Source organism: Streptomyces sp. NPDC058198 (genome assembly GCF_042882605.1).
Lineage (GTDB): Bacteria > Actinomycetota > Actinomycetes > Streptomycetales > Streptomycetaceae > Streptomyces.
The window spans coordinates 114416-171321 of the sequence record NZ_JBHVVP010000002.1 but is presented as its reverse complement, the minus strand read 5'-3'; the positions used below and the strand labels follow the sequence as shown (position 1 = coordinate 171321).

The following is a 56906-nucleotide window of genomic DNA, read 5'->3' as shown; positions in this document are numbered from 1 at the left end:
CTCAGCTCCTCGACGGTCCTGACGAGAGGGGCGAGCTCGGGATTCTTCGCCGCTTCGTCGAGGGCTTCGCGCAGCGCCGTGTCATTGGTGGGGCGGGCCTCGGCAAGCAGGGCCAGGCCGGCGTCCGTGACGTCGGTATAGATGCCGCGGCGATCGGTGTCGCACAGATAGCGGGTGAGCAGGCCACGGTCTTCGAGGCGGGTGACCAGCCGCGTGGTGGCGCTCTGGCTGAGGACGACGGCGTCGGCGACCTGCTTCATCTGCAGATGGCCGCCCGGCCCGGTGTGCTGGCGGCTGAGGACGTCGAGCAGGGAGTACTCGCGGACGCTCAGATGGTGCCCGGACTGGAGTGCGCGCTCGATATGCGCCTCGATCTTCCCGTGCAGAAGGGAGAGAGCCACCCAGCCCTGAGCGAGAGCGGTGAGTGCGGGGTCCGTCGCTGTCATGCGTCTGTCCTCCATCGTCCGGAGCGGCCTTGACTCCAGGATAGGGGACGATCGCAATATACCGCGCTTGCAATTATTTTATCCGGGGTGCGGTGCTCAGCCCTCTGGGCGGAGGCGATCAGCCTGTCGCCAGGCTCAGCGGCGCGAACCGGCGGGTCCAGTCGCCCGGCAGGTCCGGGGTGCCGTAGGCCATGACCGTCGTGAGGATGTCCTGCTCCAGGCCATGCTCCTTCAGCCAGGTCAGCAGCTCCTCGTGGCGTACGTCGATGTTCAGGCGCACCGGCCGGTCCGAATCCTTGGCCAGTGAGGAGATCAGCGCCTTCGCCGTCTCGGTGTCCCGGGCGATCAGCGGGCCGATGACATCCGTTGTCCGCGTGGGCCAAGCCGCCGCGTATCCGACGATCCTGGAGCCGGCCTCAGCGACCCTCAGCCGGTCCGCGAAGGCAGGGAGCCGGGCGAGGATATGCGTGCGGTCCACCCCGAAGACCTCGGTGTCCAGGCGTACGAGGGCGGCCAGGTCATCGGCGGCCGCAGCACGGGTCATCACCCGCGGCGCGCTCTCCGGGGGCCGGAAGTGCCCGCGGACCGTCTCCGCCGCGCCCGCGTCGGTGAAGCCGAGCTGCTGGTAGAGCGGACGGCCGTTCCGCGTGGCGTAGAGCGCGAGCGGCATGTCTCCGGCCTCGTGCAGCACATGGGCCATCAGCCGCCGTCCGAGACCCTGCCGGGCATGCCGCCCGGCGACGAGCATCATGCCGACGGCGGCGAGATCCGGACCGTAGGAGGTAAGGACGCATACCGCTGCCAGTCCCTTGCCCGCCGGATCATCGATGCCATATCCGGTCCCCGCCGTCAGCAGCAAGCCCCACTTGTGCTCCTCGCGCGCCCAGTCGCGGTCCTCGGCGAGGTCCGCGCAGGACATGAGGTCACCCCTGGTCAGAGGCCGGATCGGGAGAGCGGAGAAAGGTGTTGGCATGGAGATCAGGCTGTCGGAGTCGGTGATCGTTCGTCCACCCTTTTGCGGGAAGTCGCCGAGACCTGGAGGCGCCGGCCGCGCCGGGTGAGGCCCCAGGGCTTGACCACCGAGATCGCCGTCATGAAGAGATAGGCGGAGCCGGCCACCGAAGGCGCCGCGATCAGGCTGCTGTCGGGTATTCCGGCGCCCACAGCGTCGTTGATGCCCGGACGCAGCGCGAAGACCGTCGCGGCGAGAGTGACCAGGGTGAGCCAGAACTTGGTCCATACCCAGCGATGCCGCGCCAGGCCCCACGGGGTGGCGAGTGAGAGCGGCAGTCCGCTGGCGAGGGCGAGCAGGGCGACCGGGATGATCAGCCAGTCGGCGAAGATCTTCATGGCGCGGTAAGCGGCCTGCGTGGTGGAGGGGTCGTGTGTGATGAAGGCGGTGACGCCGAGTGTCAGCAGACCGAGGGTGAGTCCGAGCCAGCTCACGGAGGAGGCGACATGGACGACGAGCAGGGCCCGGCGAGCGGGCCGCTTGAGTTGTTTCACGTGAAACACGGTGCCTTCCGGCCCGCGCAAGGGCGTCTGCCCACGGGAGTAGTCGCACGTACTAATCTCGGCGTACATGGCGAGCCCACGCAGACTGCATCTCTTCGACCTCGATGGAACGCTCATCCGCGGTTCGGCCGCCGCTGTGGAGATCTCCCGGCAGCTGGGGCTGAGCACCGAAATCGCCGAGCTGGAGCGCGACTTCCTGGCCCGGGGGCTGGCGCCGGACGAGTTCGCGGTGCGGGCCCGGGAGTTGTGGGCAGACCTCACCACGGCTCAGGTGTCTGCGGCCTTCGAGGGTGCGCCCTGGCTGGCCGGCATCCGCGAGGTCTGGGCGGACATTCGGAGTCAAGGGGATTACTGTGCCGTTATCTCCCTCTCGCCCGACTTCTTTGTGGCGCGGCTGCTGGACTGGGGAGCGCACGCCGCCCATGGCCTCACGCTGGCCGGTGCTGCCTTTCACCGAGCCGGTCGACCGGACAGGCATTCTCAACCCGGCCGCGAAGGTGAAGATCGCGGACCGGCTGTGTGCAGAGTTCGGGTTGAGGCTGGACGACTGCGTTGCCTACGGTGATTCGATGTCGGACTCGGAGATCTTCGCGGCGGTGCCCAGGGCGGTGGCGGTGAATGCCGATCACCATCTGTCGGGGCTTGCCACGCACGCGTACACGGGAGGCGATCTGCGCGAGGCCTATGAACTCGTACGCCTCAGAAACTAACTGGAGAGCCCCCGGCAGTAATACGCTGACCCTTGAGGTGTCGCGGAAAACGCGGCCGGAAGCCGCCGAATGGGCACGGGAGCAATGAAGCCTAACGGTAAATCCGGTGCGGATGACCGGACTTCGCGCTCTTTGTCCCGCGCGATGGTACGGCCTGTCATGCTGCGACAACGGGACCTGCGGACAATGTCACATTCCTCCGCCTCCTGCCCGAATTGGGGGCATGGCGGAGGTTAGTGTGTGCTGTCAACAGTCCTAGTCAGAGCGGGGAATTGCTAGCGTATTCCGGGCCAGCGGAAGTGCGCAGACCGACCGAAAGATGTTCGAGGCGAGGCACACCATGGACGCTCCGACCACCACGTCGGCCGACAAGGGCACTTCCGGAGACGGCGGAGGCGGCGGCTGGTTCGCCGCTCGCAGGGCCCCGAGCGGCGAAGGCCGACCGGACTCCGGGACGACGGGCGGTGCGGCAGACGAGGCGGGCCGGGACCGAATACCCGTCCCGAGCCGCTCCCTTGCCTCCATCCGCCCGAGGGGTTCCGGGGCGACCCGTCCCGCGCCGCCCCGGCGCGAGGACCCCGCAGCGCAGGACCCGCAGGAGACCGCCCCCCGGCAGCCGGCAGCGGCGGACGACGTCCCCGACGCCTTCCGCCCGCGCAACCAGGGACTCCGTGGCGGCGACACACCGGCCGCCCATCCAGTGGTCGATGACGGCCCGGCCACCACGGCCGACAGCGGCGTCGACAGCGCCGGCGGACCGCTCTCCGAAGCGGCCGCGGAAGCCGCCGTACGCTCTGCCGGCGCGCGACCGGAATTCGCACATCACGACCCCGTACAACCGCCCGCCACACAGCCCTCCGCGGTGCCTGGCGCCGAGCCGCGTGGCGCGGCGCTGCCGCCGGAAGTCCCGGTCTCGGCCGCGCTGCCCCCCGAAGCTGCGGCTCCCTCGCTGGCCGTGACCCTCGCCGCCTCCGCCGCCGATCCCCAGGCATCCCCCGACGCGGCCCTCGTCCGCCGCACCCTGGCCGAGATCGCTCCCGTCGCCGACCAGGTCACCTCGTACTTCTATTCGCTGCTCTTCGTCCGCCACCCCGATCTGCGCAACCTGTTCCCCGTGGCGATGGACGCCCAGCGTGACCGGCTCCTCAAGGCGCTGCTCACCGCGGCCGAGCACATGGACTCCCCGGCCGTCCTCACCGGCTATCTCCGGCAACTCGGCCGTGGACACCGCAAGTACGGCACCCAGGCCTCGCACTACCCCGCCGTCGGCGAGGCCCTCATGGGCGCGCTGTCCCGCTACGCCGTCACCACCTGGGACGACGCGACGGAGGACGCCTGGGTCAGGACGTACACCACCATCTCGCAGATCATGATCGACGCGGCGGCGGAGAACGAGTTGCACGCTCCTGCCTGGTGGCAGGCGGAAGTGGTCTCCCACGAATTGCGGACCTCGGACATCGCCATTGTCACGGTCCGCCCCGACCAGCCGTATCCGTTCCGCGCCGGGCAGTACACCAGCCTGGAGACCCCCTGGTGGCCTCGGGTCTGGCGGCACTACTCCTTCGCCTCGGCGCCGCGGCCGGACGGTCTGCTGGCCTTCCACGTCAAGGCCGTCCCGGCCGGCTGGGTCTCCAACGCCCTGGTCCACCACGCCCGTCCCGGCGATGTCCTCCGCCTCGGGCCCCCGGCCGGTTCGATGACCGTCGACCACAGCACGGACAACGGCCTGCTCTGCCTGGGCGGCGGCACCGGCATCGCGCCCATCAAGGCACTCGTCGAGGATGTCGCCGAGCACGGGCACCGGCGCCCGGTCGAGGTCTTCTACGGCGCGCGCAATGATCAGGACCTGTACGACATCGACACGATGCTGCGGCTCGAGAACGAGCATCCCTGGCTCGCCGTGCGCGCGGTGGTCGCCGAGGGCCCCAGCTTCGGTCTCACGGGACAGCTTCCGGAGGCCGTACGCGATTACGGCCCCTGGAATGAGTACGACGCGTATCTGTCCGGCCCGCCCGGGATGATCCGCAGCAGTCTCGACGCGCTCAAGGGCGCCGGGATTCCCTCGGAGCGGATCCGCCACGACTCCATCGAAGAGCTGGTGGCGGCAGCCAACTAGGTCCGATCCGCCGGACAGGACCTAGGTCCTCCTGGGCCGGGACGGAGACCGGTCAGCCGAGGTCGGGGGCGTGCATCGCGCGCACGCCTTCGATATTGCCGTCCAGATAGTGCCGCAGTGACAGCGGTACGAGATGGACGGCGGCGATGCCGACCCGGCTGAACGGCACCCGGACGATCTCGTACTCCCCGCAGGGCTCATCGATCTCGGGGCCGTGCCGCAGCGAGAGGTCCATCGACTCCAGCCGGCAGACGAAGAAATGCTGCACCTTCACGCCGGTCACCCCGCCATCGGCGATGTGCTCGACCGTGTCGACGAAGCAGGGCACCACATCGATGACCTTGGCGCCGAGCTCCTCGTCCACTTCGCGATGGAGCGCGTCGACCACGGTGGCGTCCTCCGGCTCGACGCCGCCGCCCGGGGTGAGCCAGTAGGGATCCACCCCGGGTTTGGTGCGTTTGATCAGGATCAGGTCGCTGCCGTCGAGCAGGATGGCGCGTGCGGTGCGCTTGACCACGGGCCTTTCGGTCATGGGAAGAGGTTCGCCCGCGATACCGGTTCTGAAACTCCCTCTGGCCCTGCTGTCACCAGTCCACCGCGGCGCGCAGTAACCACTCGTGCGCCCGTGCGACCGGGGGCAGGGCGAGTGTGCCGGTGCGTACGACCAGAAAATAGGTGCGCAGCGGGGGCACCGGCGGATCGAGCAGCGCGACCACTTCTCCGCGTTCCAGCGCCCCTTCACAGAGGTAGCGCGGCAGTACGGCCAGTCCGGCGCCCGCCGCCGCGCACTCCAGGACGGCCCGTAGATCGGGTGCGATCACGGTTCCGGCGGCAGCGGGCCGGGAGTCGAAGACGGCCGCCCAGTAGCGGGAGACGAGCGGCAGTGACTCGTGCACCTCCACCACCGGCAGCTGCTCCAGCACCACCCGCCCCTCGCGCAGGACGTCATGGCCGAGCCGTGCCGCCCAGCGCGGCGCCGCGATCAGCACATGCTCCTCGTCCCACAGCGGAGTCGCGGTGAGCAGCCCGCCGCGTGGCCGGGCGGTGGCGATGGCCAGATCATGATGTCCGGCGGCCAGGCCCTCCAAGGTCTCCTCGGCATTGCCGAAGAACGACGTGCGCAGCGCGAGGCCCTGAGCGATGAGCGGCGTGAGCGCGGGAAGCGCGCGCAGGGAGGTGAACTCCGGTGGCCCGGCCAGGTGGAGCGTCCGTACCCCGGACTCCTCGTCCAGCCCGGTCTCGGCGATTTCGATCAGCGCGTCGAGATGGGGGGCCGCCCGGTGCGCGAGTTCGTCGCCGATCGTCGTGGCGGTCACACCACGGGCCTGGCGCAGGAAGAGCGGCCGGCCCAACTGCCGCTCCAGGGTCCTGATCTGGCCGGTCACCGCGGGCTGGGACAGGCCCAGCAGCGCCGCGGCGCGGGTGAAGGAGCCGGCCCGGTGCACGGTGACGAAGGTGCGCAGCAGAGCCAGGTCCATGTCCCGCTCTCCAGTCCCGAGCCCGAGCCACCGCAGCATCTCAGGACCGACAACTATAAATAAGTCGATAGGTACCTGCCGCTACTGTGATTGGACACTGACGCAGAGTCAACTAGCCTTGAGCAAGTGGTTCGCCGGCGCGGGGAACCTGGGACGGTCCGAGCCATGAGGGGGGAGGCTCGGACCGTCCGTTCGAAACGGTGGCGCGTCCGGGCTCAGCGGGCGGCTTCGTCCAGGGCGCGCAGGACATCCTCGATCAGGTCCTCGGGGTCCTCGGCGCCGACGGAGAAACGGATGAAGCCTTCTGGTACGGCGTCGCCGCCCCACCGTCCGCGGCGCTCGGCGGTGGACCGTACGCCGCCGAAGCTCGTCGCGTCGTCCACCAGCCGCAGTCCGTCCAGGAAGCGCTCGGCCCAGTCCAGGTCGGGCAGCACGAACGACACCACGGATCCGAAGCGCCGCATCTGCTGTGAGGCGATGGGGTACGAAGGGTCGCCGGGCAGCCCGGGATAGCGCAGCCCGTGCACCTCGTCGCGCTTCTCCAGCGCCTGGGCCAGCACGAGAGCGCTGGCGCACTGCCGCTCGACGCGCAGCTGGAGCGTGGCCAGCGAACGGTGCGCGAGCCAGGCCTCCATCGGCCCGGGAATCGCCCCGACGACCTTGCGCCAGCGCCGTACGCCCGCTGCCAGTTCCGGATCGGCGGTGGTCACATGGCCGAGCAGGATGTCGCCGTGGCCCGTCATGCCCTTGGTGTCGCTGGCCACCGAGAAGTCCGCTCCCAGTTCCAGCGGCCGCTGGCCGAGCGGCGTGGCGAGGGTGTTGTCGACGGCGACCAGGGCGCCCGCGGTATGTGCCTCCCGCACCAGCCGCCGTACGTCGCAGACGTCGAGCCCGGGATTGGACGGCGTCTCGATCCAGAGCAGCCGGGCCCCGTCCAGGACGCGCAGCTGGGCGTCGCCCCCGGTCGGCGCGGTCCGCACCTCCACGCCGTACGCCTCAAGACGCTCCCGCAGCAGCGGCAGGGCCTGATAGCCGTCGTCCGGCAGGACGATCGCGTCGCCGGCCCGCAGCTGGGAGAAGGCCACCGCCGAGATCGCGGCCATCCCGGAGGCGAAGACGACGGTCTCGACGGACTCCCCCGGCGCTTCCAGCTCGCCGATGGCCCGTTCCAGATGGGTCCAGGTCGGGTTCTCGTCCCGGCCGTAGGTGTACGGGCCGGTCGGCTCGCCCGGCAGATGGAAGTGGGCGGCGAAGACCGGCCCGGGCAGGGTCGGTTCGTACTTCACCGGGTCGGGAAGCCCGGCCCGTACCGCTCGCGTGCCGTCCCCGATGTTCAAGCCGTCTCCTCGATCGTGTGTCGTACGGTGGCGAGCAGCCCCGCGCTGGCGCGCTCCACCATCTCCAGGCATTCCTCGAAGCCTGCCGGGTCGCCGTAGTACGGATCCGGGACGTCGAGATCGCCGGGCCGACCATCTGATGACCTTATGCCGGGGTCGTACGCGCGCAGCAGCCGCACCTTCGCGGCGGCCGCGGGCGTCGGCGCCAGCTGCCGCAGCTCCCGCAGATGCCCCTCGTCCAGCGCGATCACCAGATCGAGGCCGGCGAACCAGGAGGCGTGGAACTGCCGCGCGGTGTGATCGCTCTTATAGCCGTGCGCGTCCAGTACGGAGACGGCGCGTGGATCGGCGCCGTCTCCTTCGTGCCAGCCACCGGTGCCGGCACTGTCCACCTCCACCAGGCCGTCAAGACCGGCTTCTGCCAGCCTGGCGCGGAAGACGGACTCGGCGATGGGCGAGCGGCAGATGTTGCCGGTGCAGACGAAGCAGACGCGATAAGCGGAACTCATGGAGCGGTCAGTCCCTGTCGTCGGGGAGCGCGACGTTCAGTGCCCACGACACGACCGAGATGACCAGTCCGCCGAGCACGGCCGTCCAGAAGCCCTCGACATGGAAGCTCAGGTCCAGCTTGTCCGCGAGCCACGAGGTCAGGAGCAGCATCAGGGCGTTGACCACCAGGGTGATCAGCCCGAGCGTGAGTATGAACAACGGCAGCGTCAGCAGCTTCACCACCGGCTTGACGAGGAAGTTGACCAGGCCGAAGAGCAGGGCGACGAGCACCAGTGTCAGGGCCTGCTTGCCGGTGCTGTCACCGGTCAGGATGATGTCGGGGATCAGCCAGATGGCCACCGCGAGCGCTGCCGCGTTGGCGATCGTCTTGACTACAAAATTCTTCATGGTCTGATCGTGGCATGAAGGCATTCCGACTGGATGAGCTGGAGGCGGAGCGTGCCGCCAACGACGGTGCGTATCTGCAGTTCGTGCGCGAACGCAACATGTCCGTGGGGCTGTACGCGCTGGACGCCGGTGAGATCGATCCGCAACAGCCCCACCGGCAGGACGAGGTGTACTTCGTCGTGAGCGGCCGGGCCTCGATCACCGTCGGGATGGAGACAACACAGGTCGGCCGGGGCAGCGTCGTGTACGTACCGGCCGGAGTCGCGCACAAGTTCCACCACATCACGGAGGATCTGCGGGTGATGGTCGTGTTCTCGCCGCCCGAGGGCTGACCGCGACCCTCAGGTCCGCCTCAGGGTCGGATCAGGGGAGATCGGGGGCTCCGGTCCATCCGGGAGCGCCCCCTCGGCTTTAGCATCGAAGCGGTAAGGCAGGTACCCGTGGCACTCGGTGAAGCGAGGTAAGGACGATGGCGGTTCGGGAGATTTTCACGGGGCTGCCCTGGTGGGTGAAGTGGATCGCGGTGCCCGTGATCGCCATTGTCGTCTTCGGCGGGCTGATCGTCAGCGTGGTCGCGGTGGTGATCGGGCTGCTCTTCAAGCTGCTGCTCTTTGTGGCTCTGGTCGGCGGACTGATCTATGTCGTACGGAAGTTCCTGTCCTCGTCGTCCTCACGAGGCGACTGGTAGGGGTGACCGGCAGGGCTGGCAGCCAGTGCGGTCGTTAGCCCGCGCGAGGGAAAGGTGAACGGGAAACCATCCCTGGCCCCGGCGTGCCCCTAGAGTGACAATCCTCTGCCGCACCCCCTGGCCTCAGGGTTCCTTCGGTCCCTCGGTCCCCCAGGGGTGCGGCGGGCGCGCGGGGGCGGCCCCCGCGCGCGGGCCCTCGCCCGTCAGCACGCCTGGGGGTGACCTTTGGCCACAGCTACAAGAACCGCGGCCCCTACCCTGATCGGATCGGTGCAGCGAGCGCTGCGACTGCTGGAGTCCGCGGGCTCCCATCCGGACGGAGCCCCCGCGAAACAGCTCGCACGCGAGGCCGGGCTGCCGCTCCCCACCGCCTATCACCTGCTGCGGACACTGACGCATGAGGGCTATCTGCGCCGTGAGAACGGCGTCTTCGTGCTCGGTGACGCGGTGCAGCGGCTGGCACGCGCTGAAGCCGTGCAGAATCGTCGCAGCAAGATCGCCGACTCACTCGGCCATGGTTCACGCCCACGCGACAGGCCGGTGCCAGCTGAGCCGGCTTGACGAGAAGCCGAGCCGCGATCACTCGATCGCCATCCCACTGCGGCCGTATTGGCCATTTCTGTACCACTCGATCAGCAGAGGTGGCTACCCTCGGCAGTCGAACGGTTACCCAGCGGGATCGAATCGCTGTTGGGCTCGCTAACCTTCTCTATCAGTATCTGAAAAATTACTCCTTGTGATCTGCTACCGCTTACAGGACGATTGCGTCAAGAGGGTCCGCAGGGATCATTCCCAGCCACTGCTTCATCTACTCCGGAGTACACGATGCGCGAGTCGGTCCAGGCCGAGGTCCTGATGAGCTTCCTCGTCTCCGAGGAGCTCTCGTTCCGGATCCCGGTGGAACTCCACTATGAGATGGGAGATCCCTACGCGGTCCGGATGACGTTCCATCTGCCCGGCGACGCCCCTGTCACCTGGACCTTCGGCCGCGAACTGCTGCTCGACGGCATCAATACGCCCAGCGGGGACGGCGATGTGCATATCGCGCCGACCCTGCCCGAGGACCTCTCCGATGTCCATATCCGGCTCCAGGTCGGTGATGACCACGCGCTCTTCCGGGTGAGCGCCGCGCCGCTCGTCGCTTTCCTCGACCGTACGGACCGACTGGTTCCGCTCGGTCAGGAGCGCACGCTCGGTGACTTCGAAGGCAATCTTGAGGAGGCGCTCGGTCGCATCCTGGCCGAGGAGAACGCCGGCTGAACGGGGGGCTGCCCGGGCGGTACGGATCCTCCGAGCGATACGGATCCTCCGGGCGGCCGGTCCCTGCCGTACGTCCTACTTCTTACGCCGCCGTCCCCCACCGCCTTGGCCGAGCACCCGTGCGCTCTGACCAGGAACGGAGGGAGCTGTCTGCGGTCCTACGGATCCCGGGCCCGGAGGCGTCGCCGGCCCCGAGGCTCCCGGCCGGTCGGCGGAGACCACCAGCGCCGCCAGCGCCGTTGTCACCGGCACCGACGCGACCAGACCGATGGAGCCCACCAGGGTCCGTACGATCTCCTCCGCCACCAGCTCACTGTTGGCGACCGTTCCCATGCTCGACTGCGCGATCGAGAACAGCAGCAGAAGAGGCAACGCCGCGCCCGCGTAGGCGAGGACGAGCGTATTGACCACCGAGGCGATGTGGTCCCGGCCGATCCGTATGGCCGCCCGGTAGAGGGCGCGCGGCCCCATCGACGGATCCGCCTGACGGAGCTCCCAGACCGCCGAGGTCTGCGTCACCGTCACATCGTCGAGGACACCGAGTGAACCGATGATGACGCCCGCCAGCAGCAGACCGCTCATATCGATCTCGGGATAGAGACCGTGAATCAGACCGGTGTTGTCGTCCGTGTTGCCGGTCAGGCTCGCCCAGCCGATGAAGAGCGACCCCAGCAGCCCGATCAGCAGCAGAGATATCAACGTGCCGAGGACCGCCACGGAGGTACGGGCCGTCAGACCATGGCACATATAGAGCGCCACCAGCATGATCGCGCTCGCCCCCACCACCGCCACAACCAGCGGATTCGACCCCTGCAAAATCGCGGGCAGGATGAACAGCGTCAGGACGGCGAACGAGACGGCGAGCGCGATCAGCGCCATGACCCCGCGCATCCGACCCACCACGACCACCGCGAGCGCGAAGATCCCAGCCAGCAGAGCCATCGGGAACGTACGGTTCACATCGGTCACGGAGTACTGGAGATCACGGGGCGCGTCGGGTGCGTAGGCCACCACCACGCCCTGTTTCACGTGAAACTGTCGCGGTGCGTCCGGCTGGACGACCTCGATGAAGGTCCGCCCCTTCTCCTTGCCGGAGGTGACCTCGATCGTCGCCTTCTTGCACTCCCCGGTCTCCGCCTGCTGTGCTTCGCGACCCTGAGGCGTCGAGGTGTCACCGGTCGACGGGAGCTGAGAGCCGTTCACGTCTTTGCAGTCCACCCGCTCGATCTGCACGACCTGGCCCTGCTCGGTCTGCCGGTCGAAGCCGACACCGGTGCGCTCGTGCGCCGGTGCACCGCCGGGCCAGAGCACGGCCAGCCCGACGACCACCGCGGTCGCGAACGGAATCAGGACCGCCGCGATGACCTTGCGAAGGTGCCGGGAGACCGGTGCGGCCGGCCCGTGACTGTGCGAGTGGCCATGCGATTCGTGAGTCTGCTGGGGTGAGGTCACCGCCAGATCATCGCAAGAAGTAAGAGGCCCTCTGTTCAGCACGCTCGACGGGACGCTAGCGTGGAGTCACCTTTGCACACGCGGGAGCTCGGAGCACCGGGCTGAGAGGGCGCTGACTGTGTAGTCCCGGGGATCTCCCTGGACACCTGCGCTGCGCCGACCGCTGAACCTGTTACCGGGTAATGCCGGCGTAGGGAGTAGGTCTCATGACCCATCAGGACGCACGCACGCCTGCCTCCGATTCGGAAAAGCCGAGCGAGGCCGGAAGGTCCATCGGCTGGCACAAGGGATATGTCCAGGGTTCGCGCCCGGATCTTCAGGTGCCGGTGCGCCAGGTGCACCTCACCAACGGCAAGGACGTCACGCTGTACGACACATCGGGGCCGTACACCGACCCCACCGTCGAGACCGATGTACGCCGCGGTCTCGCGCCCCTGCGGGAGAACTGGATCATCGGGCGCGGTGATACCGAGGCGTACGCGGGCCGGCCGGCCCGCCCCGAGGACGACGGGCTCAAGCACACCTCGCCACGCGGGGGACTGCTCCGGAGCGGAACCACTGATCTACGGGGCCTCGACGCGGTCTTCCCCGGCCGGCCGCGCCAGCCGCGGCGGAGCCGGGACGGACAGGCGGTGACGCAGCTCGCATACGCCCGCCGCGGGGAGATCACCTCGGAGATGGAGTACGTCGCCATCCGGGAGAACGTGTCCCCGGAGGTCGTCCGCGAGGAGATCGCCGCCGGTCGCGCCGTCCTCCCCGCCAATGTCAATCACCCCGAGATCGAGCCGATGATCATCGGCAAGCGATTCCTGGTGAAAGTCAACGCCAACATCGGCAACTCCGCGGTCACCTCCTCCATCGAGGAGGAGGTCGAGAAGATGACCTGGGCGACCCGCTGGGGCGCGGACACGGTCATGGACCTCTCCACCGGCCGCAATATCCACACCACCCGCGAATGGGTGCTGCGCAACTCCCCTGTCCCCATCGGCACGGTGCCGCTCTATCAGGCGCTCGAAAAGGTCGACGGCAAGGCCGAGGAGCTGACCTGGGACATCTACAAGGACACCGTCATCGAGCAGGCCGAGCAGGGCGTCGACTACATGACGGTCCACGCCGGTGTACTGCTGCGGTACGTGCCGCTCACGGCCCGCCGGAAGACCGGCATCGTCTCGCGCGGCGGCTCGATCATGGCCGCGTGGTGTCTCGCGCACCACAAGGAGTCGTTCCTGTACGAGAACTTCGAGGAGCTCTGCGAGATCCTCGCGTCCTACGACGTGACGTACTCCCTCGGTGACGGCCTGCGGCCCGGGTCCATCGCGGATGCCAACGACGAGGCGCAGTTCGCCGAGCTGCGCACGCTGGGCGAGCTCAATTCGATCGCCAAGGGGCTGGGCGTACAGACGATGATCGAAGGCCCGGGCCATGTCCCGATGCACAAGATCAAGGAGAACATCGACCTCCAGCAGGAGATCTGCGAGGAGGCCCCGTTCTACACGCTCGGCCCGCTGACGACCGACGTGGCTCCGGCGTACGACCACATCACCTCCGGCATCGGCGCGGCGATGATCGCCTGGTGGGGCACGGCGATGCTCTGCTACGTCACCCCGAAGGAACATCTCGGCCTGCCGGACCGCGACGACGTCAAGACAGGGGTCATCACCTACAAGATCGCGGCCCACGCGGCGGACCTCGCCAAGGGCCACCCGGGGGCGCAGGACTGGGACGACGCGCTCTCCGACGCCCGGTTCGAATTCCGCTGGGAGGACCAGTTCAATCTGGCCCTCGACCCTGACACGGCCCGGGAGTTCCATGACGAGACCCTCCCGGCCGAACCGGCGAAGACCGCGCACTTCTGCTCGATGTGCGGCCCCAAGTTCTGCTCGATGAAGATCTCGCAGGACATCAGGCGCCGGCACGGCGGAGATATGGAGAGCGCCGAGATCGAGGCCGGTATGGCGGAGAAGTCCAAGGAGTTCGCCGCGGCCGGCAACCGGGTCTACCTGCCGCTGGCGGACTGAGCGCCCTCCAGCGTGCCCTGGGCACCGGTCGGGAGATCAGTCCGGCCGGTGCTCGGGGCCACCGAAGTCGGGGCTGGTGAAGTCCGGGCTGGTATAGGTCGGGCGCTGGCCCGCGGTGGAGCCTTCGCCCGGACTGGAGAAGTCCGGCCGGCTGTAGCCGATCTTGGGCAGCTGGCTCACCGGGCGAGGCGGGCCGGGCGTGGCCGGGCCGGCGCTCGGATCGGCCAGGGCGGCCCGCAGGAAAGGCAGAATGCCGCGCTCCAGCAGGGCGTGGCGCCAGGCTTCTCTGGCCCGGGCCACCTCGTCCGGCAGCTCGTTACGCGACTCCTCGGCCGGCAGCTGGGTCGCGCCGTTGCGCACGGCCGTGACCAGCAGGCCTATCGCGGCGGCCAGTATGCCGAGTGCGGTGACGGCGCCGAAGAACCAGCCGACGGCGAGCAGGGTTTCGGCGAAGGCGGGTGGCGGGCTGAGCGCCTTGAGGAGGTAGCCGACGAGCAGGAAGATCGCGGCCGCGGTGCCCCCGAGGACCGGGACCAGCACGGTGATGATCGCGGTGAAACCCGCGCCGGCGTCCTCGGCTTCGTCCTCGGCCGGGGCCAGGACGGCATCGTGGACGGAGGCGGAAGGGGCCGGCGCCCGGAACTCCTCGCGGATCTTCGCGTAATGCTCGTACTCTGCGGCGGCCGCCGTGGTGATCAGCGCCGTGCGGTTCAGGGCCATGGTGCGCAGCTGCTCGGCGTTGAGCCGCCGGCCGACCGCGGCGAGATCCGGGCGGTCGGGCGCATTGCGCAGTGCGTCGTCGAGGATCCGCTCGAAATCCGCGCGATCCTCGCTCAGCAGGTGCGGAGCGCTTTTCATGTGCATCCCCCGATGCTCCGTAGGGCCGGGTCGCCCGCGTGGCACGGGCAGTTGGCAGAAACGGAGGAGAGCCTGCTACGGATAAGCCGATGGTAGAGCTGTTTCGGCGCGGTGTGACAGGGGGTTTACGTAAATCACCGGCGCGGCGTTGATTCAGTTATGCAGGGGAAGCTGGACCACCAGCAGTTTTCCTGCCATGGTCACGCCGCCGTCCATGGCGATGGCAAGTCCGTCGGCATATACGTGTGGCCCTTCCACCACCGGACTCCTGGCGCCTTGGTCGTCCGAGGCGTCTTCGGTGCCCACTTCGCCGAGCAGATAGGGAATCGGGCTGTGGCCGTGGACCACGCGCTGACCGCCGTACTGGGAGAGCAGTTCCTGAACGGCCTGCGGACCGCCTTCGTCACGGAACGCGAAGCGTTTGGTGAGCTTGCGGAACAAATCCCAGCATTCGTCGGCGTCATTGCGGGTCAGAATTTGGTGGACGGTCTCATTGACGTCCTCGATGGTGGATCCGTAGTCGAGATACGCGGTCGTGTCGGAGTGCATCAGCAGATGCGCGTCCTCCTCGACGACCGCGTCGAGCCGGGACATCCACTGCAGATGGACGTCCTGGAGGCGCTCCATGTCGGTCCGCTGGCCGCCGTTGAGCAGCCAGGCGGCCTGGAAGGTGGCGGTGCCGGCGCCGGAGTTGACGGGTGTGTCGCCGAACCGCTTGGCGCCGATGAGCAGCAGTTCGTGATTGCCCATCAGGGCCTTGCAGTAGCCGCCGGAGGCCGCCGCCTCGGCGGAGAGCCGCATGACGAGATCGATGACGCCGATGCCGTCGGGGCCGCGGTCGGTGAAGTCACCGAGGAACCAGAGGCGGGCCGTGCCCGCCGCCCAGTGGCCCTCGGCGTCGATGAGGCCCTGCTCGGCCAGGGCGGCGAGGAGTTCGTCGAGATAGCCGTGGACGTCGCCGACCACGAAGAGCGGGCCGCGGCCGTCGGGGGCGGGCGCCTCGGCAGGCGATACGTGCACCTGGACGGTGTCCCCCCGGTTGATCACCGGGAGGTCGCGCTCGGTGGGGGTGTAGCCCTCCGGCGGCTCGTCGGCCGGGACCGCGTTGCCGGGATGCCCGGACGAGCCGGCGGCCGCGGGGCCGGGCTGTCCGGACTGCACGGGAACCTGTGCGTACGGCGGGACGCGGAAGTCGCGCAACGTCGCCGTCCGCACCACGGATCCCTGGCCGGCCCCCTGTGTCATCGACCCCTCCACCACCGTCGCGCCGCCGTACACCTCTCAGGCCTGCCTGGCCGGATGGGGGTGAGCCCACCGGAGGTCGTGGAAGGTCCGAGGTGTCGTGCGCCCATCATAGGAACGCCGGTCCTCCTGTGTGACGCACCAGGGGCGATGAATCCGATTGCACCTCCGGTTCACCGCATGTTTTCACGCTGATCGCCCGAAATGCGAAAGGTCCGGGCCTTCGGGGGAGGACAGCCACTGCGCTGTCACTCCCCGAAGGGGCCCCGGTCAGTCGCGGGCGGGGGACCGGGGCGGACTGACCGTGGTGCGTGGCGGGCGCCGCTGGGAGGACGTCCGGACGATCAGTTCGGTCGGTATCACCTGCTCCACCGGCCGGCCGGTGTCGATCCCTTCGATGGCGTCGATGAGGAGCTGGATGACGGCGGTGCCGATACGGCGCGGTTTGAGCGAGAGCGTCGTGATGGGCGGTTCCGTGGAGGCGTACACGGTGGACTCGCTGCAGCACACCAGCAGCAGGTCGTCGGGTACGCGCAGCCCGTACCGCCTGGCGGCGGCGAGCAGATCGGTGCCGTTGGGGTCGAAGAGCCCGTAGACGGCGTCGGGGCGGTCGGGGCGGGCGAGCAGCCGGTCGGCGGCGACGGCCCCGGCGCACGGGTCGTGGGCGGGGTAGGACTCGTAGACCGGATCCTGTCCGACGCGCTCGCACCACTGCAGATACGCGGTGGTGGAGAGCCGGGTGTAGGTGTCCGTGGTGGTGCCGGTGAGCAGGCCGATCCGGCGTGCCCCGGCGGCGGCGAGATGGTCGAGCAGATTGAGAACGGCCGCCTCGTGGTCGTTGTCGACCCAGGCGGTGACGGGGAGGGTGCCCGCGGGCCGGCCGTCGGAGACGACGGGAAGGCCCTGGCGGACGAGTTCGGTGACGACCGGATCGTGGTCGGAGGGGTCGATGACGACGGTGCCGTCGAGGGCGACGTTCGACCAGACGTCATGGCGGGAGGTGGCGGGGAGGATGACGAGGGCGTAGCCGCGGGCGAGGGCGGCGGAGGTCGCGGCCCTCGCCATCTCGGCGAAATAGGCGAATTCGGTGAAGGTGAACGGTTCATCCCCGTACGTCGTCACGGTCAGGCCGATGAGGCCTGATTTGCCGGTACGGAGGGTTCGGGCGGCGGCGGACGGCCGGTAGCCGAGGCGCTCTGCGACTTCTCGGACATGGCGCCGGGTGGCGTCGGGTAAGCGTCCCTTGCCGTTGAGCGCGTCCGAGACAGTCGTGATGGAGACACCGGCGGCGGCGGCAACGTCCCGGATGCCCGCCCGACCCTGCCGGCTTCCCCGCCGGGTTGTGTCCGTCCGGCTCACCTGGTGTTTCCCTGCTGCTGTCATGGCGAGCCGATAGTAGGGCGCGGGCGGGCGGTTGGGCGGGTCGCATATGCACCCATTGACAGGCACGTTTCTGCATGATCAAGAACGGGCAACGGCCATGGAAGAAAAGGGAGTTAGTGGGTCTAGCTATGTTCTGCCATGCGTGGAGCGGCATGGACCTGTCGAAGGGTCCATGTTTCGAAGAGGTCTCATCTCACCTCTACGGGGGACGCGCGCCACGGAGTGAGCCACCGGCGCGTGCCTCGGAGGCGAGCGCGCCCCTTTCCGGGCGCCCGCCATTCGCAGGGGCCGCGAATCCTCATATGGTGAGCAGTATTGAAGTTGTACCGACCCGTGAACGGCCGAGGAGGACCCGCGGTGAGCGAGACGAGCCCCAAGCTGCGCGCCGAGCTGGACGGCATTCCCCTGTACAAGCCGGGCAAGCCGGCGGCGTCCGGCGGGCCCGTCGCGTACAAGCTGTCCTCCAACGAGAACCCCTACCCGCCGCTGCCCGGGGTGATGGCGCAGGCGATCTCGGCCGCCGGGGTCTTCAACCGATACCCCGACATGGCCTGCACCGGCTTGATGAACGAACTGGCCGAGCGCTTCGGAGTGCCGCTCTCGCATCTGGCGACCGGCACCGGCTCCGTGGGCGTCGCCCAGCAGTTGCTGCAGGCCACGGCGGGCCCCGGTGACGAGGTCATCTACGCCTGGCGCTCCTTCGAGGCGTACCCGATCATCACCCAGATCTCGGGAGCGACCTCCATAAAGGTGCCGCTGACCTCGGGGGAGGTGCACGATCTGGACGCGATGGCCGAGGCGATCACCGAGCGGACCCGGCTGATCTTCGTCTGCAACCCCAACAACCCGACCGGCACGGTGGTGCGCCGGGCCGAGCTGGAACGGTTCCTCGACCGGGTGCCGGGCGATGTGCTGGTGGTGCTGGACGAGGCGTACCGCGAGTTCATCCGCGATGCCGAGGTGCCGGACGGGGTCGCGATCTACCGGGACCGTCCGAATGTGGCCGTGCTGCGCACCTTCTCCAAGGCGTACGGACTGGCCGGTCTGCGGGTCGGCTTCGCCATCGCCCATGAGCCGGTGGCCGCCGCGCTGCGGAAGACCGCGGTCCCCTTCGGCGTGAGCCAGATCGCTCAGGAGGCGGCGATTGCCTCGCTGCGGGCGGAGGACGAGCTGCTGGGGCGGGTCGGCACGCTGGTCGCGGAGCGTGAACGGGTGTACAGGAGCCTGATCGGCCAGGGCTGGACCGTGGCTGAGACGCAGGCCAACTTCGTGTGGCTGCGGCTCGGGGAGCGCACGCTCGATTTCGCGGCGGCCTGTGAGACGGCCGGCGTGGTCGTACGGCCCTTCGCGGGTGAGGGCGTACGGGTGACGATCGGCGAGTACGAGGCCAACGAGATCTTTTTGCAGGCGGCCGAGGCGTTCCGCAAGGAGCTGTAGTCCGTCGAGAGACGCCCGGCGCGGTCCGGCGAGAGACGTCCGGCCGGGGTTGTGGCTGGGACGCGGCAGTCAAGGGCGGTCTCTTCGAGGCCGCCCTTTGGCGTCGTACGGCCGGTATGTCTGGAGGACCCCCCACGCGAAGATCCGGAAAGCTGTGCGACATAATGCTTGTGAATGTGAACGCTTTCACAAGCGCGCCCCAGTTCCTGTCGTTACGTCCAGGGCGAAAGGGGCAAGCTGCCGCTCGACCACGGCGATGTAAGGAGAGACGACGTGGACCTCGCTCTGGCGCCGGAGACCCTGGCGCGATGGCAGTTCGGCATCACCACCGTCTACCACTTCCTCTTCGTGCCCCTGACGATCTCGCTCGCCGCGCTGACCGCGGGGCTGCAGACCGCCTGGGTCCGTACGGAGAATCCCAAGTACCTCAAGGCCACGAAGTTCTGGGGCAAGCTCTTCCTGATCAATATCGCGATGGGTGTCGTCACCGGCATCGTGCAGGAGTTCCAGTTCGGGATGAACTGGTCCGACTATTCGCGGTTCGTCGGCGACATCTTCGGCGCCCCGCTCGCCTTCGAGGCACTGATCGCCTTCTTCTTCGAGTCCACCTTCATCGGACTGTGGATCTTCGGCTGGGACAAGCTGCCGAAGAAGATCCATCTGGCCTGTATATGGATGGTCTCGATCGGCACGATTCTCTCGGCGTACTTCATCCTGGCGGCCAACTCCTGGATGCAGCACCCGATCGGCTACCGGATCAACAAGGAAGCCGGCCGCGCCGAACTCACCGACTTCTGGGCGGTGCTCACCCAGGACACCGCGCTCACCCAGTTTTTCCACACCCTCACGGCCGCTTTCCTCGTCGGCGGTGCCTTCATGGTCGGTATCGCGGCCTTCCACCTGGCCCGCAAAAAGCACATTCCGGTGATGCGGACCTCGCTGCGACTCGGCCTGATCACCGTCGTGATCGCGGGACTGATGACCGCCGTCAGCGGTGACACCCTCGGCAAGGTCATGTTCAAGCAGCAGCCGATGAAGATGGCCGCGGCCGAGGCTCTCTGGGAGGGCGAGGCGCCCGCGCCGTTCTCCGTATTCGCCTACGGAGACGTCGACAAGGGGCACAACGACGTCGCCATCGAGATCCCCGGGATGCTCTCCTTCCTCGCCAACAACGACTTCAGCTCGTACGTCCCCGGCATCAACGACATCAACAAGGCCGAGCAGGAGAAGTACGGCCCCGGCGACTACCGGCCCAATATCCCCGTCGCCTACTGGAGCTTCCGCTGGATGATCGGCTTCGGCATGGCATCCTTCGCCCTCGGCCTGGCCGGGCTCTGGCTCACCCGCAAGAAGTTCATGCTGCCGGCGCGGCTGCGCACGGGCGAGGAAGAAGTGCCGAATCTGGTGCTCTTCAGGAACAAGCCACTCAGCCCGAAGCTCGCCGCCTGCTATTGGATCACCGCTCTCTGGACCCTGCTCTTCCCGCTGATCGCCAACGCCTGGGGCTGGATCTTCACCGAGACGGGACGCCAGCCCTGGGTCGTGTACGGAGTGCTGCGCACGGCCGACGCGGTCTCCCCCGGCGTCTCCCAGGGCGAGGTGCTCACCTCGATGATCGTCTTCACCTCGCTGTACGCGGTCCTCGCGGTGATCGAGGTCAAGCTGCTGGTCAAGTACGTCAAGGCCGGACCGCCGGAACTCACGGACGCCGACCTCAACCCGCCCACAAAGATCGGCGGCGACCCCACGGACGCCGACCGGCCGATGGCCTTCTCGTACTGAGGACTTGAGGAGCTATGGAACTCCACGACGTCTGGTTCGTCCTGATAGCCGTCCTCTGGACCGGCTACTTCTTCCTCGAAGGCTTTGACTTCGGCATCGGGATCCTGACCAAGCTGCTGGCCCGCGACCGCAAGGAACGACGGGTCCTCATCAACACCATCGGGCCGGTCTGGGACGGCAACGAGGTCTGGCTGCTGAGCGCCGGCGGAGCGACCTTCGCCGCCTTCCCCGAGTGGTACGCCACGCTGTTCTCCGGCTTCTATCTGCCGCTGCTGCTCATCCTGGTCTGTCTGATCGTGCGCGGGGTCGCCTTCGAATACCGGGCCAAGCGGCCTGAGGAGAACTGGCAGCGCAACTGGGAACACGCGATCTTCTGGACGTCACTGCTGCCCGCAGTGCTGTGGGGCGTCGCCTTCGGCAACATCGTGCGCGGCGTGAAGATCGACGCGCACAAGGAGTACGTCGGCAACCTCTGGGATCTGCTCAATCCGTACGCGCTCCTGGGCGGGCTGGTGACCCTGGCCCTCTTCACCTTCCACGGCACGGTGTTCGCCGCGCTCAAGACGGTGGGGGACATCCGGGTACGGGCCCGGAAGCTGGCGCTCGCCCTGGGACTGATCACCACCGTGCTGGCGCTCGGTTTCCTGATCTGGACGCAGGCGGACCACGGGGACGGCGCGAGTCTGGTCGCGATGATCGTCGCCGTAGCGGCGCTGGCAGCCGCGATCGGGGCCATCGCCGCAGGGCGCGAGGGCTGGTCGTTCGCGCTCAGCGGGGTGACGATCGTGGCCGCCGTCGCGATGCTCTTCCTGACGCTCTTCCCGAACGTCATGCCCTCCTCGCTGAACGAGGGGTGGAACCTGACGGTGACGAACGCCTCGTCCACTCCGTACACCTTGAAGATCATGACCTGGTGCGCGGGTATCGCCACACCGGTCGTGCTGCTCTACCAGGGCTGGACGTACTGGGTGTTCCGCAAGCGGATCGGCACACAGCACATCGCCGATGCGTAGCCGGAGCGGTACGCGCCCCACGGGGCGCAGCACAAGGAATGGGTGTTTCACGTGAAACCGATCGACCCGCGTCTGCTCCGGTACGCCCGCGCCACCCGCTTCTTCCTGATGGCCGTGGTGGTCCTCGGGCTGGCGGGCGCGGGGTTGGTCGTCGCCCAGGCGATGCTGATCGCCGACGTGGTGGTGGGTGCGTTCCAGCGCGGGTCCGACGGCTCCGAGCTGAGCACTCCCCTGCTTCTGCTGGGTGCGGTCGCCCTCGGACGCGCACTGGTCTCCTGGCTGACCGAGCTGGCCGCCCACCGGGCGAGCGCGGCGGTCAAGTCCGAACTGCGCGGACGGCTGCTGGCGCGGGCGGCCGAACTGGGTCCTGGATGGCTGAGCGGCCAGCGCACCGGTTCACTGGTCGCGCTCGCCACTCGCGGAGTCGATGCCCTGGACGACTACTTCGCGCGCTATCTGCCGCAGCTGGGGCTCGCGGTGGTGGTGCCGGTGGCGGTCCTGGCGCGGATCGTCACCGAGGACTGGGTCTCGGCCGCCGTCATCGTGGTGACCCTGCCGTTGATCCCGCTGTTCATGGTCCTCATCGGCTGGGCCACGCAGGCCAGGATGGACCGTCAGTGGCGGCTGCTGTCCCGCCTGTCGGGTCACTTCCTGGATGTGGTCGCCGGACTGCCGACGCTGAAGGTCTTCGGCCGGGCCAAGGCGCAGGCCGAGTCGATCCGCGAGATCACCTCGGAGTACCGCCAGGCCACGCTGCGCACGCTGCGGATCGCCTTCCTGTCGTCCTTCGCCCTGGAACTGCTCTCGACGCTCTCGGTGGCGCTGGTCGCGGTCGGTATCGGGATGCGGCTCGTCCATGGGGACCTCGATCTGTACACCGGCCTGGTGGTGCTGGTCCTCGCGCCCGAGGCATATCTGCCGATCCGGCAGGTGGGGGCGCAGTATCACGCGGCTGCCGAGGGGCTTTCTGCCGCGGAGGAGATCTTCGCGGTCCTGGAGACCGAGCCTGCGGCGGGCGGCAAGGGGAACGTGCCCGGCGCGCTGAGGCTGGAGCTGGACGGTGTGACGGTCCGCCATGAGGGCCGTAAGGAGCCGTCGCTGAACGCGGCCACGCTGACGGTCGAACCGGGGGAGACGGTCGCGCTCGTCGGCCCCAGCGGGGTCGGGAAATCCACCCTGCTCAATGTGCTGCTCGGATTTGCCGTGCCCGACGAGGGCCGGGTGCGGGTGGACGGCCGGGATCTGTCGACCCTCGACCTGAACCGCTGGCGGGAACGGATCGCGTGGGTTCCCCAGCAGCCGTATCTCTTCGCGGGGACGATCGCGGAGAACGTACGCCTGGCCCGCCCGGACGCGGACGACGCAGCGGTGGGGGAGGCGCTGCGGGACGCGGGGGCGTACGACTTCGTGGCGGCGCTCCCCCAGGGCGTCGACACCATGCTCGGCGAGGACGGGTCGGGACTCTCGGCCGGCCAGCGCCAACGGCTCGCGCTGGCCCGGGCTTTTCTCGCCGACCGGCCGCTGTTGCTGCTGGACGAGCCCACGGCGGCGCTCGACGGCGAGACGGAGGCCGGGATCGTCGACGCCGTGCGACGGCTGGCGACGGGCCGTACGGTGCTGCTGGTCGTCCACCGGCCGGCGCTGCTCGCGGTGGCGGACCGGGTGATCGCACTGCCGGAGCGGCGGGAGCAGCCGGAGCGCCCGGCGCGGCCAGGGTCCGCGGGGGAGCCTGGCCTCGGCGACGGCTTGGCAGTGCCTCGGCGCATCGAGTCCCAGCGCATCGGGCCTCAGAGCATCGAGTCCCAGCACACCGGGCCTCGGCGCACCGGCCCGGACGGGGTGGCACTCGACCGGCGAGGGTCGTCCCGCGAACCCCTCGCACGGATGAGGGCCGCCGCCGGGACGCTGCGAGGGCGGTTCGTCCTGGCGCTCGTGCTCGGGAGCTGTGCCCTCGGCTCCGCCGTCGGGCTCATGGCGGTGTCCGGATGGCTCATCTCACGCGCCTCCGAGCAGCCGCCCGTTCTCTACCTGATGGTCGCGGTGACGGCGACCCGCGCCTTCGGTATCGGCCGGGCCGTCTTCCGGTACGCCGAGCGGATCGTGTCGCACGACGCGGTGCTCAGGATGCTCGCCGACCTCAGGGTCGACGTATACCGGCGGCTGGAGCGCATCGCCCCCGCCGGGCTGCGCGAGACGAGGCGCGGAGACCTGCTGTCCCGGCTGGTCGCCGATGTGGACGAACTCCAGGACTACTGGCTCCGGTGGCTGCTGCCGGTCGGTACCGCCCTGCTGGTGGGCCTGGGCGCCGCCGGATTCACCGCGTGGCTGCTGCCGGAGGCGGGCGCCGTACTGGCCGCCGGGCTGCTGGTCGCCGGGGTGGGCGTACCGCTGGTGAGCGGTGCGTGCGCCCGCCGTACGGAGCGGCAGCTGGCCCCGGCACGCGGACTGCTGGCGACCCGGGTCGCCGATCTGCTCAGGGGTACCGCGGAACTGACCGTCGCGGGAGCGCTGAAGAGCCGGATGCGCCAGGTGCGCGAGGCCGACGGGACGCTGACGGCCATCGCCTCGCGCGGCGCGAGTGCCACCGCGCTCGGCGCCGGCCTCTCCGCCCTGGCCTGCGGTCTGACCGTGGCAGCCGCCGCGGTCGTCGGCGTACAGGCCCTGCGTGACGGACGGCTGGAGGGTGTCGAACTGGCCGTGGTCGTCCTCACCCCGCCCGCCGCGTTCGAAGCGGTCACCGGCCTGCCGCTCGCCGTGCGGTACCGGCAGCGGGCCAGGCGCGGCGCGGAGCGGGTATGTGAGGTGCTGGACGCCCCCGTCCCCGTACAGGAGCCGGAGCAGCCGGCCGCCGCGCCCCTCTCGCCGTTCCCGCTGGAGATACGGGGAGTGTCCGCGCGGTACGCGGGGCAGCGGCGGGACGCGCTCAGTGGCTTCGATCTGACGCTGACCGCCGGGAAGCGGGTCGCCGTCGTCGGACCCTCGGGATCGGGCAAGACCACGCTCGCCCAGGTGCTGCTGCGCTTCCTGGACGCGCGCGAGGGCAGCTGCCACCTCGGCGGGACCGACGCGGCCACCCTCGACGGGGACACCGTCCGGCGTTTCGTCGGGCTGTGTGCCCAGGACGCGCATCTCTTCGACAGCTCCGTACGGGAGAACCTCAGGCTCGCCCGTACGGACGCGACCGAGGACCAACTGTGCGACGCCCTGCGCCGGGCCCGGCTGCTCGACTGGGTCGAGGCACTGCCGGCCGGCCTGGACACCCTCGTCGGGGAACACGGCGCCCAGCTCTCCGGCGGCCAGCGGCAGCGCCTCGCGCTGGCCCGCGCGCTCCTCGCCGATTTCCCCGTGCTGGTCCTGGACGAGCCCGCCGAGCATCTGGACCTGGCGACGGCCGACGCGCTGACAGCCGACCTGCTGGAGGCGACCGAGGGAAGGACGACGCTGCTCATCACCCACCGCTTGCGGGGGCTCGACACGGTGGACGAGCTGATCGTGCTGGAAGAGGGCCGTTCCGTACAGCGCGGTCCCTATGACGAGCTGGCCGCTGTCGAGGGGCCACTGCGGCGGATGCTGGAGCGTGAGCGTGCCGGCGATCTGCTCGACACCGGAAGCCGACTTTCCCTGCTTAATAGGACTTACTAGTCTCAAGAACATGAAAGCGCCCGAACCTACGGATCCGCTCGAAGCCGCAGCCCGCGCGGCCCGCAGCCTTCAGGGCCTGTCCGCCGAAACCACGGCGCAGGTGCCACAACTGCTGGAGGCGATGAGTTCCGTCGGCGCGGGCCTGGAGCCGCACGCCACACTCAGGCGGATCTGCGAGACGGCGGCCCAACTCGCCGGCGCCCGCTACGCCGCGATCGGTGTCGTCAACGAGGCGGGCGAGGGCCTCTCCGACTTTGTGACGTACGGAGTCGGCGAGGACGTGGAACGGCGCATCGGGCACCGGCCCGACGGACGCAGCGGGCTGCTCGGCGCGCTGATCCGGCATCCGGGCACGCTCCGGCTCACCGATCTGACCACCGATCCGCGCGCCGCCGGATTTCCTCCGGGCCATCCGCCGATGCGGACGTTCCTCGGCCTCCCCATCCGTGTGAAGGGCGAGGTCTTCGGCAACCTCTATCTGTCCGAGAAGTCCGACGGGGACGCATTCAACGAATACGACCTGCACATGGTGCGGGTGCTCGCCACCGAGGCCGGGATCGTCATCGGCAACGCGCGGCTGTACGAGGCGGCCCGGCAGCGCGAGCGGTGGATCGACGGCTCGGTCGCCGTCACCACCGCCCTGCTCTCCGGCGCCGACGCGGGCGACGCCCTGTCGGTCGTCGCCGAACACGCCCGCAGACTGGCGGATTCGTCCGTCGGCGTGGTGCTGCTGAGGACGGGCGACGGCGGTCTGGAGGTCGTGGCCGTCTCCGCCGACCACCCGATCATCAAGCGGGGCGTGGTCGTCCCGGCCGAGAGCCCCGTCGCCGCGACCCTGCTGGCCGGCGAAACCGTCTTCGTGGAAGACTCCGCCACCGACCCGCGCCTGATCGCCAAGCTGGGCACCGGTTTCGGCCCGTGCATGCTGCTGCCGCTGCGCACGGACGGCCGGGTGCTCGGCGCACTCGCCACGCCCCGCGAGCAGGGCGCACCCTGCTTCGGCGAGATGGAACGCACGCTGGCCGCTCAGTTCGCCTCGCAGGCGGCGCTGGCGCTGATGATGGCCGAGGCGCAGCGCGACCGGGAGCGGCTGGCCGTCCTGGAGGACCGTGACCGGATCGCCCGCGACCTCCATGACCTGGTCATCCAGCGGCTGTTCACCACCGGGATGATGCTGGAGAGCGCCCAGCGCGGAACGGTCGCGCCCGACGTGCATCAGGGCATCGCCAAGGCGGTCGACGAACTGGATGTGACGATCCAGGAGATCCGCACAGCCATCTTCGCGCTGCAGCAGGGACCGGCCGAGGCGCCGGCCGGGGTGCGCACCCGTGTCCTGCGGGAGATCAACATGGCGGCCGTCCCCCTGGGCTTCAAGCCCTCCCACCGGTTCGTCGGCGCGGTCGACTCCGGCGTCGGGGAACTCACCGGGAAGAACCTGATCGCCGCCCTCCGCGAAGCCCTCTCCAACGTCTTCCGGCACGCGCACGCCACCCGCGTCGAAGTGGTCGTCGATGCCACCCTCCGGCTCTCCGACGGCAGGGGCGCGGTCCGGCTGTCGGTCGCCGACGACGGGGTGGGGATCCCGAGCGGCGGACGGCGCAGCGGGCTGCGCAACCTCCGGCGGCGCGCCGAGTCGTTGGGCGGATCGAGCACGTGCGAGCCGGGACTCGGGGAGGGCGAGGGTGGTACGACGGTGGTCTGGGAGGCCCCGCTGTGATCCGGGGGACCGTGGCCAGGGGAACCGTCGCAGGTCCTACAGCCGCGCCAGGATCTCTTCGATGACGACCGCGACGCCGTCCTCGTTGTTGGTGGCCGTACGTCCGGAGGCGGCGGCCAGCACGTCCGGGTGGGCGTTGCCCATCGCGTACGACGTCCCGGCCCAGGTCAGCATCTCCAGATCGTTCGGCATGTCACCGAAGGCGACGACCTCGTCGGACGAGATGCCGCGCTCGGCGCAGCAGAGCGCGAGCGTGCTCGCCTTGCTCACACCCAGGCCGCTGACCTCCAGGAGCGCGGTCGGGCTCGAGCGGGTGATGGTGGCGAGGTCGCCCACCGCCGTACGGGCCAGCGTGAGGAAGCCGTCGGGGGTCAGATCGGGGTGGTGGGCGAGCAGCTTCACCACGGGGGCGGCGGGGCCCTGGTCCGCCGTACCGAGCAGCTTCTCGGCGGTGGCGACGGTCGCGCCCGGATCCTCGTGGAAGGGCGGGTACGTCGGCTCGTAGTGGATACCGGTGGTCAGCTCGACCGCATAGGTCGTTCCTGGAGCGGCGTCGCGCAGTGCCTGCACGACAGTCAGAGCGGTCTCGCGGTCCAGCGCACGGACCTCCACCAGCTCTCCGCCCGCGTGCAGATCGACGACCGCGGCGCCGTTGGCACAGATCGCCAGTCCGTGGCCGTGCACATGCTCACTGACGACATCCATCCAGCGGGACGGGCGTCCGGTGACGAAGAAGACCTCGATACCGGCCTTCTCGGCGGCGGCGAGCGCGGCGATCGTACGGTCGGAGACGGACTTGTCGTCGTGCAGCAGAGTGCCGTCCAGGTCGGTGGCGATCAGCCGGGGCCGGGCGGGGAGCGGGGAATCGCTGGGCGAGGTCACGGCCCCATTCTCACGTACAAGGGTGCACGGGCGTGCGGAGGGGCGCACATCTGAGAAGGCGCGCGCCGCCGAGCTGCCATGGCAGGCGACGACGCCCCCGTCGCACCGACGATGTGCGGAGCGGCGTCAGGGCGACCGGTCGGGCGGGGATGCGTCCATGGCCGCTCCCGTAGGGTCGGGGTCATGCGTCTGAGTACCGTGATCCTTCCCGTCCGTCGCTGGCTCGACGGTGGCCGTGACGAGTGGCGGCGAGCCGAGCGGCTCGGTTTCCACACCGCCTACACCTACGACCACCTTTCGTGGCGTACCTTCCGCGACGGTCCGTGGTTCGGGGCGGTACCGACCCTCACAGCAGCCGCGGCGGCCACCGAGCGCCTGCGCCTGGGGACGCTCGTCACATCGCCGAACTTCCGGCATCCGGTGACTCTCGCCAAGGACCTGATCTCGCTGGACGATGTCTCGGGCGGCCGGATCACCCTGGGCATAGGCGCGGGCGGCACGGGCTTCGACGCCACGGCGCTCGGCCAGGAGCCGTGGACGCCGAGGGAGCGGGCGGACCGGTTCGCCGAGTTCGTGCCGCTGCTCGACCGGCTGCTGACCGAGGACTCCGTGACGTACGACGGGACCTTCTACTCCGCCGTCGAGGCCCGCGGCATCCCGGGATGTGTGCAGCGGCCCCGGCTGCCCTTCGCGGTCGCGGCCACCGGCCCGCGCGGACTGAAGCTCGCTGCCCGGCACGGCCAGGCATGGGTGACGACGGGCGATCCGAAGATCTTCGAGACGGGTACGCCGGAGCAGTCCCGCGACGCCATCCGCGGACAGATCGAACGGCTCGGCAAGGCCTGTGCCGAGATCGGCCGGGATGTGTCCGGTGTGGAGAAAATCCTGCTCACCGGCTTCACCCCGGACCGCAGCGGTCCGATGGAGTCCCTTGACGCGTTCGTGGACTTCGCGGGCAGGCACTTCGCGTTGGGTATCACCGAGATCGCGGTCCATGCCCCCATCCCGGACTCGGACTTCGCCGCGGATCAGCGGGTCTTCGAGCAGATCGCCACGGAAGCGCTCGCGCAGCTCCGTCCGTAGGACGGGCCTGCCGCGGTCAGCCGGGGGTACGGCCGCAGTCAGCCGGCGAACGGTCGCGGTCAGCCGGGGAAACGCAGGAACTCCGGCGGTACGGAGTCGGTGAGCCACACGCCATTGGCGCTGACATGGAAGACCAGCCCGCCGCGGTGCATCGCTCCCGCGTCCACCGACAGCACGACGGGCCGGCCGCGGCGGGCGCCGACCCGGGTCGCGGTCTCGCGGTCGGGCGAGAGATGCACATGGTGGCGGAGCATGGGGCGCAGCCCCTCGGCGCGGATCGCGTCCAGGTTCCCGGCGACGGTGCCGTGGTAGAGGTACGCGGGCGGTTCGGCGGGGGCCAGCCCCAGGTCGACCTCGACGGTGTGGCCCTGGTTGGCGCGGATCCGGTCGCCCTTGACCGTGAAGCGCCGCTTGTCGTTGACGGCGACGGCATGGTCGAGTTCGGCACGGCTGATCCGGAAGCCGTGCTCGGCGGCAGCACGGATCAGCTCGTCCACCGCCACCCAGCCGTTCGCGTCGAGAGCGATACCGATCCGTTCGGGCTGGTGGCGCAGATGCTTCGAGAGGTACTTCGACACCTTCACGGTGCGTCGTTCGTCGGGTGATCCGGTCATCCGAACAGGGTGCCCGGATGTCCTGGCGCGGCGCTACTCATTTCGAAGCAATGGTGATTCAGAGGTTTGATCCACAGCCAAGTCGTGTTATCCACAGGGGATTTGGCAATCCTGTGGACAACGAACGTACTATTTAAGCTATTTGGCCCATATGGTTGCCTTGTCTGTGTGTTGAGGCGCCAGTCCGTCCAAGGACCTTGCACGCAGCCCTCGTTCGACGGCCGCAGTGATGCGGAATACCCGCCGCGCTCACAGCGGTGGCTCCACCCGTGCGATCGCGCGCAGTGCCCTGGGTGCGATCCGGGACAGGAGCCGCGCACCGCAGGCCTCCGGAGTGACCGGCACGACCGCCTGATTGCGCACGACGGCGCGCAGCACGGCGGCGGCGACCTTCTCGGGCGGGTAGTTGCGCAGCCCGTACAGCCGAGCGGTCTTCTTCCTGCGCCGCTCCTCCTCTTCGGCGGAGACACCCGTGAAGCGCGCCGTGGACGTGATGTTGGTGTTGACGAAGCCGGGGCAGATCGCGGAAACCCCGATGCCCCGCCCGGCCAGTTCGGCCCGCAGGCATTCGCTGAGCATCAGCACCGCCGCCTTGGAGGTGCTGTACGCGGGCAGCGCCTTGGAGGGCTGATAGGCCGCGGCCGAGGCGATATTGACGATATGGCCACCCTGGCCACGCTCCGCCATCTGCTTGCCGAAGAGCCGGCAGCCGTGGATGACGCCCCACAGATTGACGTCCAGGACCTTCTTCCAGTCCTCCGTGGTGGTGTCGAGAAACGCTCCGGACACCCCGATCCCCGCGTTGTTGACCAGCACATCGACGATGCCGTACTCCGTGGCGACCCGCCCGGCGAGCTTCTCCATCGCCCGTTCATCGCCGACGTCGGCCGGCTCGCCCCACGCGTCCGGTGCGCCGATCAGCCGGGCCAGCTCCGCGGTCCTGGCCGCCCCTTCCTCGTCCCGGTCGACCGCCACGATCCGTGCGCCCGCCTCGGCGAACGCGAGGGCGGTGGCCCGGCCGATGCCACTGGCCGCGCCGGTGACCAGGACGAGCTGTCCGCCGAAGCGCTCCGCGTACGGGCCGCTCGGCGCCGAACTCGTGCCCGGATGTTTGCCGCCCTCCTGGGCGTCGACGAAGTCCCTGATCCAGGAGGCCAGCTGGTCGGGACGGGTACGTTGCACCCAGTGCTTGGCGGGCAGTGAGCGCCGTACCAACCGCGGAGCCCAGTGCTCCAGATCGTCGTAGAGCCGCTCCGACAGGAAGGCGTCGTCCGTCGGAGTGATCAGCTGCACGGGTACGTGCGCATAGGCGTCGGTGCGCGGCCTGCGCAGCCGGGCCCGGAGATTGTCCCGGTAGAGCCAGGTGCCGTGCGCCGCGTCCTGTGGCAGGGAGGACGTCGGGTACGCCCCGACGGGGAGCTTCTCGACCCGCCGGAGGATCTTGGGCCACCGCTTGCCGAGAGGGCCTCGCCAGGCCAGCTCCGGCAGCACGGGCGTGTGCAGCAGATAGATGTACCAGGACTTGGCGCCCTGCCCGAGAAGCTGTCCGACCCGGCGCGGGGTGGGCCGCCCCGCCCGCCGCTTGATCCAGTGCCCCAAGTGGTCCAGGGACGGTCCCGACATCGAGGTGAACGAGGCGATGCGGCCCTCGGTCCGCGCCACGGTCACGAACTCCCAGCACTGCACGGAACCCCAGTCGTGGCCGACCAGATGGACCGGCCGGTCCGGACTCACCGCGTCGGCGACCGCCAGGAAGTCGTCCGTCAGCTTCTCCAGCGTGAAGCCGCCGCGCAGCGGGACCGGCGCCGTCGACCTGCCGTGTCCCCGCACGTCGTACAGCACCACATGGAAGCGCTTGGCGAGCCGCCCCGCGACCTCCGACCAGACCTCCTTGCTGTCCGGATAGCCGTGCACGAGCAGCACGGTCGGCCGCGCCGTGTCGCCCAGCTCGGCGACGCACAGCTCGATTCCGCCCGTACGCACCCAGCGCTCCCGGGCGCCCTCCAGCCCGGTGCTCGTACCGCTGCTTTCGCTTCCACTCGTACTCATACGGCCTCCGCCCGGCGTCACATGTGCGGTACGTGTCAGTAACGTGACACCGATGAATGTGACAATGTCCGGTGGTCTGCGTCAAGGGCCGGTCCATACCTGTGGATAACCGGACGACGGGGCCTGTGTCGGGCGCCCGGGGGAGGCCGGCGGTCCCCCATGAGGGCGTCCAGCTGAGTCCGTGGCCCCCTACGGGTCCGTACATCTGGAGGGGGACACGGATACAGCCGCCTGGTCTGACGCCCACTGTGGCCCGCGCCACTACCGTCGTACCGTGACTGTGATCGCGACCGAAAGCCTGAGCAAGCGGTTCCCCCGGGTGACCGCGCTTGACCGGCTCTCCTTGGACATCGGACCCGGTGTGACCGGGCTGGTGGGCGCCAACGGAGCCGGCAAGTCCACCATGATCAAGATCCTGCTGGGTCTGTCCCCCGCCACGGAAGGCCGGGCCGCGGTGCTCGGGCTCGACGTCGCCACCAGTGGCGGCGCCATCCGTGAGCGCGTCGGGTACATGCCCGAGCACGACTGCCTGCCGCCGGACGTCTCGGCCACCGAGTTCGTCGTCCATATGGCGCGCATGTCCGGACTCCCGCCGACCGCGGCCCGCGAGCGTACCGCCGACACCCTGCGCCATGTCGGCCTCTACGAGGAGCGATACCGCCCCATCGGCGGCTACTCGACCGGCATGAAGCAGCGCGTCAAACTCGCGCAGGCATTGGTCCACGACCCTCAACTCGTCCTCCTTGACGAGCCGACCAACGGACTCGACCCGGTCGGCCGCGACGAGATGCTCGGGCTGATCCGCCGCGTCTACACGGACTTCGGCATCTCCGTCCTGGTCACCTCGCACCTCCTGGGTGAACTCGAACGCACCTGTGACCATGTCGTCGTCATCGACGGCGGGAAGCTGCTGCGTTCCAGCTCCACCAGCGACTTCACCCAGACCACCACGACCCTCGCGGTCGAGGTCACCGACTCCGACAAGCACCCCGACGGCACGCACGCCCTGCGCGAGGCCCTCACGGCGGCCGGCGTCACCCTCCACGCCGGCATGGAGGAAGGGCTCCCGGGCGCGGGCCACATCCTCCTGATCGAGGCCACCGGCGAGGAGACGTACGACGTCGTCCGCGACACCGTCGCCGGGCTCGGCCTGGGGCTCGTACGGATGGAACAGCGACGCCACCACATCGCGGAGGTCTTCCGCCCGACGGCGGCCGAAGAGGCCGGAGCGGCCGAAGGCGCCGCTCAAGCAGCGAGCGGGTCAGCGACCGGCGCCGACCGGGCCACGTACGCACTGCAGAAGGGAGGCGCGCGCGATGAGCACTGAGACCGGGACCGAGACCACTCGGATCCACAACATCGGGTACCGCAACTACGAAGGACCGCGGCTCGGCCGTGCCTACGCCCGCCGCTCCCTCTACTCGCAGTCCCTGCGCGGCGCGTACGGACTCGGCCGCTCGGCCAAGTCCAAGGTCCTGCCGATGATCCTCTTCGCGGTGATGTGCCTGCCCGCGGCCATCATCGTCGCAGTCGCCGTCGCGACCAATCTCAAGGACCTGCCGCTCGACTACACGCGCTACGCGATCGTCACCCAGGCCGTCATCGGTCTCTATCTCGCCGCGCAGGCCCCGCAGTCGGTCTCCCGCGATCTGCGCTTCAAGTCCGTGCCGCTCTACTTCTCCCGCCCGATCGAGCGCATCGACTACGTCCTCGCGAAGTACGGCGCGATGGCCTCGGCCCTCTTCGTACTGACCGCGGCGCCGCTCGTCATCCTCTACGTCGGCTCGCTGCTCGCCAAGATGGACTTCGCCGACCAGACCAAGGGATTCGGCCAGGGGCTGGTGTCGGTGGCGCTGCTCTCCATCCTCTTCGGCGGGATCGGCCTCGTCATGGCCGCGCTCACGCCGCGCCGCGGCTTCGGCGTCGCCGCCGTGATCGCCACACTGACCATCTCGTACGGTGCGGTCTCCACGGTCCAGGCCATCGCCTGGCAGACGGGATCGACCGGCGCCGTCAAGTGGCTCGGCCTCTTCTCGCCGGTCACGATCATCGACGGTGTGCAGACCGCCTTCCTGGGAGCCACCTCCGCCTTCCCCGGCGAGGCGGGCCCCTCGGCCGGCGTGGGCGTGGCCTATCTGCTGGTCCTCCTCGCGCTCGTCTTCGGTTCGTACGCCGTCCTCATGCGCCGTTACCGGAAGGTCGGGCTGTGACCACCATCGACATCGAGCACACCTCGCGCTGGTTCGGCAACGTCGTGGCCGTCAACGACGTCACCATGACGATCGGCCCGGGTGTCACCGGACTGCTCGGCCCCAATGGCGCGGGCAAGTCCACCCTCATCAACATGATGGCCGGCTTCCTGGCTCCCTCCACCGGCACCGTCACCCTCGACGGACAGCAGATCTGGCGCAACGAATCGGTGTACCGGCAGATCGGCATCGTGCCGGAGCGGGAGTCGATGTACGACTTCCTCACCGGTCTCGACTTCGTCGTCGCCAACGCCGAACTGCACGGCCTGGGCGCCAAGGCGGCCCGCGCGGCGCTCGCCACGGTCGAGATGGAGTACGCGCAGGACCGCAAGATCGCGACGTACAGCAAGGGCATGCGGCAGCGGGTGAAGATGGCGTCCGCGCTGGTCCACGACCCGTCGGTACTGCTTCTCGACGAGCCCTTCAACGGTATGGACCCGCGCCAGCGTATGCAGCTGATGGATCTCCTGCGGCGTATGGGCGCCACGGGCCGCACCGTTCTGTTCTCCTCCCATATCTTGGAGGAAGTCGAGCAACTCGCCTCCCACATCGAGGTGATCGTGGCCGGGCGGCATGCCGCCTCCGGGGACTTCCGCAAGATCCGCCGGCTCATGACCGACCGGCCGCACCGCTACCTCGTACGGTCCAGCGACGACCGCGCGCTCGCCGCCGCGCTGATCGCCGACCCGTCGACGGCGGGCATCGAGGTGGACCTCGCCGAGGGCGCACTGCGCATCCAGGCGGTCGACTTCGGCCGCTTCACCGAACTGCTGCCGCGGGTCGCCCGCGAGCACTCCATCCGGCTGCTCACGGTCTCGCCCTCGGACGAGTCCCTCGAGTCGGTCTTCTCCTATCTCGTAGCGGCCTGAGCGGCCTGAAAGGAGCTGTGACGTCATGTACAACCCCACAGTCGCCCGGCTCACCTACCGGGCCCTGCTCGGCAGGCGCCGGGCCGCGATCCTCTTCCTGCTGCCTGCTCTGCTGATCGTCATCGCGGCTGCCGTCCGTGCTTTCAACGGCGCGGACGACCAGGTCGCGTCGGACGTGCTGGGCGGCTTCGCCATCGCCACGATGGTGCCGCTGATCGGTGTGATCGCCGGGACCGGCGCGATCGGACCGGAGATCGACGACGGCTCGATCGTCTATCTGCTGTCCAAGCCGCTGAAGCGGCCGACGATCATCTTCACCAAACTGATCGTGGCCATCGCCGTGACCATGGCCTTCTCCGCGATCCCCACCTTCATCGCCGGTTACATCCTCAACGGCAACGGACAGCAGATAGCGGTTGCCTACACCGTCGCGGCGCTCGTCGCCTCGATCGCGTACAGCGCGCTCTTCCTGCTGCTCGGCACGGTCAGCCGGCACGCGGTGGTCATAGGACTCGTGTACGCACTGGTCTGGGAGGCGCTCTTCGGCAGCCTGGTGGCGGGCGCGCGGACGCTCAGCGTCCAGCAGTGGGCGCTGGCGCTCGCCCAGAAGATCGGCGGCGGGGGCACGATCACCTCGGACGTCGGACTGCCGCTGGCGGTGAGCCTGCTCGCGGGGGTCACGGTGCTCGCGACCTGGTACGCGGGCCAGAAATTGCGGACGCTGACGCTCGCGGGCGAGGAGTGACCGCGCGGACCGCGCGTACGGCAACCCCCGCCCCGTGGGCGGGGGTTGCCGCGTAACTGTACGGTTATCGGCTCGTTGTTCAGCGTGCGTGGAGGCAACTGGAGTTCGTAACGTCGAGCGTTCGTGAAACTGAGGATTGCCGGTGGCGGATCGAAAGCCGCACCGGTCATGGGATGAGTAGCCACCGTGAGCCGACCTCCACCCCTGAAGCCCGGGGAGAGGGCCGACCATCATCGGTTTCACGAAGTGGAAGGCATACCCATGCCACCAGAAGGTGCTCTGCTCGAATCGCGCTCGATGCGCGACAGCGTCATGGGGCGGATAGACGCGCTCGACAAGGTCAAGGCGCTACGGCTGCTGCCGGACGGCGTACACATCACGACGGAGGGCGTCGCACGCTACTTCGAAATCCACAGGGAGGCCGTGCACAGTGTCGTCAAGCGTCACCGCGACGAGTTGCACGCCAACGGAATGATCACCCTGAAGGGCTCTGACCTGCAGGATTTCGAAATGGCCAACTTGGCCACTTCAGCTGACGGCGCCCCCGTGAGTTATCCACAGGGGCGAGCACACCTGCGGCTGTTCACCCGCCGGGCCGTGCTCAACATCGCGATGCTGCTGCGCGACAGCGACATCGCCCGCTGCGTCCGTACGTATCTCCTCGACGCCGAGGACGATCTTCGTAAGGGCTACGCGAACCTCGACCGGCGGGTGACCGATGTCGAGACCTGCCTCGGCGGGGTCGGCGTCGCGCTCCAGGAGCTGGGGCCGGTTCTGCACCGGATGTCGTACCGGCTCGACAGCCTGGACCGGCGGCTCGACGCCACCAATCAGGTCGTCGCGGCCATCAGCAACCGGCTGTGCCAGATGTCCGAGGACATCAACCGCGTGGACGCCCGGGTGGACGATGTCGTCCACCAGCTGAGGGACCTGCGCCGGGGCCGTAAGCGCCGCTGATCCAGGGCCTGTGCTCGCCGGCTGGATCCGCCGGCGAGCACAGGTCACGTCAGGAATATTCGATGGCGCCGAAGCGGCGCCCCGGGCACAGTAGTTGTGTCAGGGCACACCACAGGACCGGGAGGGGAACACGGCGATGACCGGGAGTCCGAGTCCGTCGAGTTCCCCGTAGGGCAGCACCGCGCAGGCACCGGAGTAGCCATCACCACTCCGCGCAGCCGCCGGCGCACTGCCCGGGGGCGGCCGCTTCGAGCGCGCATCCGCGCGGGCCGCCCCTCCCGGAGGATTGGCCGAGCGGTACGGCAGAGCCCGCACGGTGTGTGCACACCGACCGGACACCCGCCGGACAGCCCTTAGCCCAGCAGCAGCTTCTCCAGCACCATCGCGATGCCGTCGTCCTCGTTCGAGGCCGTGACCTCGTCCGCCACGGCCTTCAGGTCTTCGTGCGCGTTCGCCATCGCCACGCCGTGCCGCGCCCAGCCGAACATCGGGATGTCGTTCGGCATATCGCCGAACGCGATCGTGTCCGCCGCTTTGACGCCGAGGCGACGCGCGGCCAGCGAGAGCCCGGTGGCCTTGCTCAGACCCAGCGGCAGGATCTCCACGACGCCCGCCCCCGCCATCACCACAGCCACGAGGCTGCCGGCCGTCGCCCGCGCCGCCAGCGCCAGCGCGTCGTCGTCCAGCTCCGGATGCTGGATGTACACCTTGTTGAGGGGCGCCGACCACAGCTCAGCCGGATCATCAACGACCAACGCGGGGAGCGGCCCTTCCTGCACCCGGTACCCGGGGCCGACCAGCACGTCACCGTCCAGACCGTCCCGGCTCACGGCCAGCGCCAGCGGGCCGATCTCCGCCTCGATCTTGGAGATCGCCAGCGCGGCCAGCTGCCGGTCCAGCGTCACCGAGGTCAGCAGCTTGTGTTCGCCCGCGTGATAGACCTGCGCGCCCTGGCCGCACACCGCGAGGCCGTCGTATCCCAGGTCGTCCAGGATGTGCCGGGTCCAGGGCACCGCACGCCCGGTGACGATGATGTGCGCGGCGCCCGCCGCGGTGGCCGCGGCGAGCGCTTCCCGCGTGCGCGCGGAGACCGTGTGGTCCTCGCCCAGGAGCGTGCCGTCGAGGTCCGTCGCGACGAGCTTGTACGGAAACGACGGCTGGAACGACTGCTGGAACGACTGCGCGGACGAGGGTACGGGCGACGCCGCAGGCGGCTCCGCGGAGGCAGGGCCGGTGCTCACTTGGCGATCGGCTCCAGCACCTCACGGCCGCCCAGATACGGACGCAGCACCTCGGGCACCCACACCGAACCGTCGGCCTGCTGGTGGTTCTCCAGGAGCGCCACGATCGTGCGCGGTACGGCGCAGAGCGTGCCGTTCAGCGTCGCCAGCGGCTTGACCTGCTTGCCGTCCCGCATCCGGACGGAGAGCCGGCGTGCCTGGAAGCTGTCGCAGTTGGAGGCGGAGGTCAGCTCGCGGTACTTGCCCTGCGTGGGGATCCACGCCTCACAGTCGAATTTGCGCGTGGCCGAGGCGCCCAGGTCACCCGAGGCGACATCGATCACCTGGAAGGGCAGCCGGAGGCCGGTCAGCCACTGCTTCTCCCAGTCCAGCAGCCGCTGGTGCTCGGAGAGCGCTTCCGCCGGGTCGACGTACGAGAACATCTCGACCTTGTCGAACTGGTGGACGCGGAAGATGCCCCGGGTGTCCTTGCCATACGTACCGGCCTCGCGGCGGAAGCACGGCGAGAAGCCCGCGTACCGCAGGGGCAGCTTGCCGGCGTCGATGATCTCGTCCATGTGGTACGCGGCGAGCGGCACCTCTGACGTACCGACCAGGTAGTAGTCGTCCTTCTCCAGGTGGTACACGTTCTCCGCGGCCTGGCCGAGGAAGCCCGTGCCCTCCATGGCGCGCGGGCGGACCAGCGCCGGTGTGAGCATCGGGATGAAGCCGGCCTCGGTGGCCTGCGCGATAGCCGCGTTGACGAGAGCGAGCTCCAGCAGCGCGCCGACGCCCGTCAGGTAGTAGAACCGCGATCCGGACACCTTGGCGCCGCGCTCGACGTCGATGGCGCCGAGCGCCTCGCCGAGCTCCAGGTGGTCCTTGGGCTCGAAGCCCTCCGCCGCGAAGTCGCGGATCGTGCCGTGCGTCTCCAGGACGACGAAGTCCTCCTCGCCGCCGACGGGGACGTCGGGGTGGACGACATTGCCGAGCTGGAGAAGCAGCTGCTTTGCCTCGTCGTCGGCCTCATGCTGCTCCGCGTCGGCCGCCTTGACGTCGGCCTTGAGCTGCTCCGCCTTCTTGAGCAGCTCCGCCTTCTCTTCGGCGGAAGCCTTGGGGATCAGCTTGCCGAGCGACTTCTGCTCGGAGCGGAGCTCGTCGAAGCGGACGCCGGACGACCTGCGCCGCTCATCGGCGGAGAGCAGGGCGTCGACAAGCGCGACGTCCTCTCCACGGGCGCGCTGGGAGGCGCGCACACGGTCGGGGTCCTCACGAAGCAGGCGAAGGTCAATCACCCCACCAGGCTACCGGTGCGCGCCGACACCGCCCCACTCGATATCGACAGGCGTTCCGCTTTGTCCTGAATGACGCGATTGGGAAAGCTGTCGGGAAATCCTCAGCCGCTCACCTGCCGTTCGTCAATAAAGAGGATTCCCTTCCCCGGAAGGAGGTGTTCCGGCGCCGTTCCCTTGACCCACTTCCCTTGCGGGAGACGGGACTTGGGTCGAGCGCGGTCTAGCTTGTCCACAGAAACGCGCAAGCTACGGAAAGTTATCCACAGGTTGTGTGGAAGATCTGTGGATCGCGAAACGGATCGCTCTGAATGCCTGGAGTGGGCCGGAGAATTACCTCGTAAACCCACTTCACACACTCATTCGGGTGGGAATTACTCGCTCTAACGAGTTGATCACTGGAATTGAGGTGACACGGGGCGACCTGGTGGCCTGTGGATGGAAGTGGGAGACCTGGAGCGATTTGTCGACTGTGTCGGCTTGTGTTGTCGACTTGTCCCCAGGTTGCAGATAAGCCTGTGGATAACTTCGGGTTCTATCCACAGCCCCCAGTCGCAGCCGTCAGGCGCGCCCGTCCTGGCTGCGTGCCAGCCAGTCCGCCGCCTCGATGAACTCCGCGTCCGAGGTCCCGGGCCGCAGTGTCCGTACGTCCGCCGGTGACATCCCGGCCCGCGGGTACGACCCGAGGAACCGCACCTTGGGACAGATCCGCTTCAGCCCCATCAGCGCCTCGCCCACCCGCCGGTCCGAGATATGGCCCTCGGCGTCCACGGCGAAGCAGTAATTACCGATTCCCGCGCCCGTCGGGCGCGACTGGATCAGCATCAGGTTGACCCCGCGCACCGCGAACTCCTGGAGGAGTTCGAGCAGCGCGCCCGGGTGGTCGTCGCCCAGCCAGATGACCACCGAGGTCTTGTCCGCGCCCGTCGGGGACGCCGGCCGCGCGGGCCGGCCCACCAGGACGAAGCGCGTCTCCGCGTTCTCCGCGTCGTGGATCGCGGTGACCAGCGGCTCGAGACCGTAGGTCGCGGCCGCGAACTCGCCCGCGAAGGCCGCGTCGAACCGGCCCTCCTGCACCAGCCGGGCCCCGTCCGCGTTCGACGCGGCCGACTCCCACAGCGCGTCCGGCAGATGCGTTCGCAGCCAGTTCCGTACCTGCGGCTGGGCGACCGGATGGCCGGTCACCGTCTTCACGTCGGAGAGCTTCGTCCCCGGCCGTACGAGCAGCGCGAAGGTGATCGGCAGCAGCACCTCGCGGTAGATCATCAGCGGTGCGCCGGAGGCGAGTTCGTCGAGGGTCGCGGTGACCCCGCCCTCCACCGAGTTCTCGATCGGTACGAGTGCGGCGGCGGCGTCCCCGTTCCGTACGGCATCGAGGGCCGCCGGTACGGACACCATCGGGACGAGCTCCCGTGTGGCGGCTTCCGGAAGCGTACGGAGGGCGGCTTCCGTGAAAGTGCCCTCAGGGCCGAGATACGTGTAGCGCGTGGCCGACATACGGTCACCCTAGTGGGCCGACGGCCGTCATGAATCCGGACTCAGGAACCCCGAGGTCGGAGGCGTGCGGACTCAGGACTCCAGGAGCCGCTGGCCCACGTACTCTCCCTGCCGCGCACCGCCTGGCACCGCGAACAGCCCGCTCGCCTCGTGCCGGATGAACGCCGACAGCGCGTCCCCCCGGTCGAGCTTGCGCTGCACCGGTACGAATCCCTTGAGCGGATCGGCCTGCCAGCAGACGAAGAGCAGCCCCGCGTCGGGAGTCCCGTCCGCGGCGATGCCGTCGTGGAAGGAGAAGGGTCGGCGCAGCATCGCGGCCCCGCCGTTGGCCTCCGGCGCCGAGATCCGGGCGTGCGCGTTGGCCGCGATGACGAGCTTGCCGTCGGATCCCGTCCGGTCGAGGGCCGGCTCGGTGGTCTCCGTGCCGCCGGTGAGGGGGGCGCCGTCGGACTTGCGCCGGCCGATGACCTGTTCCTGCTTGCCGAGCGGGAGTCTCTCCCAGTCGTCGAGGAGCATGCGGATGCGCCGTACGACGGCATAGGAGCCGCCCGCCATCCAGTCCGGGGTGCCGGCCGCCGGGGTCGCGGGGACGAAGATCCGCCGGTCGAAGTCCGGTTCGGATGGCTTGGGATTGCCTGTGCCGTCGATCTGGCCCATCAGATTGCGGCTGGTCATGGGGTGCTGGGTCGCGCCGGGTGAGCGGTTGAACCCGTTCATCTGCCAGCGCACCCGGGCCGCCGTGCCCGCGTCCTTCTGGAGCGTTCGCAGGGCGTGGAAGGCGACGAGCGCGTCGTCGGCGCCTATCTGGATCCAGAGGTCGCCGTCGCTGCGCGCGGCGTCGAGGTGGTCGGAGGAGAAGGCGGGCAGCGGGTCCAGGGCGGTGGGGCGGCGGTCGGCCAGATCTGTGCGGTCGAAGAAGGTACGGCCGAAACCGAAGGTCACGGTGAGGGATGACGGTCCGGCGTCCAGGGCGATGCCGGTGTCGTGGCCGCCGGCCTGGCCTCCGGCCGGTTCGCCGGCCATCATCGCCCGGGCCGAGGCCGACCAGCGCCGCAGCAGCGCGGCGGCTTCCTTGCGTCCCGCGCCGGGGGCCAGGTCGAAGGCGATGAGGTGGCCGCGGGCGTGTGACGGCGTGGTGATCCCGGCTTGGTGCGCGCCGTGGAAGGGGACGGAGTCCGCGCCGAGGCTGGTCAGCGCGGGCGCGGGCTCCGGGCGGCCGACGGCGTACGCGGTGGCTCCGCCCGCCGCTCCGAGCGCCAGTCCGGTGGCTCCGGCGGCGCCCACGGTGCCGAGCAGCCGCCGCCTGGAGATGGCGGTGAGGGGGGCGCGGCCGCTCCCGTCGTCCTGGCGGTCGTCGCCGTCCTGATGGCGGCCGCTCCCGTCCTCATGGTCGTCCCGGACGTCCTGGGGGTTTCGCTCTTCGTGATTCTGTCGGGTCTTGCTCAAGGGGTCAGCCGATCTTCACGGTCTTGTCGAGGGTCGTCTGGTCGATGTCGGAGGTCCGTACGGTCACCTGGAGGTGCCAGTCGCCCGGCATGGGGATCTGTACGCCGTCCGCGCTCCAGTGTCCGGGAGCGAAGCGGTCGGGAACGACCGGCAGTGGGCCGATCTTCTGGGAGGTGAGGGTGAAGGCGGCCTTCACCTCGGGCACGTCCAGCGGCTGTTCGTCGGGGCCGTCGACGTAGATGTGCATCACATTGGCGCCGGAGCGTCCGGGGTCGAGGGTGAGCCGTACGGTGCCCTTGCCGTTCGGGCCGCGGGTGTCGAAGGGCAGGCTGAGGTCGAGGGGCCCCTGGGTCGCGGGGGCGGTGGCGGCCGAGCCGCCCGTCCGGCTCGCCTCCTGCTCGGCGGTCCGGCCCGGCTCGGTGGACGTCAGTACGGTCGTGACGGCGAGGAGCACCACGGCGACCCCGGCCTCGGCCAGCACGGAGCGGCGCAGTCCGGTCCGCTCGGGGTCGGCGTCCCGGATCCGCTTCTGGCGTGCGCTCGCCAGTGCGGCCTGCTGGCGGGCGAGTTGGGTAACTCTTTCACTGTCACGTTGAACGGTCGTCGCCGCGACGGTTTCGGCCCCGGTCCCCCTCCCGGTCTCCGATTCCGTCGCGGCTTCGGCTTCGCTGTCCCGCTCGGTCTCCGCAGCGGGTTCATCCCTCGCGGCGGCCTCGGCTTCGGCGCCGACCTCGGCACCGGCCTTCGCCGCACCCTCCGACCGCTGTCCCAGCCGCCCTGTCCATCGCCGTGAGAACCAGGCGATCCCTACCAGTACGGCGACGAGCCCGACCTTCACCAACAGGAGCTGCCCGTATGACGTATCCCAGAGCGCCGACCACGATCCGACCTGCCGCCAGGACTGGTAGAGCCCGGTCGCGGTGAGTACCACGACGCTGATGAAGGCGGTGCGGGAGAAGCGCAGCACGGCCGCGCTCTCGATGACGGGCGCCTGATAGAGGGCGACGAGCAGTGCCGTAAGCCCGCCGAGCCAGGTTGCCACCGCCAGCAGATGCAGGACGTCCACCGGCATGGCGAGCGCGGTCTGGATCCCGGTCGAGGCGTGTTCGGCGAGCGCCCATGTTCCGGCGATCCCGGCTGCGACGACCGTGCCGCCGATGGCGAGCCCGAAGGTGAGGTCCTTCCTCTCCTTGCTCTCCTCCTCGTCCCGTGGCGCTTCCCGCTTGGCGTACGCGCCGAAGAGGACAGCGACGAAGAGTGCGGCGGCGCCGAGGAGTAGCAGCCGGGAGACGAGGGCGGCTCCGGTTTTGGTGGCGAGGACGGCTTGGAGTGCGCCGAGGTCGAAGGCGTCGCCCAGTTGGCCCGAGCCGGTGTACGGGTTGCGCAGGAGCAGCATGACGAGTGTGGCCGCGGTGAGGGTGATCCAGCCCTGGACGACGAGCCGTTGCAGGGGCCGTACGGAAGCTCCGCGCGGCCAGCAGCCGAGGATGAAGGCGGCGCCGCCGACGAGCAGGATGAAGCCGGCGTACGAGAGGTAGCGCGCGGCGCCGTACAGGGTGCCGACGAGTCCGCCGCCGGCTTCTTCGGTGGGCACGACGGCAGTGGTCTCGGAGGGCGCTCCGATGGAGAAGGTGAAGGCGCCCGAGACGGGATGGCTGTCGGCGGAGACGGCCTGCCAGGCGACGGTGTAGGTGCCGTCGGGCAGTCCGGCGTGCAGGTCGATGCCGTACCGGACGGTGCCACCGCCGCCCAGGTCGCGGGTCTTGCCGGTGTCGGCCCGCTTGTTGCCGGGGTCGAGAACGCGGATCGAGTTGTCGCCCATGGCGACCTGTTCGGAGAAGGTGAGGGTGATGTCCTTGGGAGCGGCGGCGACCACCGCCCCGTCCTCGGGGGTGCTCCCGGTCAGTGCGGCGTGCGCCGACGCCGTGCCGGAGAGCACGGTGAGGACGGCGCCGAGAAGGACGGTGGTGACGAGCAGCAGTCGCACGAAGGGTGCGGCTCCGAAGCGCGGGGCAGTGGCTGTCATAACGTCTCAGTCCCTCAGTGCTGGGCCGGGTTGTAGGTGGTCTCCTTCACGGGAAGCTCGACCGTTATGGGGTCGGTCTTCTCGAAGTGCAGTTCGATGTCGACCTTCTGGCCCACCTCGGGCCGCTGCTTGAGCTTCGCGAACATGATGTGGCTGCCACCGCGTTCGAGTTGCAGTTCGCCGCCGGCCGGGATGTCGAAGGACGTCACCTCCCGCATTTTCTGGCTCTCGGTCGTGTGGATCGTGATGTCGTCGGAGAGATCGCTGGTGACCGAGGTGAGCTTGTCGGCGGCGTCACCGCTGTTGGTGACGACGATGAAGCCCGCCGCGAGGTCGCTGACCGGGCGCGGCATATAGCCCCCGCTGACTTTCAGCTCGGGCCTGTCGCCGGAGGAGGCGGATGAAGAAGAGGAATCGGAGGAGCAGCCGGCCAGTGCCAGCGCGGCCGTGAGGAAGACGACGAGCGCGACGGGGGCTCGGCGGTTCACGGGTTCTCCCCCCTGATGATCTTCGGCAGGTCCTTGGCGTAGTCGTCCGAGGAGGCGTCCTCGCCGTACAGGACGTAGCCGGCATCGGTCTTCGGGGAGAACGCGACGACCTGGGCGCCGTGCATGGAGACGACGGTGCCGTCCTTGTCCTTCGTGGCCGGGTCGATGCCGATGCCGATCTGGCGGGCGCCCGCCTGGATGGTGGCGAAGTCGCCGGTGAGTCCGGTGAAGGACGGATCGCCTGCGCTGGGCAGCCACTTGGCGAGTTCGGCGGAGGTGTCCCGCTCGGGATCGGTGGTGACGAAGACGACCTGGAGCTTGTCCTGGTCGGCCTGGGGAAGTGACTTCTTGGCGATGGCGATGTTGCTCATCGTCAGGGGGCAGACGTCCGGGCAGTTGGTGTAGCCGAAGTAGATCAGCGTCGGCTTGCCCTTGGTCTGCTCGCGGAAGTCGTAGGTCTTCCCCTTGGTGTCCTTGAGGACGAGGTTCGGCTTCTTGAAGGGCGTGTCGAGTACGGTCGCGGCTTTGGTCTTGCCCTGGGTGGAGACGTCGGCGACCGCCTTCGCGGAGTCGTCGGCGCTGCCGCAGGCGGTGAGGGTGAGCGCTGTCACCGCGGCGAGGGCGGCGGCTGCGGTCAGGGTCTTCTTGCGCATGGGGATATTTCCTGGTTGTGGTGTGCGGGGCACCGACACGCGGGGCCGGGGTGTCCCGGCCTCGCGTGCCTCAGGTGCGTGGTGCCTGTTGCGTGGTGCTGCTGTGTCAGGCGGCGGTACGGCGCCGGCCGGCCAGGACCCCGAAGGCCACCCCGACCACGCCGACGACGATGCCGACGATGCCGAGGACACGGGCGGTGCCGTCGCTGCTCTCCGCGGAGGCATTCTCGGTCTTCGCGTCGTCCGTCTTCGTCCCGCCGGTCTTCGCGTCGTCCTTCGAGGCGGTCTCGGCGGTGGCCTCGTCGGCCGCGGCGCCGTGCTCGTCCCCGGTGGCCGCGGTCAGCTTGAGGACGGGCGCCGGGCTCTCGGGCTCGGGCGCGCCTTCCTTGGGCTCCTCGATCCAGCGGACGACGTCCTTGTTGTCGTACGTCTGGAGGGCTTTGAAGACCAGCTGGTCGGCGTCCTCGGGGAGCTGTCCGACGGAGAGCGGGAACTGCTGGAACTGTCCCGGTCCGATCTTGCCGCCGTCCGCGGTCCAGGTGACCTTGGAGACGGCCTCGGTGATGGTGTTGCCGTGCATCTCCAGCGGCTTGGCGAGCTTGCTCTTGGTGACGACGATCTTCCAGCCGGGCACGGGCTGCGGCATGACGGACGCCAGCGGGTGGTCGGTCGGGAAGTTCACCTCGACCTTGGTGGTGGAGGAGTCGTCGCGCTCGTTGGGGACCTTGAAGTTGATCGTGGCGTAGCCGCCCTTGGCGGCCTCGCCCTGCGGCTGCACGCTGACGTGCGCGGAGGCGGGGCCCGCCAGCAGCAGAAGGGCGGTGGTGGCGAGGGAGCCGGCGACAAAGGCGCGAGTGACGTTCTTGGCTGAGAACACAGAACACTCCACGGTGTGAAGGGAGAAGGTGATCAGGCTGGGACGCCGCGACGCGGATGCGTGACGGCATCGCGACATCACTCCCGTCCGTGCGGAGTGCGTCGCGTCAGGCTGCGAGAGCGAGGCCGGCCGGAGGGCCGCGCCTGATCACCGTGTGCTGGAGTGTCTCCCCGGCCGGTACCGGGGGAGTGCCGTACGAAGCGTGCGGGGCGCGCGCCTCGGGGGCGGGTACGCCGGGCAGTCCGGCGCGCAGGACCCGTACGAGAGCGAGGGCGGCGCGCAGGGCGCGCAGCGGCGCGCTTTCCGTGACTTCGCCGATGCCGTGCGCCGAGAGCTGGGCGAGGCGCAGAAGGGCGAGATCCCCGCGGCGGAGCAGCCAGCCGGTCGCGAGGGCGGCCAGCAGGTGCCCGAGCACCATGGGGAGGGAGGGCAGCAGTCCGTCGGCGGAGGCCGCGGGGCCGATCATGGGCGCCAGGCCCGGGGTCATGTGCTGATGGGCGCTTGCCGAACCCGGCGGAGTGATCCCCGCGTTGGTGACGATCCGCTGGGCGTCGAGAGGGCTCAGCGAGACGGGGCCCGCTCCGCAGACCAGTTTGGCGGCCATTCTGATCAGCGCGTCGTCGGTGCCGGCCGGCACCGACAGGTGCTGCTGGCCGACGCCGAACACGCTGTGCAGGGCGAGTTGCCCGCCCGTCAGGGCGGCCACGATGGATGCCGTCGAGCGCGTGCGTCCGGCGAGCGGAGCGGCGACGGCGAACACACCCAGGAAGCCGAGGACCAGGGTCCACCAGGGGACGGGCGCGCACGCGGCCAGTACGTGTCCCGTCGCGGACAGCACGACACAGACCGCGGTGAACACCGCGGCCCTCAGCAGCCGCGGAGCGGCTCCGGCACGTGCGACGGGAGACATGGCCGGGTCATCATCGCACTGCGGCCGCGGGCGCCGGAGGGCAGGTCCGGAAGGTCACGCTCTGTCCCCCGCGCCGCCGTACATCGCCGTGCGCCGCACACGCGTCCGCCGAATGAGCGCTATCACGCCAACCGCGTGCTTACAACCCGCCGGGAGGGGCAATACGTATCGGTATGTCAAGCGGCAGCCAGGAGGCTGGAGCATGAGCATCTGGTGGTCACTCCACTTGCGGCGCGAAGCCGCGAGCGTTCCGCTCGCCCGTCGCCTTCTGCTCGGCGCCATGGAGACCGCGGGTGTGGACCCTGACATCTCTTACGACCTGTCCGTCGCCCTCACCGAAGCCTGTGCGAATGCCGTCGAGCACGGCGGGGACGGAGCGTCCGGTGAGGCTCCTGGGGGCTTCCGGGTGACCGCGTATCTGGACGGGGAGAAGTGCCGTATCGAAGTGGCCGATTCCGGTCCGGGGTTTCCGGCCCGGCGGATGGTGCGGCGTGCCACGCCCGTGCCTCCTCCCACGGCTGAGAACGGCAGGGGGCTGTGTCTGATCGAGCAGCTCGCCGATCATGTGGATTTCCGTAACCGGCCGGGGCACGGCGCGGTGGTCAGCTTCGACAAGATCCTGAAATGGCGGGAGGGCGCCCTGCGGGAGGACGCCCTGCTCGGAGCCGTGTGAGCTCGGAGCGGAGCGCCCTCCGGCGCGGCACCGGCGCATGGGATCGGGGTGCTGCACCGGGGTGTGAACGCCGGTGCAAGACTCCGCCCGGGCGCGGCAGGTCCGGTCAGGCCTGCTTGAGGCCGGCCATCCAGGCCTCGACCTCGTCGGCCTGACGCGGCAGCCCGGCGGACAGGTTCCGGTTGCCGTCCTCCGTGACCACGATGTCGTCCTCGATCCGGACGCCGATGCCGCGGTACTCCTCGGGCACGGTCAGATCGTCGGCCTGGAAGTAGAGCCCCGGCTCGACGGTGAGGCACATCCCGGGCTCCAGCGTCCCGTCCACGTACGCCTCCCTGCGCGCGGCCGCGCAGTCATGGACGTCCAGGCCGAGCATGTGGCCGGTGCCGTGCAGGGTCCAGCGGCGCTGGAGCCCCAGCTCCAGGACCTTCTCGACCGGACCCTCCAGCAGACCCCACTCGACGAGCTTCTCGGCGAGGACGTGCTGCGAGGCGTCATGGAAGTCGCGGTACTTCGCGCCGGGCCGCACCGCCGCGATGCCGGCTTCCTGCGACTCGTACACCGCGTCGTAGATCTTCCGCTGGATCTCGCTGTAGCGGCCGTCGATTGGCAGCGTGCGCGTGACATCGGCGGTGTAGAGGGTGTGCGTCTCCACGCCGGCGTCGAGCAGCAGCAGGTCGCCGGGGCGTACGTCGCCGTCGTTGCGTACCCAGTGCAGGGTGGTGGCGTGCGGTCCCGCCGCGCAGATCGAGCCGTAGCCGATGTCGTTGCCCTCGACACGGGCGCGCAGGAAGAACGTGCCCTCGATGTAGCGCTCGCTGGTCGCCTCGGCCTTGTCGAGGATCTTCACGACGTCCTCGAAGCCCCGGACGGTGGAGTCCACGGCCTTCTGCAGCTCGCCGATCTCGAACGCGTCCTTCACGGCGCGCGCCTCGGAGAGGTACACGCGCAGCTCTTCGTCGCGCTCGGCGGTGACCTTGTCGGTCAGCGCGGCCTCGACGCCGGCGTCGTGCCCCCGGACGTTACGGACGGAGCCCGTGGCGTCCTTGAGGGCGGCGGCCAGCTCGCGTACGTCCTTGGCGGGGATGCCCAGCACCTGCTCCGCCTCGGCGAGGGAGTGCCGGCGGCCGACCCACAGCTCGCCCTGGCCGTCGAGCCAGAACTCGCCGTTCTCACGGTTGGAGCGCGGCAGCAGATAGACCGTCGCGTCGTGCCCGTCGATCTTCGGTTCCAGTACGAGGACGCCGTCCTGGGTCTGGTCGCCGGTGAGGTACGCGTACTCGGTGGAGGCGCGGAAGGCGTACTCGGTGTCGTTGGACCGGGTCTTGAGGTTGCCCGCGGGGATCACCAGCCGCTCGCCCGGGAAGCGCGCGGAGAGAGCCGCGCGGCGGGCGGCGGTGTGGGACGCCTGCGCGATCGGCTCCAGGCCGTGCAACTCGGTGTCGGCCCAGCCTGACTTCATGTTCTCTGCGAGCTCGTCGGACACGCCCGGGTACAGTCCGTTCTTCCGCTGCTTGATCGGCTCTTCTTCTGTTTCCGAGGTCTCCGGGGTCTCCGGATTGAGCTCCTCAGCCACGTCTTCTCCTCATACGGCTACGAAACTGGACGGTCTTTCCATCGTATGTGCGAAGGGAACACGGCCCGGGGCCCTTGTGAGGAATCCGTCAGGAGTCAGTCAAACCGGGCGGCGAGCAGCACGATGTCATCACCCGAACCGGCCGCGCCGAGCCCGTCCGGCAGTACGGTCCGCAGCACATGGTCGGCGACCGCGCCGGGATCGCCCCTGAGGGCCCTGGGCACGCTCGCCGCGGCGGCGCGCAGCCGGGCGAAGGCCCGGTCCATGGGATCGCCGGTACGCCGCAGCAGCCCGTCCGTGTAGAGCAGCACCGTTTCGCCCGGTGCGGGAAACAGCTCCACGCTCGGCGCCTCCCAGCAGGCGAGCATTCCCAGTGGCGCGGACAGCGACGTCTCGACGAACTCGGTGCGCCGCTCTCCGACGATCAGCGGCGGGGCGTGCCCGGCCCCGGCCAGCACGATCTTGCGCAGGGCGGGTTCGGCGTAGGCGAAGAGGGCGGTGGCCGTACGCGCGGGGTCGGTCAGCCGCAGCAGCATCTCCAGATCGGAGAGTACGGCGACGGGGTCCTCGCCCTCCATCACGGCGTACGCCCGCAAAGAGGCGCGCAGCCGTCCCATCGCGGCCACCGCGCTGGGCCCCGAACCGCTGACCGAGCCGACGGCCAGGCCCAGGGTGCCTTCGGGCAGCGGCAGCGCGTCGTACCAGTCACCGCCGCCGCGCGGTCCCGTGCGATGGCGCGCGGCGAGCTGTACGCCGGGGATCCGGGGCAGCCTGCTGGGGAGCAGCTCCTCGGTGATGACGGCCACGTGGGTACGGGCCCGTTCCAGCTCGAGCAGCCGGGCGAGCTGCGCGCCGGCGTACCGGGCGTAGAGACCGACCAGATGGCGCTGGCGCGCCACCGGTTCCGCGGGTTCGTCGTACAGCCAGACGGCCGCACCGAGCTTTCCGGAAGCCACGCCCGAAGCGCCCGACGCCCCCGACGTACCTGCCGCGCCCGACGTACCTGACGCGGTGTCATCCGCCAGCGGCACGGCGTAGCTCGCTCCGTAGCCCAGCCGCGCCGCGACGTCGCGCTGGCGCGGATCCAGTTCCGCGTCCCCGAGCAGATCGGGGACGGCCACGGGATCGGCCCGCGCGGTGGAGCTGTCGAGCAGTCGGCCGTACGAGGTGGCGCAGCGCGGCACGGTCTCCAGATGGCCGAGATCGGCGTGCGCGAGTCCCAGTCCGAGGGTGATGGCGGGCCCCAGGCCGTCGGCCGGTTCGAGAACGACCAGCCCCCGGCGTGCGCCTACCAGGGCCGCGCCGGCGCGCAGCAGTTCATGAAGTGCGTCATCCAGGGAACCTGTCCTGGCCAGGCGTTCAGTGAGTTCATGGAGGGTGGTCAGATCGGAGACCCAGCCGGCCAGCCGGTCCTGGATCAGCGTGCCCGGCGCGGCCGGGAGGTCGTCGAAGGGAGACGTAGTGTGCGCGGGGGCAGGGACGATGGGATCGATTCCAGCCACTTTCGGCATGTTCGGGGCGCTCATGACGTCCGGTCTTCCGACTGGTTCTTTTCGCTCAATAGCATCGCAAACCCCCATGTCATTCTGCGCGGCTATCAATACATCCACATGTACACGTACAACTGATGCAATGTCCAGCATTGTCAGGTCGGAATGGTAGGTGTCTGTGAGACGATTAACGTGACTGAAAAATGACCCCCCTCACGAGGTTTTACGATCGACTGAGGGCGCTCAACAGGGAGTCATCCAGGGCTGAGTTCGAACGCGGCCCGGGCGGAGCGTCATTCCGAACGTGATGGGTACGTAAACGGTGACGGACAGGGGCAGTTGGGACCGCCCCGGAACCTGGCGGCAGGTCCAGGCGTCTTAACCGCCGTAGGCCACGCCTCATCCCCCGGACTGGCGAGAAAAGTACAGCGGGACAACAAGCGCCATGCGCACGCCACCCCTCGCCACGCGTTTAATGAAGACAGTCCGTGCTCGGCCCAGGGACGGCGCGACGCGCCGCAGGCCAAGAGGGTCTGTCCATGCCTCCGGCAAGGGGCGGCTCAGCGTCGAATGTACGCACGGTGAAGTGATGCACACACATGGTGTCAGTGTCATGTGGACCTCGGCGTTCAACGGAAAGGAACGAGCGCTCATGCGCGAGATCCTCGGAAGGCGACGCAGGCTCCGATTCGGCAAGGGGAGGCCTGCCCAGCTCGACGCGGCGCTCACCTGCGCCACTGCGTGGAGATGGCCCGTACTCCCGGGCGCCGGTCTGAAGGCGGCTGACGGACGCGGTACGCGCGGCCCCGGCTGTGCCTGCCCCGACCTCGAATGCGTCGTACCCGGCGCGCACCCCTTCGACCCCGGACTGCTCGCGGCGACCACCGACGAGCGCATGGTGCGCTGGTGGTGGAACAACCGTCCTACGGCTCCGATCGTCATGGCCACCGGCGGCGGCGCCCCGTGCGCGGTGAGCCTGCCGGCCGTCGTCGGCGCTCGCGCGCTGGAGGAACTGGACCGGATGGGCATGCGGCTCGGGCCGGTCGTCGCGACGCCCACCCGCTGGTCGCTGCTGGTGGCCCCGTACACCCTCGAACGGCTCGGTGAGCTGCTCTACAGCAAGGACTGGGTGCCCAGTTCGCTGCGGTTCCACGGGGAGGGCGGCTATCTCGTACTGCCGCCGTCCGAGGCGGCCGGCGGACAGGTCCGCTGGGAGCGGGCGCCCCTGCCCGGCTCGGCGGCGCCATGGCTGCCGGATGTGGAGGCGGTCGTGGACGCGCTCGTCGAGGCGAGCACCAGCGCGCCGGACGGCGGCAGTCGGCTCGCGTACTGACAACTGTCCGTACCGCCACAGGGTTAGCCGCGTGAGAGATGTTCGCGCCCTGGTCCGGATCGATCCGGACCAGGGCGCTTCGCTCTTTCCGGAGACCGAGGAATACATGGCGGTGGCGGAGTTCACACCGTTCGGGGGCGGCGGCACCGGCGGCAGGATCGGATCGTTGCCGCAGCGGTCGGGGAGTAACTCCCCATGCGTGGTGGTCCGTTGACTCATCCGCCTGACGCGCCGCACTCCTTTGGGAACGCAGACGCCCGGTCGCTGGCGACGGGGGATGCACCAGCGACCGGGCTTCTAGAACGGTAACAAGAGATCGGCAGTTAGCAAATTCGATCCGGTGTATTCGGACAATGAATTACCGGCGGATACAGGGAGGTGTGACAGGTGTCACCGGTCTTCCGTGGCGGATGTCACCACCACCGGCACTGCCACCGCTGCCCTCGCATTGCCTCCGCCGCTGAAACCGCGGCCGATACCGTCACCGATACCGCGGCCGATACCGCTGGCATCACGGTCAGCTGAGCGTGACTTGGCGGTTGGTGAGCCCGCCGCGCGCCCGGCGCTCGTCCCCGGTCAGCGGCGCGTCGACGGCGAGCGCCGCCGCCAGCCGTTCGGCGAACTCCGCCGCCGGCTTCTCGCACTCCTCCGCGCCCATCGCGCTCGGCAGGTCCCACACCGGCACGGTCAGGCCGTGCGCCCGGAAGGAGCCGACCAGGCGCGTTCCCTCACCGAGGCTCGACGTGCCCGCCGCGTGCAGCCGGGCGAGGGCGTCCAGCAGCTTCTCCTCGGGGTACGGCATCACCCAGCGCAGATGGTTCTTCTCCGGCGTCTCGCACCAGTACGCGGCGTCCGTGCCGGAGAGCAGGGCGGTCGGGATCGCGGCGGCGTTGGCCCTCTCCAGGGACGCGGACACCTCGGCCGAGGAGTTCTCCGCGTCCGGCACCCAGAACTCGAATCCGGAGTGCACGACCGGCGTGAAGTCGGCCTGGGGGTCGAGCAGATCCTGCAGTCGCGGACCGTCGGCGGGTACTCGCTGGGCGGCGACCGGACTGCCGGGCTCGGCCACCAGCGCACGCCGGAGCGTGTCGGCGAGGTCGCGGCTGAGGTCGCCGGACGAGGTGTCGTTCTGGAGCGCGAGCAGTACGGAGCCGTCGTCACGGCGCAGCGCAGGCCACGCCATCGGCAGGACGGTCGCCAGCGTCACGGACGGCACGCCCTCGGGCAGCCCGTCCCTGAGGGTCAGTTCGGCGGTCGCGGCGGGCACCAGCTCGCGCAGCGCGACCCAGTCGCACTCACCGGCCAGGCCCTCGAACGGGCGCTGGACCAGCTCGGTCACGGCGTGCGCGGCGGCTCGGCCGTGACAGGCCTTGTAGCGACGGCCCGAACCGCACGGGCAGGGCTCGCGGGCCCCCACCACCGGAATCGGTCCGTCCTTCAGTTGCGCCTTCGCGGCCTTCGTCTGGGGGCGCTTCTTGGCCATGGTGTGGCTTTCTCCCGGTAGCGGCGGTGCGGTGTCGGCGCGAGCCTAGCCGTACTGGGATTCCCGGGGGCGCAATGCGCCGTGTGAACGCGCGGCCCGCCACACAGCCGTACGTACGGACCCGGCGCACTCCGGTACAGACCCGGCCTACTCCGGTACGGATCAGCGCAACTCCGTTACGTACGCGACTCCGGTACGCACACGCCCGCGTCACTCCCTGTCGTCGAAGGCGCCCGCGAAGCCGAGGCCGTCCAACCCGTCCAGCCCCTCCAGGCCGTCCAGCGCGTCCAGACCGTCCGGTCCGCCGAGCCCGTCCAGGCCGTCGAGTCCTCCCAGCTCAGGGCCAGTGACGCGCGTAGCAAAATCGTCGCGGCGATGCCCCTTCGTTATGAGAGCCCACACGGTGACTTCGCCGGAAGCGCTGTCCCGTACGCCCCAGTCCTGGGCCAGGGCGCTGATGATGTTGAGCCCGCGGCCACCACGCGCCGTGACCGAGGGTGTGGCCGGAATGGGCCTCGTCGGGCCACCGCCGTCCGTCACCTCGACGGTCAGCCGGCCCGCCTTGTCGACGCGCCAGGCAGCCCGTATGTCGCCGTCGCCGATTTCCGTACGCCCCAGTGGTCTGCCATGTCGGCAGGCATTGCTGAGGAGTTCGGAAAGGATCAGTACCGCATCGTCCACGACCGAATCCGACACCCCGCTGCGCCTCAACTGCTCACGCATCCGGCGCCGCGCTTTACCCACGCCCGCAGGGCCATGGGGAACGGCCATGCATGACGACGTGGGCACTTCTTGTGCCACCACAAACGCCACCCCCGAGACCTCCTTTGCCCCACGCCACGGTGTGAATGCCCCAATGGCTTGGACCGGAAACCGGCCACGCGACGGCCATCGACGCATTCGCAACAGCCGAATACGGGCTGAACGCGCCGGTGCACTCCCCGTCACCGTCCGTGCGGGTCGAGTCGGGCGAAGTCAGGCAAGACGCCCCAGCTGGGACAGCACCTGTTTGGGCCGGTTGGTGATGATCGCCTCCACTCCGAGGCGGACACAGAGGTCGACGTCTTCCGGCTCATTCACCGTCCAGACATGGACACGGTGGCCCGCTCTGTGCAGTCGGGCGATGTAGCCGGGGTGGTTGCGGACGATCCGCATCCCGGGCCCCGCGATCCGCGCGCCGGCCGGCAGCCGCCCGTCGCGCAGCCGGGGCGAGACGAACTGCATCAGATAGACGGTCGGCAGCCGGGGCGCCGCGGACGCGATCCGGTGCAGCGAGCGGGCCGAGAAACTCATGATCCGTACGGCCGACTCGCCCGGCGTCGGATCGTCCAGCCCGAACCGCCCCAGCAGGTGGAGCAGCCGCTCCTCCACCTGTCCGGCCCAGCGCGTCGGATGTTTGGTCTCGATGGCCAGCTGGACAGGGCGGCCGGCGTCCGCCACCAGTTCCAGCAGGCGTTCCAGCGTCAGTACGGAGGTGAACTCGCGGTCCCGCCAGTCCGGGCTCTCCTCGCTGTCCTTCCAGGAGCCGAAGTCGAGTGTCGCGAGATCGGCGAGCTCCAGGGCGGAGACGGCGCCGCGTCCGTTGGAGGTGCGGTTCACGCGGCGGTCGTGGACACAGACGAGGTGGCCGTCGGCGGTGAGCCGCACATCACACTCAAGGGCGTCCGCGCCGTCCTCGATGGCTTTCGTGTACGCGGCCAGGGTGTGCTCGGGGGCGTCCTCCGAGGCTCCGCGGTGGGCGACGACCTGGATGCTGTGCTGGCGTGCTTGAGTCACCGCGTCATGGTGCCATCGTGAGGGGGTAGGTGGGTGAACGGCCGGGGTTCCCCGGCCGGTCGATTCCGGGTGCGGTCGTTTTGTCGGGAATAAAGGATGGCGAGAAGACGCACAGCTCCTGCTTACAGTGGCCTGACGTGCTGTGGGAAAAGCTGACCGCAGACACTTGCACCGCGAAACTATGCGGAACTCTTGCCGAAGACTGATGTGGAACCGAGGAGAAAGAGCTGTGAGCACCGAGAACGAGGGCACCGCGGTCCCCGCCGCCCCGTCCGTACCTCCCGTGCCGGATGCCGCTCCTGAGGGCGCGCCGGCGTCCGGTTCGCGAGAGGCCGCGCACGAGCCGGCGGCCGCGGCGGAGCAGCCAGGACACTCCCCCCAGCCCTCGCATGCCGCCGCGCCGCCTCCGCCGGGGCAGGTGCCGCCGTCAGGGCCGGTCCCGCCGGGGCCGGTCCCGCCGTCGGGGCAGGTGCCGGACGGAGGCGTACCCGCGGAGGCGCCGGCGACGCAAGCCTCCGGCGCCGGATGGCCGCCGCCCCCGCCCGTTCTCCCCTCCTACGGAGGCGGCGGCAACGACCCCTCCTGGGGCGCACCGGTGCCGGGACACGAGCCGCCCCGGAAGCGGTCGGGCGGGCTGATCGCCACCGTGGTCGTCGCCGCGCTGATCGCGGGCGGTGTCGGCGGCGGGATCGGCTACTGGGCCGCGGACAGCAGTGACAACGGCTCGATCGGCTCAACGACCGTCTCCGCCGAGGACGCGCCACAGGAGCTCAAGCGCGACCCCGGCACCGTCGCGGCGGTGGCCGGCAAGTCGCTGCCGAGCGTGGTCACCATTGAGGCCCAGGGCGGCGACGGTGAGGGCGGTACAGGCACCGGCTTCGTCTACGACAAGCAGGGCCACATCCTCACCAACAACCACGTGGTGGCCTCCGCGGCCAACGGTGGTGACCTCACGGCGACCTTCTCCAACGGCAAGAAGTACGCGGCCGAGGTCGTCGGCCGGGCCGAGGGCTACGACGTGGCCGTGGTGAAGCTGAAGAACGCTCCCGCGGGTCTGGCCCCGCTGGCACTCGGCAACTCGGACCGGGTCGCGGTCGGCGACTCGACGATCGCGATCGGCGCCCCCTTCGGTCTCTCCAACACCGTCACCACGGGCATCATCAGCGCCAAGAACCGCCCGGTGGCCTCGGGCGACGGCTCCGGCTCCAGCAACTCGTACATGAGTGCCCTGCAGACCGACGCCTCGATCAACCCCGGCAACTCCGGCGGCCCGCTGCTGGATGCCCGGGGCGCGGTCATCGGCATCAACTCGGCCATCCAGTCCGCGGGCAGCGGCGGCATGGGCCAGTCGCAGGCGGGCTCCATCGGCCTCGGCTTCGCCATCCCGATCAACCAGGCGAAGAACGTCGCCAAGCAGCTCATCAGGACCGGCCAGCCGGTCTACCCGCTGATCGGCGCCACGGTCACGATGGCAGAGGGCGGCGAGGGCGCCACGATCTCCCCGCAGGGCGAGGGCGGCGCTCCCGCGGTCACCCCGAACGGCCCCGCCGCGAAGGCCGGCCTCAAGGCGGGCGACATCATCACCAAGTTCAACAGCACCCCGATCGACAGCGGCCCGACCCTGATCAGCGAGATCTGGACCCACCAGCCGGGCGACAAGGTCACCCTGACCTACAAGCGCGACGGCAAGGAGTCCACGGTCGAGGTCACCCTGGGCGAACGCAAGG

The 56906-nt window shown here is 69.4% G+C and carries 49 protein-coding genes, 2 pseudogenes and 1 riboswitch (2 of these 52 running past the window's edge); of the genes and pseudogenes, 22 read left to right on the top strand and 29 right to left on the bottom strand.

From position 1 onward, the window contains the following. From ACFVWW_RS09270 to ACFVWW_RS09260, 3 genes are all read right to left on the bottom strand, one after another. Positions 1-446, bottom strand: partial view of a MarR family winged helix-turn-helix transcriptional regulator gene (locus ACFVWW_RS09270; protein WP_384178209.1) — the 5' portion only. It extends 13 nt beyond the left edge of the window; the window shows 446 of its 459 coding nt (coding positions 1-446); its start codon is at positions 444-446; its stop codon lies off the left edge, out of view. Positions 447-564: 118 nt separating this feature from the next. Next, on the bottom strand, positions 565-1419 hold the full coding sequence (locus tag ACFVWW_RS09265; protein WP_384178206.1) for a GNAT family N-acetyltransferase: 855 nt from the start codon (positions 1417-1419) through the stop codon (positions 565-567). A gap of 5 nt (positions 1420-1424) precedes the next feature. Beyond that, the gene (locus ACFVWW_RS09260; protein WP_386876974.1) at positions 1425-1952 is read right to left on the bottom strand and encodes a DUF2269 domain-containing protein; all 528 of its coding nucleotides are present in this window, start codon (positions 1950-1952) and stop codon (positions 1425-1427) included. 76 nt (positions 1953-2028) lie between these two features. Here ACFVWW_RS09260 and ACFVWW_RS09255 point away from each other — a divergent pair. Continuing rightward, positions 2029-2671: pseudogene (locus ACFVWW_RS09255) on the top strand (HAD family hydrolase). 340 nt (positions 2672-3011) lie between these two features. Continuing rightward, entirely contained in the window at positions 3012-4787 is a 1776-nt protein-coding gene (locus ACFVWW_RS09250; RefSeq protein WP_386876972.1) for a globin domain-containing protein, read from the top strand. 52 nt (positions 4788-4839) lie between these two features. On the opposite strand, the gene ACFVWW_RS09245 is transcribed toward ACFVWW_RS09250, so the two are convergent. The 5 genes from ACFVWW_RS09245 to ACFVWW_RS09225 form a co-directional block, all read right to left on the bottom strand. Beyond that, a complete protein-coding gene (locus ACFVWW_RS09245) occupies positions 4840-5319 on the bottom strand; it encodes an NUDIX domain-containing protein (RefSeq protein WP_384178194.1) in 480 nt (159 codons plus the stop codon). A 52-nt stretch (positions 5320-5371) separates the two neighbouring features. Continuing rightward, positions 5372-6265 (bottom strand): LysR family transcriptional regulator, encoded by an 894-nt coding sequence (locus tag ACFVWW_RS09240; RefSeq protein ID WP_384178191.1) that lies wholly within the window; start codon positions 6263-6265, stop codon positions 5372-5374. A gap of 215 nt (positions 6266-6480) precedes the next feature. Beyond that, positions 6481-7602: a cystathionine gamma-lyase gene (locus tag ACFVWW_RS09235; protein ID WP_384178188.1), complete on the bottom strand. Its 1122-nt coding sequence runs from the start codon at positions 7600-7602 to the stop codon at positions 6481-6483. Beyond that, positions 7599-8111 carry a low molecular weight protein-tyrosine-phosphatase gene (locus tag ACFVWW_RS09230; protein ID WP_386876970.1) on the bottom strand — a complete coding sequence of 171 codons (513 nt, stop codon included), beginning with the start codon at positions 8109-8111 and terminating at the stop codon, positions 7599-7601. The genes ACFVWW_RS09235 and ACFVWW_RS09230 overlap by 4 nt, the downstream gene beginning before the upstream one ends. Before the next feature lie 7 nt (positions 8112-8118). Next, positions 8119-8499, bottom strand: coding sequence for a phage holin family protein (locus tag ACFVWW_RS09225; protein WP_384178182.1), 381 nt, complete (start codon positions 8497-8499; stop codon positions 8119-8121). Between the two features lie 14 nt (positions 8500-8513). On the opposite strand from ACFVWW_RS09225, the gene ACFVWW_RS09220 reads away from it, so the two are divergent. The 4 genes and pseudogenes from ACFVWW_RS09220 (at position 8514) to ACFVWW_RS09205 (ending at position 10447) form a co-directional block, all read left to right on the top strand. Beyond that, positions 8514-8831 carry a cupin domain-containing protein gene (locus ACFVWW_RS09220; protein ID WP_384178179.1) on the top strand — a complete coding sequence of 106 codons (318 nt, stop codon included), beginning with the start codon at positions 8514-8516 and terminating at the stop codon, positions 8829-8831. Positions 8832-8968: 137 nt separating this feature from the next. After that, positions 8969-9187 carry a DUF5326 family protein gene (locus tag ACFVWW_RS09215; protein WP_384178176.1) on the top strand — a complete coding sequence of 73 codons (219 nt, stop codon included), beginning with the start codon at positions 8969-8971 and terminating at the stop codon, positions 9185-9187. 225 nt (positions 9188-9412) lie between these two features. Then, positions 9413-9910 (top strand): annotated as a pseudogene (locus ACFVWW_RS09210) (helix-turn-helix domain-containing protein). A gap of 102 nt (positions 9911-10012) precedes the next feature. Beyond that, positions 10013-10447 (top strand): SsgA family sporulation/cell division regulator, encoded by a 435-nt coding sequence (locus ACFVWW_RS09205; protein WP_383914695.1) that lies wholly within the window; start codon positions 10013-10015, stop codon positions 10445-10447. 75 nt (positions 10448-10522) lie between these two features. Here ACFVWW_RS09205 and ACFVWW_RS09200 read toward each other — a convergent pair whose 3' ends face one another. Next, positions 10523-11899: a YibE/F family protein gene (locus tag ACFVWW_RS09200; RefSeq protein ID WP_384328937.1), complete on the bottom strand. Its 1377-nt coding sequence runs from the start codon at positions 11897-11899 to the stop codon at positions 10523-10525. A gap of 70 nt (positions 11900-11969) precedes the next feature. Then, a riboswitch (TPP riboswitch) is annotated at positions 11970-12113 on the top strand. Between ACFVWW_RS09200 and thiC the strand changes: the two genes are divergently transcribed. After that, complete coding sequence (gene thiC, locus ACFVWW_RS09195) at positions 12106-13917, top strand: phosphomethylpyrimidine synthase ThiC (RefSeq protein WP_384328940.1); 1812 nt, start codon at positions 12106-12108, stop codon at positions 13915-13917. Its footprint overlaps the riboswitch before it by 8 nt. 36 nt (positions 13918-13953) lie before the next feature. On the opposite strand, the gene ACFVWW_RS09190 is transcribed toward thiC, so the two are convergent. From ACFVWW_RS09190 to ACFVWW_RS09180, 3 genes are all read right to left on the bottom strand, one after another. After that, on the bottom strand, positions 13954-14781 hold the full coding sequence (locus ACFVWW_RS09190; RefSeq protein ID WP_386876968.1) for a hypothetical protein: 828 nt from the start codon (positions 14779-14781) through the stop codon (positions 13954-13956). Between the two features lie 147 nt (positions 14782-14928). Beyond that, positions 14929-16020 (bottom strand): metallophosphoesterase, encoded by a 1092-nt coding sequence (locus ACFVWW_RS09185; protein ID WP_384328945.1) that lies wholly within the window; start codon positions 16018-16020, stop codon positions 14929-14931. A 267-nt stretch (positions 16021-16287) separates the two neighbouring features. Further along, positions 16288-17400, bottom strand: a complete 1113-nt coding sequence (locus ACFVWW_RS09180) for a LacI family DNA-binding transcriptional regulator (protein ID WP_384178160.1) — start codon at positions 17398-17400, stop codon at positions 16288-16290. Positions 17401-17757: 357 nt separating this feature from the next. On the opposite strand from ACFVWW_RS09180, the gene hisC reads away from it, so the two are divergent. From hisC to ACFVWW_RS09155, 5 genes are all read left to right on the top strand, one after another. Next, on the top strand, positions 17758-18837 hold the full coding sequence (gene hisC / locus ACFVWW_RS09175) for a histidinol-phosphate transaminase (protein ID WP_386876965.1): 1080 nt from the start codon (positions 17758-17760) through the stop codon (positions 18835-18837). A gap of 273 nt (positions 18838-19110) precedes the next feature. Then, a complete protein-coding gene (locus ACFVWW_RS09170; protein ID WP_384178154.1) occupies positions 19111-20619 on the top strand; it encodes a cytochrome ubiquinol oxidase subunit I in 1509 nt (502 codons plus the stop codon). Between the two features lie 14 nt (positions 20620-20633). Continuing rightward, positions 20634-21632, top strand: coding sequence for a cytochrome d ubiquinol oxidase subunit II (gene cydB, locus ACFVWW_RS09165; RefSeq protein WP_386876963.1), 999 nt, complete (start codon positions 20634-20636; stop codon positions 21630-21632). 51 nt (positions 21633-21683) lie between these two features. Continuing rightward, on the top strand, positions 21684-25274 hold the full coding sequence (gene cydD, locus ACFVWW_RS09160; RefSeq protein WP_386876961.1) for a thiol reductant ABC exporter subunit CydD: 3591 nt from the start codon (positions 21684-21686) through the stop codon (positions 25272-25274). A gap of 10 nt (positions 25275-25284) precedes the next feature. Beyond that, positions 25285-26991: a GAF domain-containing sensor histidine kinase gene (locus tag ACFVWW_RS09155; protein ID WP_386876959.1), complete on the top strand. Its 1707-nt coding sequence runs from the start codon at positions 25285-25287 to the stop codon at positions 26989-26991. Between the two features lie 36 nt (positions 26992-27027). Here ACFVWW_RS09155 and ACFVWW_RS09150 read toward each other — a convergent pair whose 3' ends face one another. Beyond that, positions 27028-27873 (bottom strand): HAD-IIB family hydrolase, encoded by an 846-nt coding sequence (locus tag ACFVWW_RS09150; RefSeq protein WP_384178143.1) that lies wholly within the window; start codon positions 27871-27873, stop codon positions 27028-27030. Between the two features lie 183 nt (positions 27874-28056). Between ACFVWW_RS09150 and ACFVWW_RS09145 the strand changes: the two genes are divergently transcribed. After that, the gene (locus ACFVWW_RS09145; protein WP_386876957.1) at positions 28057-28956 is read left to right on the top strand and encodes an LLM class flavin-dependent oxidoreductase; all 900 of its coding nucleotides are present in this window, start codon (positions 28057-28059) and stop codon (positions 28954-28956) included. Between the two features lie 59 nt (positions 28957-29015). On the opposite strand, the gene ACFVWW_RS09140 is transcribed toward ACFVWW_RS09145, so the two are convergent. Beyond that, positions 29016-29570, bottom strand: a complete 555-nt coding sequence (locus tag ACFVWW_RS09140; RefSeq protein ID WP_386876955.1) for an RNA 2'-phosphotransferase — start codon at positions 29568-29570, stop codon at positions 29016-29018. 249 nt (positions 29571-29819) lie between these two features. Then, positions 29820-31619 carry an SDR family oxidoreductase gene (locus ACFVWW_RS09135; protein ID WP_386876953.1) on the bottom strand — a complete coding sequence of 600 codons (1800 nt, stop codon included), beginning with the start codon at positions 31617-31619 and terminating at the stop codon, positions 29820-29822. A 280-nt stretch (positions 31620-31899) separates the two neighbouring features. Here ACFVWW_RS09135 and ACFVWW_RS09130 point away from each other — a divergent pair, with 280 nt between their 5' ends. The 5 genes from ACFVWW_RS09130 (at position 31900) to ACFVWW_RS09110 (ending at position 36439) form a co-directional block, all read left to right on the top strand. Continuing rightward, a complete protein-coding gene (locus tag ACFVWW_RS09130) occupies positions 31900-32946 on the top strand; it encodes an ABC transporter ATP-binding protein (RefSeq protein WP_384178605.1) in 1047 nt (348 codons plus the stop codon). Further along, entirely contained in the window at positions 32936-33829 is an 894-nt protein-coding gene (locus ACFVWW_RS09125; RefSeq protein ID WP_384178130.1) for an ABC transporter permease, read from the top strand. Before ACFVWW_RS09130 ends, ACFVWW_RS09125 begins: the two co-directional genes overlap by 11 nt. After that, complete coding sequence (locus ACFVWW_RS09120) at positions 33826-34737, top strand: ABC transporter ATP-binding protein (RefSeq protein WP_384178127.1); 912 nt, start codon at positions 33826-33828, stop codon at positions 34735-34737. Before ACFVWW_RS09125 ends, ACFVWW_RS09120 begins: the two co-directional genes overlap by 4 nt. 25 nt (positions 34738-34762) lie before the next feature. Further along, positions 34763-35482 (top strand): ABC transporter permease, encoded by a 720-nt coding sequence (locus ACFVWW_RS09115; RefSeq protein WP_384178124.1) that lies wholly within the window; start codon positions 34763-34765, stop codon positions 35480-35482. 261 nt (positions 35483-35743) lie between these two features. Further along, positions 35744-36439, top strand: coding sequence for a hypothetical protein (locus ACFVWW_RS09110; RefSeq protein WP_386876950.1), 696 nt, complete (start codon positions 35744-35746; stop codon positions 36437-36439). A gap of 353 nt (positions 36440-36792) precedes the next feature. Here ACFVWW_RS09110 and ACFVWW_RS09105 read toward each other — a convergent pair whose 3' ends face one another. The 9 genes from ACFVWW_RS09105 to ACFVWW_RS09065 all read right to left on the bottom strand — a co-directional run bounded on the left by ACFVWW_RS09105 (position 36793) and on the right by ACFVWW_RS09065 (position 46848). Further along, positions 36793-37680, bottom strand: coding sequence for an HAD family hydrolase (locus ACFVWW_RS09105; RefSeq protein ID WP_386876948.1), 888 nt, complete (start codon positions 37678-37680; stop codon positions 36793-36795). Then, positions 37677-38954 (bottom strand): serine--tRNA ligase, encoded by a 1278-nt coding sequence (serS, locus tag ACFVWW_RS09100; RefSeq protein WP_386876947.1) that lies wholly within the window; start codon positions 38952-38954, stop codon positions 37677-37679. Before serS ends, ACFVWW_RS09105 begins: the two co-directional genes overlap by 4 nt. A 558-nt stretch (positions 38955-39512) precedes the next feature. Beyond that, positions 39513-40448 carry a prephenate dehydratase gene (gene pheA / locus ACFVWW_RS09095; protein WP_386876945.1) on the bottom strand — a complete coding sequence of 312 codons (936 nt, stop codon included), beginning with the start codon at positions 40446-40448 and terminating at the stop codon, positions 39513-39515. A gap of 72 nt (positions 40449-40520) precedes the next feature. Beyond that, positions 40521-41759, bottom strand: a complete 1239-nt coding sequence (gene efeB / locus ACFVWW_RS09090) for an iron uptake transporter deferrochelatase/peroxidase subunit (RefSeq protein ID WP_386877381.1) — start codon at positions 41757-41759, stop codon at positions 40521-40523. 139 nt (positions 41760-41898) lie between these two features. Beyond that, positions 41899-43920 (bottom strand): copper resistance CopC/CopD family protein, encoded by a 2022-nt coding sequence (locus tag ACFVWW_RS09085; RefSeq protein WP_386876943.1) that lies wholly within the window; start codon positions 43918-43920, stop codon positions 41899-41901. A 14-nt stretch (positions 43921-43934) separates the two neighbouring features. Then, complete coding sequence (locus ACFVWW_RS09080; RefSeq protein ID WP_386876941.1) at positions 43935-44408, bottom strand: copper chaperone PCu(A)C; 474 nt, start codon at positions 44406-44408, stop codon at positions 43935-43937. Beyond that, the gene (locus ACFVWW_RS09075; RefSeq protein ID WP_384178103.1) at positions 44405-45061 is read right to left on the bottom strand and encodes an SCO family protein; all 657 of its coding nucleotides are present in this window, start codon (positions 45059-45061) and stop codon (positions 44405-44407) included. The genes ACFVWW_RS09080 and ACFVWW_RS09075 overlap by 4 nt, the downstream gene beginning before the upstream one ends. A 106-nt stretch (positions 45062-45167) precedes the next feature. Further along, positions 45168-45938, bottom strand: a complete 771-nt coding sequence (locus tag ACFVWW_RS09070; RefSeq protein WP_386876939.1) for a YcnI family protein — start codon at positions 45936-45938, stop codon at positions 45168-45170. Positions 45939-46044: 106 nt separating this feature from the next. Continuing rightward, positions 46045-46848, bottom strand: coding sequence for a hypothetical protein (locus tag ACFVWW_RS09065; RefSeq protein WP_386876937.1), 804 nt, complete (start codon positions 46846-46848; stop codon positions 46045-46047). Positions 46849-47050: 202 nt separating this feature from the next. Here ACFVWW_RS09065 and ACFVWW_RS09060 point away from each other — a divergent pair, with 202 nt between their 5' ends. After that, positions 47051-47521 (top strand): ATP-binding protein, encoded by a 471-nt coding sequence (locus tag ACFVWW_RS09060; RefSeq protein ID WP_386876935.1) that lies wholly within the window; start codon positions 47051-47053, stop codon positions 47519-47521. A gap of 106 nt (positions 47522-47627) precedes the next feature. Here the strand turns inward: ACFVWW_RS09060 and ACFVWW_RS09055 are convergent, their stop codons facing one another. Both ACFVWW_RS09055 and ACFVWW_RS09050 read right to left on the bottom strand, forming a co-directional pair. Further along, positions 47628-49097, bottom strand: coding sequence for an aminopeptidase P family protein (locus tag ACFVWW_RS09055; RefSeq protein ID WP_386876933.1), 1470 nt, complete (start codon positions 49095-49097; stop codon positions 47628-47630). 95 nt (positions 49098-49192) lie between these two features. Next, on the bottom strand, positions 49193-50740 hold the full coding sequence (locus ACFVWW_RS09050; RefSeq protein WP_386876931.1) for a PP2C family protein-serine/threonine phosphatase: 1548 nt from the start codon (positions 50738-50740) through the stop codon (positions 49193-49195). A 499-nt stretch (positions 50741-51239) separates the two neighbouring features. Here ACFVWW_RS09050 and ACFVWW_RS09045 point away from each other — a divergent pair, with 499 nt between their 5' ends. Both ACFVWW_RS09045 and ACFVWW_RS09040 read left to right on the top strand, forming a co-directional pair. Then, entirely contained in the window at positions 51240-51920 is a 681-nt protein-coding gene (locus ACFVWW_RS09045) for a bifunctional DNA primase/polymerase (protein WP_384178085.1), read from the top strand. A 31-nt stretch (positions 51921-51951) separates the two neighbouring features. Continuing rightward, a complete protein-coding gene (locus ACFVWW_RS09040) occupies positions 51952-52134 on the top strand; it encodes a hypothetical protein (RefSeq protein WP_386876929.1) in 183 nt (60 codons plus the stop codon). Between the two features lie 303 nt (positions 52135-52437). On the opposite strand, the gene ACFVWW_RS09035 is transcribed toward ACFVWW_RS09040, so the two are convergent. From ACFVWW_RS09035 to ACFVWW_RS09025, 3 genes are all read right to left on the bottom strand, one after another. Next, on the bottom strand, positions 52438-53403 hold the full coding sequence (locus tag ACFVWW_RS09035) for a DUF5926 family protein (RefSeq protein ID WP_384178082.1): 966 nt from the start codon (positions 53401-53403) through the stop codon (positions 52438-52440). Positions 53404-53613: 210 nt separating this feature from the next. Continuing rightward, entirely contained in the window at positions 53614-54303 is a 690-nt protein-coding gene (locus ACFVWW_RS09030; protein ID WP_384178079.1) for an ATP-binding protein, read from the bottom strand. A gap of 75 nt (positions 54304-54378) precedes the next feature. Then, positions 54379-55179, bottom strand: a complete 801-nt coding sequence (locus tag ACFVWW_RS09025) for a glycerophosphodiester phosphodiesterase (RefSeq protein WP_384178076.1) — start codon at positions 55177-55179, stop codon at positions 54379-54381. Positions 55180-55408: 229 nt separating this feature from the next. Here ACFVWW_RS09025 and ACFVWW_RS09020 point away from each other — a divergent pair, with 229 nt between their 5' ends. Next, positions 55409-56906: the 5' portion of a S1C family serine protease gene (locus ACFVWW_RS09020; protein ID WP_386876926.1), read on the top strand. The gene runs 11 nt beyond the window's last position; only the first 1498 of its 1509 coding nucleotides appear in the window; its start codon is at positions 55409-55411; the stop codon falls past the right edge of the window.

What these genes read in the sequence shown, in the direction of transcription:
- ACFVWW_RS09140 (WP_386876955.1), bottom strand. Translation starts at nt 29,570, where the DNA reads ATGACCGGATCACCCGACGAACGACGCACCGTGAAGGTGTCGAAGTAC.
- ACFVWW_RS09065 (WP_386876937.1), bottom strand. Translation starts at nt 46,848, where the DNA reads ATGTCTCCCGTCGCACGTGCCGGAGCCGCTCCGCGGCTGCTGAGGGCC.
- ACFVWW_RS09220 (WP_384178179.1), top strand. Translation starts at nt 8,514, where the DNA reads ATGAAGGCATTCCGACTGGATGAGCTGGAGGCGGAGCGTGCCGCCAAC.
- ACFVWW_RS09110 (WP_386876950.1), top strand. Translation starts at nt 35,744, where the DNA reads ATGCCACCAGAAGGTGCTCTGCTCGAATCGCGCTCGATGCGCGACAGC.
- ACFVWW_RS09250 (WP_386876972.1), top strand. Translation starts at nt 3,012, where the DNA reads ATGGACGCTCCGACCACCACGTCGGCCGACAAGGGCACTTCCGGAGAC.
- ACFVWW_RS09030 (WP_384178079.1), bottom strand. Translation starts at nt 54,303, where the DNA reads ATGCGTCGATGGCCGTCGCGTGGCCGGTTTCCGGTCCAAGCCATTGGG.
- ACFVWW_RS09190 (WP_386876968.1), bottom strand. Translation starts at nt 14,781, where the DNA reads ATGCACATGAAAAGCGCTCCGCACCTGCTGAGCGAGGATCGCGCGGAT.
- ACFVWW_RS09125 (WP_384178130.1), top strand. Translation starts at nt 32,936, where the DNA reads ATGAGCACTGAGACCGGGACCGAGACCACTCGGATCCACAACATCGGG.
- ACFVWW_RS09225 (WP_384178182.1), bottom strand. Translation starts at nt 8,499, where the DNA reads ATGAAGAATTTTGTAGTCAAGACGATCGCCAACGCGGCAGCGCTCGCG.
- pheA (WP_386876945.1), bottom strand. Translation starts at nt 40,448, where the DNA reads ATGTCGGCCACGCGCTACACGTATCTCGGCCCTGAGGGCACTTTCACG.
- ACFVWW_RS09075 (WP_384178103.1), bottom strand. Translation starts at nt 45,061, where the DNA reads ATGCGCAAGAAGACCCTGACCGCAGCCGCCGCCCTCGCCGCGGTGACA.
- ACFVWW_RS09265 (WP_384178206.1), bottom strand. Translation starts at nt 1,419, where the DNA reads ATGCCAACACCTTTCTCCGCTCTCCCGATCCGGCCTCTGACCAGGGGT.
- ACFVWW_RS09085 (WP_386876943.1), bottom strand. Translation starts at nt 43,920, where the DNA reads ATGACAGCCACTGCCCCGCGCTTCGGAGCCGCACCCTTCGTGCGACTG.
- ACFVWW_RS09230 (WP_386876970.1), bottom strand. Translation starts at nt 8,111, where the DNA reads ATGAGTTCCGCTTATCGCGTCTGCTTCGTCTGCACCGGCAACATCTGC.
- ACFVWW_RS09155 (WP_386876959.1), top strand. Translation starts at nt 25,285, where the DNA reads ATGAAAGCGCCCGAACCTACGGATCCGCTCGAAGCCGCAGCCCGCGCG.
- ACFVWW_RS09050 (WP_386876931.1), bottom strand. Translation starts at nt 50,740, where the DNA reads ATGCTGGACATTGCATCAGTTGTACGTGTACATGTGGATGTATTGATA.
- cydB (WP_386876963.1), top strand. Translation starts at nt 20,634, where the DNA reads ATGGAACTCCACGACGTCTGGTTCGTCCTGATAGCCGTCCTCTGGACC.
- ACFVWW_RS09240 (WP_384178191.1), bottom strand. Translation starts at nt 6,265, where the DNA reads ATGGACCTGGCTCTGCTGCGCACCTTCGTCACCGTGCACCGGGCCGGC.
- ACFVWW_RS09060 (WP_386876935.1), top strand. Translation starts at nt 47,051, where the DNA reads ATGAGCATCTGGTGGTCACTCCACTTGCGGCGCGAAGCCGCGAGCGTT.
- ACFVWW_RS09145 (WP_386876957.1), top strand. Translation starts at nt 28,057, where the DNA reads ATGCGTCTGAGTACCGTGATCCTTCCCGTCCGTCGCTGGCTCGACGGT.
- ACFVWW_RS09215 (WP_384178176.1), top strand. Translation starts at nt 8,969, where the DNA reads ATGGCGGTTCGGGAGATTTTCACGGGGCTGCCCTGGTGGGTGAAGTGG.
- ACFVWW_RS09185 (WP_384328945.1), bottom strand. Translation starts at nt 16,020, where the DNA reads ATGACACAGGGGGCCGGCCAGGGATCCGTGGTGCGGACGGCGACGTTG.
- ACFVWW_RS09205 (WP_383914695.1), top strand. Translation starts at nt 10,013, where the DNA reads ATGCGCGAGTCGGTCCAGGCCGAGGTCCTGATGAGCTTCCTCGTCTCC.
- ACFVWW_RS09045 (WP_384178085.1), top strand. Translation starts at nt 51,240, where the DNA reads ATGCGCGAGATCCTCGGAAGGCGACGCAGGCTCCGATTCGGCAAGGGG.
- ACFVWW_RS09180 (WP_384178160.1), bottom strand. Translation starts at nt 17,400, where the DNA reads ATGACAGCAGCAGGGAAACACCAGGTGAGCCGGACGGACACAACCCGG.
- thiC (WP_384328940.1), top strand. Translation starts at nt 12,106, where the DNA reads ATGACCCATCAGGACGCACGCACGCCTGCCTCCGATTCGGAAAAGCCG.
- ACFVWW_RS09115 (WP_384178124.1), top strand. Translation starts at nt 34,763, where the DNA reads ATGTACAACCCCACAGTCGCCCGGCTCACCTACCGGGCCCTGCTCGGC.
- ACFVWW_RS09135 (WP_386876953.1), bottom strand. Translation starts at nt 31,619, where the DNA reads ATGAGTACGAGTGGAAGCGAAAGCAGCGGTACGAGCACCGGGCTGGAG.
- ACFVWW_RS09035 (WP_384178082.1), bottom strand. Translation starts at nt 53,403, where the DNA reads ATGGCCAAGAAGCGCCCCCAGACGAAGGCCGCGAAGGCGCAACTGAAG.
- ACFVWW_RS09245 (WP_384178194.1), bottom strand. Translation starts at nt 5,319, where the DNA reads ATGACCGAAAGGCCCGTGGTCAAGCGCACCGCACGCGCCATCCTGCTC.